Annotated in this window: 47 protein-coding genes and 1 pseudogene (1 of these 48 running past the window's edge); 28 read left to right on the top strand and 20 right to left on the bottom strand. The window is 53.9% G+C overall.

Annotated features, from left to right (window positions below):
• The 11 genes from GSQ86_RS21165 to GSQ86_RS21115 all read left to right on the top strand — a co-directional run.
• Positions 1-2,517, top strand: the 3' portion of a protein-coding gene (locus tag GSQ86_RS21165; protein ID WP_158752145.1) for an ABC transporter substrate binding protein. Its footprint begins 276 nt before the window's first position; the window shows 2,517 of its 2,793 coding nt (coding positions 277-2,793); its start codon lies beyond the left edge, outside the window; it ends in the stop codon at positions 2,515-2,517.
• 44 nt (positions 2,518-2,561) lie between these two features.
• A complete protein-coding gene (locus GSQ86_RS21160; protein ID WP_158752144.1) occupies positions 2,562-3,215 on the top strand; it encodes a response regulator transcription factor in 654 nt (217 codons plus the stop codon).
• Positions 3,216-3,320: 105 nt separating this feature from the next.
• Positions 3,321-3,758 carry a response regulator transcription factor gene (locus GSQ86_RS21155; protein ID WP_158752143.1) on the top strand — a complete coding sequence of 146 codons (438 nt, stop codon included), beginning with the start codon at positions 3,321-3,323 and terminating at the stop codon, positions 3,756-3,758.
• 136 nt (positions 3,759-3,894) lie between these two features.
• A complete protein-coding gene (locus GSQ86_RS21150; protein WP_254062533.1) occupies positions 3,895-4,536 on the top strand; it encodes a response regulator transcription factor in 642 nt (213 codons plus the stop codon).
• 316 nt (positions 4,537-4,852) lie between these two features.
• Positions 4,853-7,288, top strand: a complete 2,436-nt coding sequence (locus tag GSQ86_RS21145) for a phosphoketolase (protein ID WP_158752141.1) — start codon at positions 4,853-4,855, stop codon at positions 7,286-7,288.
• A 132-nt stretch (positions 7,289-7,420) separates the two neighbouring features.
• Positions 7,421-9,943 carry a glycogen/starch/alpha-glucan phosphorylase gene (locus GSQ86_RS21140; RefSeq protein ID WP_158752140.1) on the top strand — a complete coding sequence of 841 codons (2,523 nt, stop codon included), beginning with the start codon at positions 7,421-7,423 and terminating at the stop codon, positions 9,941-9,943.
• Positions 9,913-12,135, top strand: a complete 2,223-nt coding sequence (gene glgX, locus GSQ86_RS21135) for a glycogen debranching protein GlgX (RefSeq protein WP_254062532.1) — start codon at positions 9,913-9,915, stop codon at positions 12,133-12,135. The genes GSQ86_RS21140 and glgX overlap by 31 nt, the downstream gene beginning before the upstream one ends.
• A 296-nt stretch (positions 12,136-12,431) precedes the next feature.
• A complete protein-coding gene (locus tag GSQ86_RS21130; RefSeq protein ID WP_216841238.1) occupies positions 12,432-14,015 on the top strand; it encodes a mechanosensitive ion channel family protein in 1,584 nt (527 codons plus the stop codon).
• 157 nt (positions 14,016-14,172) lie between these two features.
• Positions 14,173-14,982, top strand: a complete 810-nt coding sequence (ppk2, locus tag GSQ86_RS21125; RefSeq protein WP_158752138.1) for a polyphosphate kinase 2 — start codon at positions 14,173-14,175, stop codon at positions 14,980-14,982.
• A 432-nt stretch (positions 14,983-15,414) separates the two neighbouring features.
• Positions 15,415-15,972 carry a DUF4136 domain-containing protein gene (locus GSQ86_RS21120; RefSeq protein ID WP_158752137.1) on the top strand — a complete coding sequence of 186 codons (558 nt, stop codon included), beginning with the start codon at positions 15,415-15,417 and terminating at the stop codon, positions 15,970-15,972.
• 172 nt (positions 15,973-16,144) lie between these two features.
• Positions 16,145-16,654, top strand: a complete 510-nt coding sequence (locus tag GSQ86_RS21115) for a hypothetical protein (protein WP_158752136.1) — start codon at positions 16,145-16,147, stop codon at positions 16,652-16,654.
• Positions 16,655-16,804: 150 nt separating this feature from the next.
• Here GSQ86_RS21115 and GSQ86_RS21110 read toward each other — a convergent pair whose 3' ends face one another.
• The 4 genes from GSQ86_RS21110 to GSQ86_RS24025 all read right to left on the bottom strand — a co-directional run bounded on the left by GSQ86_RS21110 (position 16,805) and on the right by GSQ86_RS24025 (position 20,061).
• On the bottom strand, positions 16,805-17,197 hold the full coding sequence (locus GSQ86_RS21110) for a potassium channel family protein (protein WP_216841237.1): 393 nt from the start codon (positions 17,195-17,197) through the stop codon (positions 16,805-16,807).
• 580 nt (positions 17,198-17,777) lie between these two features.
• Positions 17,778-18,863 carry an AI-2E family transporter gene (locus GSQ86_RS21105; protein WP_158752134.1) on the bottom strand — a complete coding sequence of 362 codons (1,086 nt, stop codon included), beginning with the start codon at positions 18,861-18,863 and terminating at the stop codon, positions 17,778-17,780.
• Between the two features lie 167 nt (positions 18,864-19,030).
• Positions 19,031-19,516, bottom strand: coding sequence for a hypothetical protein (locus tag GSQ86_RS21100; RefSeq protein WP_158752133.1), 486 nt, complete (start codon positions 19,514-19,516; stop codon positions 19,031-19,033).
• A gap of 359 nt (positions 19,517-19,875) precedes the next feature.
• On the bottom strand, positions 19,876-20,061 hold the full coding sequence (locus GSQ86_RS24025; protein ID WP_371720726.1) for a hypothetical protein: 186 nt from the start codon (positions 20,059-20,061) through the stop codon (positions 19,876-19,878).
• A 328-nt stretch (positions 20,062-20,389) separates the two neighbouring features.
• On the opposite strand from GSQ86_RS24025, the gene GSQ86_RS21090 reads away from it, so the two are divergent.
• The 7 genes from GSQ86_RS21090 (at position 20,390) to GSQ86_RS21060 (ending at position 28,849) form a co-directional block, all read left to right on the top strand.
• Positions 20,390-21,073: a class D sortase gene (locus GSQ86_RS21090; protein WP_158752131.1), complete on the top strand. Its 684-nt coding sequence runs from the start codon at positions 20,390-20,392 to the stop codon at positions 21,071-21,073.
• Positions 21,074-21,173: 100 nt separating this feature from the next.
• Positions 21,174-21,953 carry an LPXTG cell wall anchor domain-containing protein gene (locus GSQ86_RS21085; RefSeq protein ID WP_158752130.1) on the top strand — a complete coding sequence of 260 codons (780 nt, stop codon included), beginning with the start codon at positions 21,174-21,176 and terminating at the stop codon, positions 21,951-21,953.
• A 456-nt stretch (positions 21,954-22,409) separates the two neighbouring features.
• Positions 22,410-23,306: an OmpA family protein gene (locus GSQ86_RS21080; RefSeq protein WP_158752129.1), complete on the top strand. Its 897-nt coding sequence runs from the start codon at positions 22,410-22,412 to the stop codon at positions 23,304-23,306.
• Between the two features lie 236 nt (positions 23,307-23,542).
• Positions 23,543-23,794, top strand: a complete 252-nt coding sequence (locus tag GSQ86_RS21075) for a hypothetical protein (protein ID WP_216841236.1) — start codon at positions 23,543-23,545, stop codon at positions 23,792-23,794.
• Positions 23,795-23,965: 171 nt separating this feature from the next.
• Positions 23,966-24,112 (top strand): hypothetical protein, encoded by a 147-nt coding sequence (locus GSQ86_RS24020; protein WP_158752128.1) that lies wholly within the window; start codon positions 23,966-23,968, stop codon positions 24,110-24,112.
• Positions 24,113-24,258: 146 nt separating this feature from the next.
• Positions 24,259-27,012 carry a glucosidase gene (locus GSQ86_RS21065; protein ID WP_158752127.1) on the top strand — a complete coding sequence of 918 codons (2,754 nt, stop codon included), beginning with the start codon at positions 24,259-24,261 and terminating at the stop codon, positions 27,010-27,012.
• A 229-nt stretch (positions 27,013-27,241) separates the two neighbouring features.
• Positions 27,242-28,849, top strand: coding sequence for a hypothetical protein (locus tag GSQ86_RS21060; RefSeq protein WP_158752126.1), 1,608 nt, complete (start codon positions 27,242-27,244; stop codon positions 28,847-28,849).
• 183 nt (positions 28,850-29,032) lie between these two features.
• Here the strand turns inward: GSQ86_RS21060 and GSQ86_RS21055 are convergent, their stop codons facing one another.
• Positions 29,033-30,028 carry a DUF2950 domain-containing protein gene (locus tag GSQ86_RS21055; protein WP_158752125.1) on the bottom strand — a complete coding sequence of 332 codons (996 nt, stop codon included), beginning with the start codon at positions 30,026-30,028 and terminating at the stop codon, positions 29,033-29,035.
• Positions 30,029-30,058: 30 nt separating this feature from the next.
• The gene (locus tag GSQ86_RS23710; protein WP_174239999.1) at positions 30,059-31,432 is read right to left on the bottom strand and encodes a DUF3300 domain-containing protein; all 1,374 of its coding nucleotides are present in this window, start codon (positions 31,430-31,432) and stop codon (positions 30,059-30,061) included.
• Between the two features lie 615 nt (positions 31,433-32,047).
• Between GSQ86_RS23710 and GSQ86_RS21045 the strand changes: the two genes are divergently transcribed.
• Positions 32,048-32,434, top strand: a complete 387-nt coding sequence (locus GSQ86_RS21045; protein WP_158752123.1) for a SemiSWEET family sugar transporter — start codon at positions 32,048-32,050, stop codon at positions 32,432-32,434.
• An 18-nt stretch (positions 32,435-32,452) separates the two neighbouring features.
• Here GSQ86_RS21045 and GSQ86_RS21040 read toward each other — a convergent pair whose 3' ends face one another.
• The 7 genes from GSQ86_RS21040 to GSQ86_RS21015 form a co-directional block, all read right to left on the bottom strand.
• Entirely contained in the window at positions 32,453-33,406 is a 954-nt protein-coding gene (locus GSQ86_RS21040) for a DUF481 domain-containing protein (RefSeq protein WP_254062531.1), read from the bottom strand.
• Positions 33,407-33,635: 229 nt separating this feature from the next.
• Positions 33,636-33,872 carry a hypothetical protein gene (locus GSQ86_RS23620; RefSeq protein ID WP_254062530.1) on the bottom strand — a complete coding sequence of 79 codons (237 nt, stop codon included), beginning with the start codon at positions 33,870-33,872 and terminating at the stop codon, positions 33,636-33,638.
• Entirely contained in the window at positions 33,869-34,693 is an 825-nt protein-coding gene (locus GSQ86_RS21035; protein ID WP_254062529.1) for a type II asparaginase, read from the bottom strand. Before GSQ86_RS21035 ends, GSQ86_RS23620 begins: the two co-directional genes overlap by 4 nt.
• Positions 34,694-34,904: 211 nt before the next feature.
• Complete coding sequence (locus GSQ86_RS21030) at positions 34,905-35,495, bottom strand: DUF6515 family protein (protein WP_158752121.1); 591 nt, start codon at positions 35,493-35,495, stop codon at positions 34,905-34,907.
• A 9-nt stretch (positions 35,496-35,504) separates the two neighbouring features.
• A complete protein-coding gene (locus tag GSQ86_RS21025) occupies positions 35,505-36,284 on the bottom strand; it encodes a DUF2092 domain-containing protein (protein ID WP_158752120.1) in 780 nt (259 codons plus the stop codon).
• Between the two features lie 266 nt (positions 36,285-36,550).
• Entirely contained in the window at positions 36,551-37,432 is an 882-nt protein-coding gene (locus GSQ86_RS21020) for a DcaP family trimeric outer membrane transporter (protein ID WP_158752119.1), read from the bottom strand.
• Positions 37,433-37,817: 385 nt separating this feature from the next.
• Positions 37,818-38,165, bottom strand: coding sequence for a hypothetical protein (locus tag GSQ86_RS21015; RefSeq protein ID WP_158752118.1), 348 nt, complete (start codon positions 38,163-38,165; stop codon positions 37,818-37,820).
• Between the two features lie 365 nt (positions 38,166-38,530).
• On the opposite strand from GSQ86_RS21015, the gene GSQ86_RS21010 reads away from it, so the two are divergent.
• The 8 genes from GSQ86_RS21010 to GSQ86_RS20975 all read left to right on the top strand — a co-directional run bounded on the left by GSQ86_RS21010 (position 38,531) and on the right by GSQ86_RS20975 (position 47,434).
• Positions 38,531-39,337, top strand: coding sequence for an MFS transporter (locus tag GSQ86_RS21010; RefSeq protein ID WP_216841234.1), 807 nt, complete (start codon positions 38,531-38,533; stop codon positions 39,335-39,337).
• A 115-nt stretch (positions 39,338-39,452) separates the two neighbouring features.
• The gene (locus GSQ86_RS21005) at positions 39,453-39,749 is read left to right on the top strand and encodes a hypothetical protein (RefSeq protein WP_158752116.1); all 297 of its coding nucleotides are present in this window, start codon (positions 39,453-39,455) and stop codon (positions 39,747-39,749) included.
• Positions 39,746-40,684, top strand: a complete 939-nt coding sequence (locus GSQ86_RS21000; protein WP_158752115.1) for a bifunctional enoyl-CoA hydratase/phosphate acetyltransferase — start codon at positions 39,746-39,748, stop codon at positions 40,682-40,684. The genes GSQ86_RS21005 and GSQ86_RS21000 overlap by 4 nt, the downstream gene beginning before the upstream one ends.
• 9 nt (positions 40,685-40,693) lie before the next feature.
• A complete protein-coding gene (locus tag GSQ86_RS20995) occupies positions 40,694-41,890 on the top strand; it encodes an acetate/propionate family kinase (protein WP_158752114.1) in 1,197 nt (398 codons plus the stop codon).
• 427 nt (positions 41,891-42,317) lie between these two features.
• Complete coding sequence (locus tag GSQ86_RS20990; protein ID WP_158752113.1) at positions 42,318-43,259, top strand: DmsE family decaheme c-type cytochrome; 942 nt, start codon at positions 42,318-42,320, stop codon at positions 43,257-43,259.
• A gap of 16 nt (positions 43,260-43,275) precedes the next feature.
• Positions 43,276-45,606 carry a hypothetical protein gene (locus GSQ86_RS20985; protein ID WP_158752112.1) on the top strand — a complete coding sequence of 777 codons (2,331 nt, stop codon included), beginning with the start codon at positions 43,276-43,278 and terminating at the stop codon, positions 45,604-45,606.
• Between the two features lie 53 nt (positions 45,607-45,659).
• Positions 45,660-45,980 (top strand): cytochrome c, encoded by a 321-nt coding sequence (locus tag GSQ86_RS20980; RefSeq protein WP_158752111.1) that lies wholly within the window; start codon positions 45,660-45,662, stop codon positions 45,978-45,980.
• A gap of 23 nt (positions 45,981-46,003) precedes the next feature.
• Positions 46,004-47,434, top strand: coding sequence for a NapC/NirT family cytochrome c (locus GSQ86_RS20975; RefSeq protein ID WP_158752110.1), 1,431 nt, complete (start codon positions 46,004-46,006; stop codon positions 47,432-47,434).
• Between the two features lie 102 nt (positions 47,435-47,536).
• On the opposite strand, the gene GSQ86_RS20970 is transcribed toward GSQ86_RS20975, so the two are convergent.
• The 4 genes from GSQ86_RS20970 to GSQ86_RS20955 all read right to left on the bottom strand — a co-directional run bounded on the left by GSQ86_RS20970 (position 47,537) and on the right by GSQ86_RS20955 (position 53,612).
• A complete protein-coding gene (locus GSQ86_RS20970; protein WP_158752109.1) occupies positions 47,537-48,709 on the bottom strand; it encodes a SpoIIE family protein phosphatase in 1,173 nt (390 codons plus the stop codon).
• Positions 48,706-53,040 (bottom strand): response regulator, encoded by a 4,335-nt coding sequence (locus GSQ86_RS20965; RefSeq protein WP_158752108.1) that lies wholly within the window; start codon positions 53,038-53,040, stop codon positions 48,706-48,708. The genes GSQ86_RS20970 and GSQ86_RS20965 overlap by 4 nt, the downstream gene beginning before the upstream one ends.
• The gene (locus tag GSQ86_RS20960; protein WP_158752107.1) at positions 53,012-53,200 is read right to left on the bottom strand and encodes a hypothetical protein; all 189 of its coding nucleotides are present in this window, start codon (positions 53,198-53,200) and stop codon (positions 53,012-53,014) included. The genes GSQ86_RS20965 and GSQ86_RS20960 overlap by 29 nt, the downstream gene beginning before the upstream one ends.
• A gap of 268 nt (positions 53,201-53,468) precedes the next feature.
• Complete coding sequence (locus tag GSQ86_RS20955) at positions 53,469-53,612, bottom strand: hypothetical protein (protein WP_158752106.1); 144 nt, start codon at positions 53,610-53,612, stop codon at positions 53,469-53,471.
• 482 nt (positions 53,613-54,094) lie between these two features.
• Here GSQ86_RS20955 and GSQ86_RS20950 point away from each other — a divergent pair, with 482 nt between their 5' ends.
• Positions 54,095-54,781 carry an MFS transporter gene (locus GSQ86_RS20950; protein ID WP_158752105.1) on the top strand — a complete coding sequence of 229 codons (687 nt, stop codon included), beginning with the start codon at positions 54,095-54,097 and terminating at the stop codon, positions 54,779-54,781.
• Positions 54,782-54,985: 204 nt separating this feature from the next.
• Here GSQ86_RS20950 and GSQ86_RS20945 read toward each other — a convergent pair whose 3' ends face one another.
• The 3 genes and pseudogenes from GSQ86_RS20945 to GSQ86_RS23195 form a co-directional block, all read right to left on the bottom strand.
• Positions 54,986-56,515: an aldehyde dehydrogenase (NADP(+)) gene (locus GSQ86_RS20945; RefSeq protein ID WP_158752104.1), complete on the bottom strand. Its 1,530-nt coding sequence runs from the start codon at positions 56,513-56,515 to the stop codon at positions 54,986-54,988.
• A gap of 51 nt (positions 56,516-56,566) precedes the next feature.
• Positions 56,567-57,184: a fumarylacetoacetate hydrolase family protein gene (locus GSQ86_RS20940; protein ID WP_254062528.1), complete on the bottom strand. Its 618-nt coding sequence runs from the start codon at positions 57,182-57,184 to the stop codon at positions 56,567-56,569.
• A gap of 268 nt (positions 57,185-57,452) precedes the next feature.
• Positions 57,453-57,671 (bottom strand): annotated as a pseudogene (locus tag GSQ86_RS23195) (hypothetical protein); the annotation flags it as partial.

The raw sequence follows: 57,671 nt of genomic DNA, 5'->3' as shown, positions 1-57,671 counted from the left end.
GACTCTCACTTTACCGGAGTGTGGGGAGAAGCTACGCCTGACAAGACTCTGGAATCGGCGCTCCGCCTGCAGCCATCTACCAGGCATGTAGTTGTGGTCGGTGGTGTTGCGGCCTATGACCGGAAGCTAGAATCGATCACCAGGACAAGCCTGCAGAAGTACGAATCAAAACTTGATTTTACCTATCTTACTGACCTGGATATGCCCACGCTGCTCGACCGACTGCGTCACCTTCCGAGCGACACCATCATCTATCACACGTCAATTATGCAGGATGCAGCCGGTGCCCGCTTCATTGACGCAAGGCAGTCAGTCCCGTTAATTGTCAGTGCGGCGAACGCACCTGTTTTTGTCGGGGACGATGTCGATATCGGCAGCGGAACAGTGGGCGGCAATGTGTTGAGCTTTGCCGCCCAGGGCCAGGTTGCCTCATCGATGGCCGTGAGGGTTCTTAATGGGGAGAAGACCCGGGACATCCCTGTTGCGAAAAGCCCTAACCTCTACGTGTTCGATTGGCGCGCTTTGCGGCACTGGGGACTGAAAGAAAGCAATCTACCGCCCGGCAGTGTCATCCTTTACCGGACACCAACGATCTGGGAAGCCTACCGGAGGTACGTCGCCGGCGGCATTTCGCTCGTCGTGGTGGAGACTCTGCTGATTGCGGGTCTGCTGTGGCAGCGTGCGCGGCGGAGAAGGGTAGAGGAGGAGTTAGCGATCAGCACCGACCGCCTTCGCCTGGCTATTGAAGTCGGAGGGTCTGTAGCCTGGGATTGGGACCTAAAGGGCGGCCGAGGCTGGCGGTACGGTGACCTGAAAAACATATTCGGAATACCAGCCGACGCTTATGCCGGAGAGATTGAAGACTTCAGGCGCAATATACACCCGGCGGATCGAGCGATGGTATCGAGCGTGGTTGCGGATGCCAGGCAGAATCGGAAACCATACGCAGCAGAATTCAGGGTCGTGCGATCCGACGGAAGCGTGTGCTGGATAACAGCCAGGGGGAAATTTTATTACGCAGACCACAACGACGCCGTGCGAATGCTTGGCATGGCGGTGGAGATCACCGAGCGCAAACAGATGGAAGAGGCCTTGAAGAAGTCCGAGAAGAAGTTCTCCATGGCCTTTCAGGAAAGCCCTATGGGCCTTACCCTGACCAGCGCGAAGGACAGTCGTTACCTTGATGTGAACGAGACGTTCGAACAGATGACGGGCTGGCCCCGTGACGAAGTAATCGGAAAGACTCCATTTGACATCGGCGTCTGGGAAAATCCCTCCGAAAGAGTGGAACTTGTGAAGCGGCTGCTTGCCGAAGGTTCCGTTCGAAATTATGAGATCCAACTTCTATGCAGGGATGGGACGAAGCGAACGGGCCTGGGCTCAGCAGAACTCATCGAGATCGACAACGAACCGTGCGTACTCTCAGTAGTTGCGGACATTACCGAGCGCAAGCAGATCGAAGAGAAACTTCATGCAAGCGAGGGGAAACTTGCAGGCATTGTCGCTTCGGCAATGGACGCCATCATTGCGGTCGATGAGGAACAAGGGATCGTGCTGTTCAATGCGGCGGCAGAGAAGATGTTCGGCTGTGACGTAGACGAAGCCACCGGAAGCTCAATAAAACGCTTCATTCCCCAACGGTTTCATTCTGAATACGAGAAACACATAGGCCATTTTGGTATTTCTGGTGCTACGAACGGTTCGATGCGTTCCGTGGGTTCGCAGGGCACATTATGGGCAGTTCGGTCAAATGGCCAGGAGTTCCCAATCGAGGCATCGATTTCCCAGGTAGAAGCCTACGGAAGAAAGCTATTCACTGTCATTATTCGAGATATTACTGAACGCAAAATGGCTGAGGAAGCCCTTATTAATCTGGGTGGACGATTGATTGAGGCGCAAGAGGAAGAACGCCGCCGGGTCGCTCGCGAGATCCATGATGACTACAATCAACGGCTGGCTGTGCTCGCCATCGATCTGGAAGAACTTGCCGAGAATATTGGGAATGCCGATGTAGGAGCGGGGCGGCGTTTGCATGACCTTTGGAGTCAAGTCTGTGAACTCGGCGCCGACCTGCATGTTTTGTCCCATCGTTTGCATTCCTCCACGCTCGAAAATCTGGGACTCGTTGCCGGGGCGAGAGCCTTCTGTGAGGAATTCGCGGATCAACAAGAAATAGAAACTGATTTTACATACGACAATGTTCCCTCAGACATTCCAGGCGATGTGGCGCTCTGTCTCTTTCGCATTCTTCAGGAGGGCCTGCGTAACGTTAAGAAGCACAGCGGTGCCAACCGGGCCGAGGTTCGGCTGGAAGCGCCAGGCGAGAAACTCCATCTCTCAATTTCCGATCGCGGGAGAGGGTTTGACGCTACAGTGCATTCAAGCAAAGATGGCATAGGTCTTCGGAGCATGGAAGAACGCTTGCGGCTATTGGGAGGGCAGCTGCAGGTTCACGCGCGACCCATGGAAGGCACTCGAATTGACGCGTGGCTGCCTTACTCTATCGGCAGTTCGTAAACAAGTTAGATCCAAAGCATGCAGGGCTTTCATCAGGAGTTGCCATGCAGGATCCAGAACCTTTTACAAAGCGCCCGCGCGTCCTCATTGCTGATGACCACAGCATTGTGGCCGAAGGGCTTCGTTCGCTGCTTGAGAAAAGCTGCGAAGTTGTTGGACTTGTTCAGGACGGCCGGCAGTTATTGGTTGAAGCACCCAAGCTGAAGCCAGACGTGATTGTTCTGGATATCGGCATGCCGTTGCTGAACGGTCTGGATGCAGCCGCTCGAGTAAAAGAATCTGTTCCCGGCACAAAGTTTGTCTTCCTGACGATGCAGGATGACGCCAACATTGCTGCCGCGGCTCTTGACCTGGGAGCCGTCGGCTACGTTCTCAAGCATGCCGCGACCTCGGAATTGCTGAAGGCCGTTTCCGAAGTACTTCAGGGCAGGTCTTATGTGACGCCGAAACTGCGTTCCGACGACTGGGCTACCCGAAAGGCGCGTGCCCGACAAAGCTCAAAGGAGTTGACTCCCCGCCAACAAGAAGTGCTTCAACTGCTTGCCGAAGGTCGTCCGATGAAGGAAATAGCCGACATTCTTCAAGTCAGCGAAAAGACCGTCATGTTTCACAAGTATCAGATCATGGGGTCGTTCAACTTGAAGAACAACTCGGAGTTGGTTCTATTTGCGCTCAAACGCCACCTCATTTCCTCTTGATCGGGTCTCGAGAAGGTCTGTCAATTCTGCTAGGTGGCGGGAGTCAGCAATCTTGTTAGGATTGCACCTTCAAATCTGATTCGGAACTTCCGCGAAAACATCGGAATGGATCGTTCGGGCCTTGGAGTTCCGGAAGAAGAGAGGCCGAACATGGCGCGGCCACGGATACTTCTTGCTGACGACCATCATCCCGTGCTCGCACGTGTTCTTTCTCTGTTACAGCCTCACTTTGAAGTGATCGGGATGGTCAATGATGGAAAGAGCCTGGTTAGCGAAGCACAACGGCTTCAACCGGACGTGATTGTATTAGACATCGCGATGCCGCTCCTTACTGGAATTGAAGCCGCACGTGAGCTTCACAAAGCTGGATCCCGGGCCAAGCTGGTTTTCCTGACTATTCATCAGGATCCCGCATTTGTGCGTGGATGCTTCGCCGAGGGAGGTCTCGGCTACGTCACGAAATCGCGATTGGTAAGCGATCTTATTCCCGCGATACACGAAGCACTTTCTAACCATACCTTCGTCTCCCCATCTGTTCGCTGATTGGAGGCTAAAGGCGGACTGGCCCATTAACGAATCCGCCATTAAACCTTTGGTATCTGTAGACCGTGACCTAGGAGTTTTCCTAGTTTTCACAGGAGGCGCCGTTGCATAAAAATCAACGTGCAGGAGGATGACCATGCTAAGTAACAGTCCTCGCATTTTAGTCGCTGACGATCACACCCTAGTGGCAGAATTGTGCAGAAAGCTGCTCGAAACAGAATTTGAAGTAGTGGGCGTCGTGAACGACGGGCGTACCATGGTGCGATCGGCATGCGAGTTGAAGCCGGACGTTATTGTGGTCGACATTGGCATGCCGGTTCTGAACGGCCTGGATGCGGCCAAGCAAGTAAAAGCGGCAATGCCCGCAGTCAAGATCCTCTTTCTCACCATGAACAGCCACATTGAAGTCGCAGCAGAGGCATTTCGCCGGGGAGCTTCGGGCTACCTACTGAAAACCTGCGCCGCGACCGAGCTGGTGACTGCTGTTCACGCAGTCTTGTGCGGCAAATCCTATATATCAGAGAGTCTCTGCAAAGATGAGATCAACTATCTTCGTCGGAAGGACAGTAAGCTGGAAGATGAGCGGCTCACTGAGAGACAGCGGGAAGTACTGCAACTGTTGGCCGAAGGCAAGGTGATGAAGGAAATTGGCGACATCCTGAACATGACGACCAGGACGGTGGCTTTTCATAAGTATCGGATCATGGAATCGTTGGGCGCCAGGAGCAACGCTGAACTTGTACGCTACGCAGTAAGGAATCACATGGTTTCGGCATAGGCGGATCGACTTGCGGCCTTGAATTCGAAGCAATCTGCTGATCCAGTGCTTCCAGCGAAGCTGCCTTGATTGCGTCTCGACAGATCACGACCTTGAGCTTTGGGCTGCGACGGCCTTTGAGCCGGCAACGAGTCCCACATTCACCCTCATCCTCTTCTCTCGACAGTGTATTGCGCCTGATCAAGACATAGCCCAAATCACGAACGCGATGAGCATAGTGATTTGACTATTGAACTCTGTCAGTTTTGACAGAAGACAGTCGCGTTGTGTGGCCTTACGCTTTTCGTGTCGCCAGCCCGGCAATGGAAGGTGATGGATGTCAACCGCGGTACCTGTCGAGAAAGCGGACAATATTTTAACCGCGTATGGCGCTGCCAGATCGACAGTATCAGGTGCGCCTCTCGGCACTGAAGATTTGCGCAAGATCCACGCGTACTGGCGCGCCTGCACATACCTGATGCTTGGCATGATTTACCTGCAGGACAATCCTCTATTGAAGAAGCCTCTCAAGCCGGAGCACATCAAGAATCGGCTCTTAGGTCACTGGGGCTCGAGCCCAGGATTGGCTTTTACATACATTCACCTAAACCGGCTCATCAAGAAATATGACCTGGACATGATTTTCCTTGCGGGGCCTGGACATGGAGCGCCGGGCGTGCTCGCGCCAGTTTATCTGGAGGGAACTTATTCCGAAATCTATACCGAAAAATGCGAAGACGAAGAGGGCATGCGCGAATTTTTCAAGCAGTTCTCTTTTCCGGGTGGCATCGGAAGCCACTGCACGCCGGAAACACCGGGATCTATCCATGAAGGGGGCGAGCTTGGCTACGTGCTCTCACATGCGTGCGGAGCAGCGTTTGATAATCCCGACTTGATCGTTGCCGCTGTAGTGGGCGACGGCGAGTCGGAAACCGGACCGCTCGCAACCTCTTGGCACATCAACAAATTCATTAATCCGATTCGCGATGGAGCTGTGCTGCCGATTTTGCATTTGAACGGCTACAAGATTAACAACCCTACACTACTCGCCCGTATCAGTCATGAGGAGTTGGAAGGCCTATTTCGCGGCTACGGCTGGACGCCATACTTCGTTGAGGGTTCTGAACCCGAAAGCATGCACCAGGCAATGGCCGCGACAACCGAGCGCTGTGTCTCCGAAATAAGAAAGCAGCAGAAGGCTGCCCGTGAGACGGGCGTACCTGAGCGTGTTCGCTGGCCAATGATTGTGTTGAGGACGCCGAAGGGCTGGACTGCTCCCAAGGAAATAGATGGTCACAGGCTGGAAGGATTCTGGCGGGCGCACCAGGTGCCGATGGCCGATGTGAAAAAGAATCCGGAACGACTTCAGGAACTCGAGAACTGGATGCGTTCCTATAAGCCGGAAGAACTCTTCGATTCCAAAGGAACGCTGATTGCTGAACTAAAAGAACTTGCACCCAACGGTACGCGTCGCATGGGGGCCAACCCGCACGCCAATGGCGGTGGCCTGAAGCGGGCTCTGCGTCTCCCGGACTTCAGGGAATATGCATTCACCTTTGAAAAGCCAGGGACAGTTGAAGCAGAGAACGCGCGGCCACTGGGAGCGCTGCTTCGCGATGTGATGAAGCTGAATATGAAAAATTTTCGCGTCTTTGGACCTGACGAAAATACGTCGAATAAGTTGAACGACATTTATGAAGTCAGTAAAAAATTCTGGATCGCTGAGTATTTTCCGGAAGACGCAGATGGCGGAGAACTGGCACCCGACGGGCGCGTCATTGAGATGCTCAGTGAGCACACGGTTGAGGGCATGCTTGAAGGGTACTTGCTCACGGGGCGCCACGGTTTTATCTCATCCTATGAAGCTTTTATCCATGTCATCGACTCCATGTTTAACCAACACGCTAAGTGGCTGTCTATCTGTAATCATCTTTCGTGGCGTAAGAGCATCGCCTCTCTAAACATCTTTGTTACGTCTACCGTATGGCGACAGGATCACAATGGTTTTACGCACCAGGATCCTGGCTTCCTGGACGTGGTAGTCAACAAGAGTTCTGCTGTCACGCGCATTTATATGCCGCCGGACGTCAATTCGCTTTTGTCGGTTGCTAACCACTGCCTGCGGAGCGAGAACTATGTCAACGTCATAGTCTGCGATAAGCAACTGCACATGCAATACATGGACATGGATGCAGCCATCACACATTGCACCAAAGGTATCGGAATGTGGGACTGGGCATGCAACGATCAGGGGAGCGAACCGGATGTCGTAATGGCGTCAGCCGGTGACATACCAACCCAGGAAACATTGGCCGCGATTACGCTGTTGCGGCAGGAATTTCCTGATCTCAAGATTCGCTACATCAACGTAGTGGACCTATTTAAGTTGCAGCCGAGCAGGGATCATCCGCATGGTTTGACTGATGAAGATTTTGATTCGTTATTCACCGTCGACAAGCCAATCATATTTAACTTTCACGGATATCCATGGCTCATCCATCGTCTGGCGTACAGCCGAACGAATCATCGCAACATGCACGTCCGCGGATATAAGGAACAGGGCAACATCAATACACCGCTGGAACTTGCGATCGAAAACGAGATCGATCGCTTCAGCCTGGCGATGGATGCCATCAAGCGCGTACCGAGGCTGCAGCAAATAGGCGCCCACGCCAAGGAAAAATTTCAGAACGAGCAGATTGCATGCCGCAACTATGCGTTCAAGCACGGAACTGATAACCCAGATGTTGCTGGCTGGAAGTGGCCTTACTAAACTGCCCCTCTCCCAGTTGCGGGATGCCGCAGAAACGGTCAGCAGCGATGAACTTCACGTTGTACTCATTTGTCATTCCGACAGACGAAGCAACCCGAACAACTGCGCATATGAAGCGGAAAGGTTAAGGCAATGAGTGCAAAGGCTGCGATGGAATCAAGGGCAACGACGGCGCATCCGGATGTGGCACAACTCATGAGGCAATATGGATGCGGCCCGATTCAGTTCACCGGCAATGATGGGTTGTATGAGCGGCATCTCCTTTTTGACAACGTCCAGGACGAAGAGAGGATGGGCGCGAGAGAGCGTTTCGAGGCGGCAGCGCGGTCTATCCGCGATGTGCTTTCGCAGCGGTGGGTTCTTACTGAAAAAACCTACGAACACGAGAATGCCAAACGCGTTTACTACTTATCGATGGAGTTTCTTCTGGGCCGCTCGCTGTCCAACAATATCACTAATCTATTGTTCAGCCGGATTGCGGAGCAGATAGAGAAAGAGAAGAAAATCGACTTCTTCCCCATACAAGAGGAGGAGCCCGATGCTGGTCTAGGGAATGGAGGGCTCGGGCGACTGGCGGCATGCTTCCTTGATTCCATGGCTACCCTCCAGTTGCCAGCAACTGGTTACGGTCTGCGTTACGAGTACGGCATCTTCAGACAGGTGATTGAGGACGGCTGGCAAAAGGAACAGCCGGACAACTGGCTGCGTATACCGGACCCGTGGGAAGTGATCCGTCCACATGAGAGGGTCGAAATCAAACTGAACTGCTCTTTCGAATTACACGACGGAATGTTGCGGGCTGTGACGGGTCGCCCGTCATTCTTGTACGGCATACCCTTCGATCGACCGATCGTGGGTTATGGCGGAAAAACGATTAACACCCTACGGCTGTGGGCAGCGGCCACAGCAGACTACTTCGATTTTCAGAAGTTCAGCAGCGGTGATTTTGTCGGCGCGCTTACCGAGACTCTTGCTGCCGAATCCCTGACGCGAGTGCTGTATCCCGACGATAGCACCAGCATGGGTAAGGCTTTGCGCCTGGTGCAGGAGTATTTTCTTGTGGCCTGTTCACTTGCCGATCTTGTGAGGCGTTTCCGAAGAAACAACTCCGACTGGAGTACTCTGCCTGACAAAGCAGCCATCCAGTTGAATGATACGCATCCGACGCTTGCCGTACCGGAATTGATGCGCATCCTGTTGGATGACGAGCACCTCGAATGGGAGCAGGCATGGGATATCACGCAGCGGACACTGGCTTACACGAACCATACGCTGCTGCCTGAAGCGTTAGAGAAGTGGCCCGTTGAATGGTTTGAGGCAATCATGCCCCGCCATCTGGAGATCATCTATGAGATCAACCGCCGCTTCCTCGGCTCGGTCAGGGAGCGTTTCCCCGGAGATGAAGGGCGTGTTGGCCGCGTGAGTTTGATCGAAGAGGGGCTGAAGCGCAACGTTCGCATGGCCAACCTGGCAATCGTTGGATCGCACAGTACGAATGGGGTCGCGGCGATCCACTCGGAATTGCTTCGTACCGTGACGGTTAAAGACCTGGCTGAGATGTATCCTGATCGCTTCAATAACAAGACAAACGGCGTGACACCACGGCGCTGGCTACTGCTTGCCAATCCCGCACTTTCCGGCGCTATCACTGAAGCCATCGGCGATGCCTGGATCACTGATCTAAGCCAATTGAAGAAGCTTTCATCGCTTGCGGACGACAAAGGTTTTCATAAGGCCTTCCTTAAGGCCAAACGCGATGCCAAGGTTCAATTTGCCACCTGGCTCAAAACAACGACGGGCCAAATTGTGGACTGCGACACAATCATCGATTGCCAGGTGAAGCGGATCCACGAATACAAGCGGCAACTATTGAATGCACTGAGAATCGTGGTGCTGTACAACCGGTTGCGGGAAAACCCGAATCTTGAGATGGCGCACCGTACGTTCATTTTTGCGGGTAAAGCTGCACCTGCCTATAGACTGGCGAAGCTCATCATCAAGTTCATTAACAACCTCGCAGGGACCATAGATGGTGATCCCACAGTTCGAGAACGAATCAAGGTATTATTCCTGCCCGAGTATTGCGTTTCAATGGCGGAGCACCTGATTCCGGCAACCGATATATCGAACCAGATTTCGACGGCTGGATACGAGGCGAGTGGCACCAGCAATATGAAATTCATGATGAACGGAGCACTCACAATTGGGACTAGAGATGGCGCTACGATTGAGATGGCGGAGGAGGCAGGGGAGGAGAACTTCTTTCTGTTTGGCCTGACAGCTGAGCAAGTGGCCGACAGCCGCGGCTGGTATAACCCCTGGTGGCACTATCAGAACGATCCGGAAACGCGCGCGGCCCTGAACATGATCTTCTCCGATTACTTCAGCCGCAATGAACCCGGCGTCTTTGAACCATTACGCGAAACACTGCTGACTGGTGGAGATCACTACATGCATCTCGCGGATCTCAATTCTTATCTCGACGCCGATCAACAGTTGTGCACTCTATACTCCAATCCGGATGCTTGGGCGAGGAAAGCAATCCTGAACATTGCGGGTTCGGGAAAGTTTTCGAGCGATCGTACGATTACTGACTACGCGACAGAAATCTGGAAGGTGGGATCATGTCCGATTCCAGAGTGCGGAGTGAAATGAAGCACGGACTTGGGGGAACAACGCAATTGATCGCTGCCCAACCAGTAATCGATAAGACTCAGAGCGTTCCCAGCGAAGCGCTTCGTGGTCAAAGCTGCCCATTGGGCGCGACGCCGGGAGCAAACGGCGCGAACTTCAGCGTGTACTCACGCGATGCCTCCGGCGTGGACTTGCTGCTTTTCGACAGGGACGATGCCCGACCGGCGCGAGTAATTCCTCTCGACCCATTCATCAACCACACCTACCATTACTGGCACCTCTTTGTGCCGGGAGTGAAAGTGGGACAGATCTACGGATATCGAGTGCGGGGACCCTTCGATCCATCGGCGGGAATGCGCTTTGATGACTCCAAAGTTCTGCTCGATCCGTATGGTCGTGGGATTGTTGTTCCGAAGAATTACTCTCGCGACGAAGCACAGAGACCGGGCGATAACGCCGCAACTGCGATGAAGAGCGTCGTAGTTGATTCAAGGGCGTATGACTGGGAGGGCGATACACCGCTCGCTGGTCCGCCTTCGCGCACGATCATCTACGAAATGCACGTCAAGGGCTTTACACAGCATCCGAGTTCGGGCATCAGTGAAGAGACGCGAGGCACCTATCGCGGACTCATCGAGAAGATCCCGTATCTGCAGGACCTCGGTATTTCGGCTGTTGAACTGCTTCCGGTATTTCAGTTCGATGCACAGGATTGTCCTCCGGGACGCGTCAATTACTGGGGTTATGCTCCCGTCTCTTTCTTCGCGCCACACCAGGGATACAGCTCGGGTCGCGACTCGTTGGCCCCTGTCACTGAGTTTCGCGACATGGTTAAAGCCCTGCACCGGGCGGGCATTGAGGTCATCCTTGATGTTGTCTTCAATCACACGGCGGAAGGCGATCACTGTGGACCAACGTTCTGTTTTCGCGGGTTTGACAACAACGCTTACTACGTCCTGGAGCAGGACCGTTCACGTTACGCAAACTTCAGTGGCACGGGAAATACGCTCAATGCCAATCATCCTATTGTTCGACGTATGATCGTCGACAGCATCCGCTACTGGGTGCAAGAGATGCATGTGGACGGGTTCCGCTTCGACCTTGCGTCCATTCTCGCGCGCGATTCAAGCGGCCATGTCATGGCTAACCCTCCGGTTCTTTGGGATATTGAATCCGACCCGACACTCGCTGGGACAAAGATGATTGCCGAAGCCTGGGACGCGGCTGGACTCTATCAGGTTGGCAGTTTCGTTGGAGATAGCTGGCGGGAGTGGAATGGACGCTTTCGGGACGACGTGCGCAGTTTCTTCCGCGGCGATGAAGGCGCCGTGCGGCATTTCGCCGATCGCTTGCTCGGCAGCCACGAGATGTACTGGCACAAGGAGCGCGAAGCGGAACAAAGTGTGAACTTCGTAACTTGCCATGATGGATTCACACTCAATGACGTGGTCTCTTACAACCAGAAGCACAACGAGGCAAATGGCGAGAACAATAGAGACGGTGGTGACGATAATCGAAGCTGGAATTGCGGAGCCGAGGGGTCAACGAATGATCCTACAATCGAGGAACTCCGAAATCGTCAGGTGAAAAATTTTATGACTGTGACGCTGCTTTCGCTCGGCATCCCAATGTTTGTCATGGGCGATGAGGTCCGGCGAACGCAGCTTGGTAACAACAATGCTTACTGCCGGGACGCAGATATTAACTGGTTCGATTGGTCTCTGCTCAACCAACACGCGGATGTACATCGCTTCGTGAAGTTGCTCATCAATAGAAGGCTGTTGCGAGATGCCAGCGATCAACGACAGCGAATAACCCTGACCGAACTGATCGCCAAAGGCTCCAAAGGCTGGCATGGAGTGAAGCTTGACCAACCCGACTGGAGCACCTGTTCGCACAGTATCGCGTTCAGCGCTGAGTTGGCGAGGGAAAATGTTCTTATCCATTTCATCTTCAACGCATATTGGGAAGCTCTCGATTTCGAATTACCGCGCGTGGGGAATGGGAGTGAGAGCTTATGGCAACGATGGATTGACACTTCTCTGCCTGCACCGCAGGACATTGTACCGTGGCAAGAATCGCCCTTCATTGTTGAACAGACATATAAGGCAGGGCCTCGATCATTGGTCATCCTTTGGGCACGCATCGGCGACGGCCTGCTTGCGTCTATAGCTCTAGCTGAGTCCAGCGGTGGTTCCAGGGCTATGCTGTGAATTGGTTGATCTTGCTGTTGTGAAAATCTTGCCATTTTTGTGAGTGCCTCCCTCTGAGATAACTTGCAGCTCTCAGCATTCCAAGCGTTGGGCGAGATCGAAAGTGTTACCGATAGAGTCGCGCGATGAAGAGACCGATTCTCCGTGTTTATCATGTGGCCATAATTTGCCTGCTTCAGGCGAGCAATGCTTGGCCCGCAATGGCCCAACAGCAGTCGACTGCTCCGACGAACAACCAATCTGTCAGTGAACAGGAAATTCCGGAGGAAGAAGCCACCCCAGCCGGCCAGGTACTGGTGGATGGCCGTCCGGTGTTGACGGTTTATGAGCAGGTTGCCAATCTTACTCCTGAGGCTCGTGCACAAGGAATTGAAAGGCGCATCGTCGCGCTCGCCAAAGAAACAAGCATTCCAGCAGAATCGGTGCGGATTCGACCACGTGATTCCTGGACCGAAATTTTAACCGACAGCACCGTGATTATGGCCGTCACCGACGCCGATGCCAAGGCGACTGGCAAGAGTCGTCAACTACTTGCCTTGGAGGATGCGGAGAGTATCCGTCGGACCATCCAGACTTACCGACAGGAACATAGCTGGAGGATGATACTGCGTGCAATCTTCAAGACCGCTCTGGTCGTTCTTGTTTTGCTCGTAATCCTCTGGCTTGTCCGGCGGTGTCGGTTGTTCTTTCGGGTTCGAATTTTGGAACGGATTCAGAAAAGTACAATACTCAAAGAGGAGTCGGCTTGGCATCTCTCTATCGCCTACGTTGGCCCGATGATTCTGGCTATAGGAACTCTCCTGCGATGGTTACTTATCCTGGCTCTATTAGAAGCCGCTTTGACGATTACCCTGGGCTTCTACTCCTCAACTCGTGAAATATCACTTACGGTAACCCGGTGGTTATTTACGCAGTTGGAGATGCTGGGCGCGTCTGCAGTGAACTATCTCCCGAACCTGTTAGTCGTCGCTGTGATTGCGATAATTACTAATCATGCTATTCGGCTGGTAAAGCTGATTTTTGGCCAGATTCGTAAGGGCGATGTGAAGATTCCCGGCTTCTATCCGGATTGGGCCGACCCGACGGCAAAGCTGATACGGATGCTACTTCTCGTTCTCGCGTTGATCGTGGCATTTCCGTATCTCCCCGGCGCCGCAAGTCCTGCATTTCGAGGCATCTCCATCTTTCTAGGCGTGCTGTTGTCATTGGGTTCTTCTTCGGCTGTAGCCAGCGCCATCGCGGGCGTGATCCTTACCTATATGCGGTCGTTCCTGGTTGGGGATTGGGTTCAGATTGCCGACACCATGGGAGAAGTGGTCGAAAGGACTCTGCTGGTGACGCGTCTACTCACGCCGAAGGCCGAGGTCATTACAATCCCCAACTCTACTGTTATGAGCGGACCCGTTAAGAACTATAGTACCGAGGCGAAGAAAGCGGGCGTCATCTTTTATACGGCGGTAACTATTGGCTTTGACGCGCCTTGGCGGACCGTTCATGAATTGCTTATTGACGCGGCACTGAACACCGACCATGTATTACAGCAACCGGCTCCATTCGTGCTGCAGAGGTCACTTGACGATTTTTATGTGACTTACGAACTAAATGCTTATACCGATACTCCCCGCGAAGTGCTGAACATATATTCGGCTCTCCATCGAAACATTCAGGACAAGTTCAATGATGCCGGGGTTGAGATTTGTTCTCCGCACTTTTCTTCGTTGCGGGATGGAAACACGATTGCGATTCCCGGGCAATATATCAAACCAGATTACAAGGCACCTGCTTTCAGGATGAATCTGGCTGGCGCCGAAAACAACGGTGCTAACCGAGCGACCTCGATTTCCGGCTTATCCCCGACGAACGAGTCCCCAACCCAATGAGAATCAGTCCTCTATGTAATCGTCACTGTTGTTTTTGACAGTATCCAGATTTCCATTCGCCCACTAGCCTTAAGTCTTTGGTGAAAATCTGCCCTCGCCATTTCGCGATTTTGCGAAACCTCAAACGGCGCGGCCTTCCTAAAGAGGCGATCAATCCATGGCGGAAACAGTAAACGGCAAGAACGACGACAGCCTGAATAATAAACAGTACATGAAAGAACTTCGACGCCTCCAGGCAGAGTTGTGCAAGCTTCAAGACTGGGTCAAATACAAGGGAGTTCGAGCGATTGTCGTATTTGAGGGACGAGATGCCGCAGGCAAAGGAGGAACGATCCGCGCGATGACCGAACGGGTGAGCCCTCGTGTGTTCCGGGTCGTAGCCTTGCCTGCTCCATCTGACCGCGAAAAGACCCAGATGTTCATGCAGCGTTATATCGATCGTTTTCCTGCCGGGGGCGAGATCGTGATCTTCGATCGCAGTTGGTACAACCGAGCCGGCGTGGAGCACGTAATGGGCTTCTGCACCAAGGATCAACATCGCACTTTCCTTGAGCAATGCCCCCAGCTAGAAAAGTACATCGTGGATGCTGGGATCATTCTCATCAAATACTGGCTGGAAGTGGGCCCTGATGAGCAGGAAAGGCGATTCAAGGCACGGATTGCTGACCCACTACGGCAATGGAAGCTGAGCCCGATGGATGTCGAGTCGTTCGGCCGCTGGTATGACTATTCAATGGCGCGTGACGCCATGCTGAAGGCAACCGACAGCAGGCATGCTCCCTGGTTCGTCGTTCGTTCCGATAACAAGAAGAAGGCACGGCTCAACTGTATCTCGCATTTCCTGAGCACGATTCCCTATGGAAAAGTTCCGCGGGAAAAGGTGAAACTGCCACCGCGAGACAACCGCAAACGATATGACGATCAAGCCCCACTGAAGAAGGCGCATTTCATTCCCGAGATTTATTGACACTGCTCGTGCAGGAATGTTCATATCTCGGCTGAATCTTCGGAATCAGCAGGGTGCTTTTGAGTAAAAAATGAATGTCTAGGCACGTCATATCCCGGTTTCTTCTATCACAGACAGGCTGCCCGCCTGCACACCAAAAACCATACGTGCGGACGTGATCGTAGGCATTGCGCTTGCAGGCTTGTCGGTCCCGGAGGGAGTGGCCTATGCGGGCATTGCCGAAGTCCCGCCGCAGAGATCTCCGAAGGTGGATTGCGGGAATCTGTTTAGACTTACAAGTTCTGATCTGCCAGCCTTTGCACATCTGTCAAGACTGACAGTTCACATCGCCGTTTCAGGCTCTTAGCATTAGCATGAATTCGCGAAGACGGACAAGCTAAGAGGGTGGAACGTCGACGTGGCGCAACAAACTCGATGGATCGGAGATTAGATATGAAGAGGATTTCGTTTATTTGGCTAGCCCTATTGTTCACCATTGCGAGCAGCGCCCTCGGCCAGGATGTTCGCTACAACTTCGACAAGAACGCCGATTTTTCGACCTTCAAAACATACAAATGGGTAACCCTCAAGGGCGCAACTCCGATGGATGATCTCACGGACAAACAGATCAAGGAAGCAATCGATGCTCAGTTGGCAACGAAAGGTCTGACCAAGGTAGAGGGGGATGACGCCAATCTTCTTATCGGCTATCAGGCCGCGGTGGGCACGGAAAAGCAATTCACATCTTACGATTCCGGCTGGGGATATGGGCCGGGATGGTACGGACGCGGATGGTATGGTGGCGGAGGGGGGATGACAACTGGCCAAACCTCGACCATTTATACCGGGCAACTCGCTGTGGATATGTATAGCCCGGCGGGTCATGACCTTGTCTGGAGAGGAGTGGTGAGCAAGACCCTCGATCCGAAAGCGAAGCCGGACAAGCGCCAGAAGAACCTCACAAAGGCACTTACAAAGCTCTTTAAGAACTACCCACCAAAGGCGCAGTAGCTTTACTCGATCCGGTCGATTGCGGACCAGATCATCGTTGCATTGCGTTTAGCCGCAATGAGTCGCGGAACGTGTCGCGGATTTTGGTGAGCAATCTATGGCGGGAAAATTCGTGCAGAGTTTACTGAGCCAGGGAACCTCGAGTGCCGTAAGTAAATTCAGGATCGTGTCAATGCGCTCTCCGCTTCGTGGCTGGATATTGCCAATAATCGTTCTTGCAATCCTCCTTGCAACACTGCCTGGCGCAATCCACCGGCTGATTCAAACTGGCAATCCCTACTTGTTTTCGCAAGAGTTCTTCGAGGATATGGTGGCGCGCCTCTCAGGACCGGGCCGGTTCCGATTTATCCTGCAGCCCGTCGTGGCTATTTTTCTTGGCTCGCGCGACGGTGTGAAAGATGCGCGGAAACATGCGCATCCATTTCTTTGGGGACTGATCTTCCATCGAGAGCATCGGCCACAGCTGTTGCGGAGCGCCCTTGAATCTGTTCGCAATCTGGTTGCCATCGCAATCCTGCTGGATATCATTTCTCAATATCTTATCTTTCGCCAGATTCATCCAGGCGCTGCTTTAATCCTTGGCCCAGTGCTAATTTCCGTGCCTTACACGACGGCCCGCGCACTGGCAAACCGTATTGCGCGTCGCGGCGGACAGGGACCCGCGGCGAGTCCTGCAAGCTGATTCGTCAAGTGACGGGAGCGGCACCACATAATTAGACCTCATTGATGTCGGTCAAGCATTTGCGCTTTTGGCTATTCATAGATACGCAAGATTACGACTGACGAAACCCATCGCCTGCACCGAAGTTTGCAGGACTATATTCCGCGTGATTTATTCCTGGGCTCGCTCCTTATATGCACTCACCAATAACGCGACCGTAATTGCAACGTAGAGAACTCCGGTGACCCCTTCCAACGCCGCGAGCATGCGGACTTCACCGTCAAGCGGGACAATATCTCCGTAACCAATCGTAGAGAGAGTTACCAGGCTGAAGTACAACAGTTCGCTTTGACGGTCGGCGATCGTGGCATTGTTGAAGAGAAACGATCTCGGACTGAAGACGTCGATCGCGCTGTAAACGGCAAACCATTGCATCCCGAGCAACAAGTAAATACTGATCGCGGTATAGAGGTGCGCAGTCAGGATAGTACGTGAATTTCTTAGATACGAGAAGAGTCCGACAACCGCGAGCGTGAAGAACGCGGCCAGTACCACCCATTTCATTCCTATCAATATTCGATTGGGAAAGAAGGTGCTCGCAAAGCTCAAGAGCGATGCGCCCGACATTAGCAGTATCGAGGGCAATACCCAGCCCTTTGTCTGTGACAATCTGAATGTCGCCAGGATGATCGGCACAAACATCAACCATCCTAGAATTAATCTTCGCAAACCATCGTGATCCAGCACCGGATAGATCAAGATGACCGACAACAGTGATAGCGGGAGAAATAAATCTGGCCGTGATTGAAGTTTTATATGCATCCGAAGTCAATATGCCGGCCCCTTTGTTTTATGCCAAAGGCTCGCGTTCGCGACTGCTCCTTTGGATGGTTAGTGACATCCTCTGATAGTTCGAATTCTGATTACGTGCAGGAAGTAAATGAATTGGGCGATTTGAGGACCACATGGGAGAACGCTCTCGCCCCTTCGTCGCTTTTCCGGACAAGTGACCTTCTCGTTCAACTGTTGAGAACAGGCGTCGGTGTTGAAAAACTCAGTACAAATCAGTCCGAGTATGCCCGATAAGCCGCACATCCCAAATCTTGTCGTGTCCTTCGTAGGTGTTGTCAGCTGGATTGGACGGTCAAATCCCTTGCTTCGCCTGTACTGGGCCTTCGAGCCATGCGAGGAAGAGCTTATAGCCCACCGACAGAACGATGGCACCCAGGAAAAGGCCGATGATGCCCACCGCAATGAATCCCCCAATCGCGCCCAGGAAAACCACCGCGATAGGAACTGCCACTCCGCGCCCTAGCAGCATGGGCTTCAACACGTTATCCATGAGCGCGACAAACAGACACCAGATCATAAATACGATCGCCTTTGTCGTACTGGCTATCGCAAACATATAAATGACTGGGAGAATAAGCACCGGGCCTCCAAGTTGAAGGACGGCAGAGAAGAGGAAGACCAACGTCCACAATCCAGCGCCGGGCAGTCCGGCCACCAGAAACCCAAGGCCGGCACATATTGTTTGGATGACGGCAACACCGAGGATTCCGTTCGTAACGCTTCGGATGGTGGATCCTGCAAGTTCCTCAAACTCAGGACCCTGGTCACCAAAAAGGCGGCCGGCTAAGGAACGGCTGACTGTCGCGCAACCTGAAGCATTCGCAAGTAGAACTGCCGCTACCACAATGGCGAGGACAAATTGCAGTACGGTGAGGCCGATTCCTGCCGAAGCAGAGAGCAGCACTGGGACAAGCGCTCGAATCTGAGGGGACAGACTTTTCAGCAAGCCGGTCAGGTTCGTAGAAGCCATACCCCACGACTTTGCCAAAGACGGCCCGATAAGAGGCCAGTTTTCGACGCTGGCAGGAGGCGGGGGAATGCTAAGGGTTCCATCCTTGATGTGAGCGCTGAGCGTTCCGATACTCTCGATCATTGTTTCGGTCAGCAACGCGACCGGAACGATCAATACCGCCAGAAAAACCAAGGCAAATAGAACCGCAGCCAGCGTCCCGCGCCCACCAAGAAGGCTCCGCAACTTTCGGTATGCTGGATATATGGCGATTGCTATGACAATGCCCCAGGCTACCAGAGGTAGAAATGGGCGCAGGATCAACAGGCAAGCTGCGGTGAGGAGAAGGGCCAGGCCGACGTGGATTGTAACTTCGAGGGCGCGACGTACCCGAATCCTGTTGTCGTTGAGAGATTCTTCGATGGCCATGGTTAACTCCTCCGGGATACGGATGAGGCTACGGTCCGATGCTGCTTCGTCGTCATACGGTATTCGGCGGGAACAGCGATCAGGGCAAAGCCTCTGATCATAGCTCCTTGGATCTCAATTCAACCCTGTTCCGAAGGAGCCCGACCACCCCCTTCTACAACCTGCCACTACCTTAAGAGCGGAATCTCGGACGACAACTCCAGGTTGATAATCAGGCTGAGCCTGGCGTCCACTTGATAGAACTTCGCTGCTCGCTTTCCACCCAAGGCCTTTTGGAATTTCGGCCAATAGTCTTCCCGTAACTTAGTGGTTTTGGAATCGATGCTGAACATTTGCTTGGCCAGGTCATCTGCTTTGGCATCGTCTAGAGCGTCGTAATTGGCCGCATAGTCCTTGATTAGCTTCCAGCGATCGTCACCGATGACCTGCTGGTCGCGCGCGTAGTCCCGATAGATGGGCCAGAACGCCGCCGACTCCTGATCGTTAAACGCCATGGTGTGTGTAATGATGTCGTTTTTCTCCGCCTGCACATCGGAGCGAAGTAGTTGGATGTCAGAATCGCTGAGCGGCTTGGCAGTAACATCAGCGGTTTGTGCCAGTGCCGATGGCATGAATAGAACACACATGGCACAAATGACAATTACTGTTTTCATAAAATTTTCTCCTCGTTGAATCTGCACTTAAGGGGTTGGCTTCTAGCCCTTTGTCCCGCAACTATCGGCTGCCAGCGTGGCGGGGATCGGATCGCTGCGAGACGTCTATCCCTTGGGAAGTCTTATTGTCCGTTCGCTGAGAGAAATGGGATACTGGCAAATCTGCCAGTCAGGTGACATATCGCGCTCAAGTGCCGCCACACTGATTTCTTGTGAGCGACAACGAACTCCCGATCACACCGCCCAAAATGTCGGCTTGACTCGGGGGCTCGAATAGGAGCAGCCATTCACGCTCTGTTTGCTCGGGCAGTCCCTCACCGGAGCCTCCGATTCTTGGTGAGAATCGAGCTAGGTCTGCTTCAGCGTGCGCGTGCAAGGGCACTTCGACGCGCGGACCGGGCGCACTGGAGAACTCCCCCAAGGCCCAGGATGCGTTCGTTGAGCAGATGCAGCACCCAGGTACGAATATGTTCCGGGTCGAGTTGAGCGGGTGACTTGTCAAAGTAGCTCGCAAACTCAGCCACTAGCCTGGTGTAGAAATGAATCGTACGGGAAGCTGGTTGCAGAGCCGGAAATCTTCACTTTAATGTCAGCCGTCAAGGCTGTATTGACTAACAAGTCCTTTGTTTCTTTCACCTTGCCAGATGAGCAATATTGGTGTGGTTTCTGTTTCTCTGGATAGTGGGACATTAGCTGCAAGGGATGGCGGCGGAGAGAGAACGTGGTTGACGAGATATGCGGGGCCGTGCTGCGAATTACCATTCCAGACTGTTAGTAGTGACAGTTACGCGATTGATTAGTTAACTGTACTGTCTTGACAGGAGGAGTGCCGTACGCCTAAGTTCCTCTCTTGGTTGGCGAGGGTAAGCCACGATGCAATGGATGAGGAAGGTCGAGCGCCTGCTGCTCATTGTTGGGGTGTTGATGCTCTGCGTCTATGTGGGAGCTCGCATCCATGGTTTCATTCTGTCACGTGCGGAAGTCAAGAGATTCAAGAGCCAGCAATTGCTGGCCCAGGAGCTTCACAACGGAACTGAAGCAACTGGCAAGGCGCCCGATTTCAGTCTTTGGTCGCCGAAACGCATTCAGGGCTACCAGGAAAGTCTGGCTTCTCATTTCACTCCCGCGATGGCCCTGCTCCGCATTCCGAAGATTCATCTGGAAGTTCCGGTTCTCGAGGGCACTGATGATCTTAGTTTGAATCGGGCCGTTGGACACATTGCAGGTACGGCCAGACCGGGAGAAACCAGCGACGGCAATATCGGAATCGCCGGCCATAGGGACGGGTTTTTTCGAGGACTGAAGGATGTTGCCACGGGAGACACGATCGAGATCATGACGCAAAAGGAAACTACTACGTATGTAATTGACCAGATCACCATAGTCGATCCAAGTGATGTCTCGGTTCTTGCTTCACGGTTGCGTCCTTCCGTAACGCTGGTGACTTGCTACCCGTTCTACTTCGTGGGCAGCGCTCCTCAGCGATACATCGTTCAGGCTTCCCTGGCGAGTTCAGTCGGGACGAGCGTGAGCGCTGATAAGAATGCGAAATTGTGAAGAATCAACGAATGTGAAACGCAAATGTAAGCAGCTGTTTTAGTAACCGGCACTACGGGCTCCGGCTCCTAGTTCCGAAAGCCAACAAGGAGAGGACACAATGAACCGAAGCAACAGATACATACGATCGTGGTTTGTGCTCGCGGTGGGGGCCGTCTGCCTGACCTTTGCCCTGAGCGGAAGCTCACAGGTACAAACACAGACCTCTACTACAACTGGACAGTCGAGCAAGGAGCTGAAGGTAGATCATGCACAAGTTGTAGATGTCATCGGGAATGACCTGATAGTCAAGATGGAAGACGGCACGATCCGGCATATAGCAAACGTGCCTGAAAGCGCCCGCGTTACCGTGGATGGTAAGCAACTGGGGATTCATGATCTGAAAGCAGGTATGACTCTCCAGAGAACGATAGTCACAACCACAACTCCTAAAGTGATTACCACTACACAGACAGTTACGGGCAAGGTGTGGCACGTGCAGCCGCCTTCGTCAGTTATTCTGACGCTGGAGGACGGAACGAATCAACAATTCAAGATTCCCAAGGGCCAGAAGTTTAACGTTGACGGACAAATGGTGGATGCATGGGGCTTGAAGAAGGGCATGAAGGTCTCCGCAACGAAGGTGGTGGAAGAACCGATCACGCAGGTGGAGCATGCAAGACACCTGACCGGCCAGATGCCGCCTGCACCGACGCCACCGACAGCGGACGCTCCCATCCTGGTCGCTGTAGAAGCTTCACCGGCGGCTGCACCTACAGCTACGGAAGGCGCTCCTGCAGCCTTGCCGAAGACGGGAAGCGAGTTGCCGCTATATGGACTGCTGGGAATTTTGAGCCTGGCGTCAGCATTTGGTCTAAGACTGATTCGCAAAGCCGCATAATCTTTGGCGCGATTTTCGGCAGCTGGGCCTGTTTCATGCTCTATGCAGTGAGCAGAAGCAGGCCCGGTCTTTTTGGTAGGCTGATACCGTCAGATGTTACGCAGAATTGAATAGCTTTATTCGGTAATAGTAACGTGCCTACTATACGACTCTGACGAATAAAATCGGTTAGTTACTAATCTGGCTTGACGGGGCAGAGTTGATTCCAGGTACTCTCCCAATTACCGCATCGAAAAATATCACACTGAGAAAGTGTGACACTGGCAGAACTAACAGTTTGCAGAACCTGGTAAGTCTGAGACATTTCTCCGTAGCCTTGACGATCTCGTTACAGAGGCAGTATGAAGTTAGCCTCAAGCGCAAGTATCGGTAATGTTCGGTGCTCACGTGAATTGCGAGTTGGCGCACTCCTGATTGCTTTGAACCCGGATTGTCACGTTGAGAACGGAGAATGCCATGACCAAGTACAAATTGTCACGCCTCGCGTATGTTGCTGCTCTATCCATCATCGGCCTCACATTATTCAGTACGGCGGTCACGGCGCAATCCGTAAAGGTCGAGGGTCTGATCCAGGCAAGGAGCGGCGACACAATTATCCTGAAAACCTCCGATTCCCCAAACCTTGTAGTCTTACTGACCGATAGCACAGACGTAGCCCAGGTGCAGGGAATGCTCAAGGCGCGCAAGAAGGAAATGTCAATGGCTGCTCTCATTCCCGGACTGCCCGTTAAGGTAGAAGGTACATACAACGATCAAAGACAACTAGTAGCCAACTCGGTGAGGTTCAAGGGCAATGATTTGGAGCAGGCCCAAGCCATTTCAGCCGGCATGCACGAAACCAAGGCACAAACTCAACAGAACAAGGAAGAGCTGGAGAGACAACAAGCGCAGTTAACTGACCAGCAGACCAAGGTTGCGGCGAATAAGGCGGCCATCGACGCCGCCGTCGCGCGCTTTGGTCAACTGGACGATTACTACATTAGGGACGAGGTAACAGTTTACTTCGACAACGGCAAGGTCAACGTTGATCCGAAATACAATTCGCAGTTGCTGGCGCTGACTGAAAAAGCGAAGGCAATCGAGGGCTACATGATCGAAGTGAAGGGCTACGCCTCTGTGACTGGTAGCACAGCTTTGAACCAGAAACTTAGCGAAGACCGCGCCAACAATGTGACGACCATCCTGCTTCAGCAGGGGCGCGTCTCGCTCACCAGAATGCTGGCACCGGGTGCGATGGGAGAAAGTGAGCAAGTCGGCAATGAAAAGACGGTGGAAGGGCAGGCGGAAAATCGTCGTGTAGTAGTGCGCGTTCTGCAAAATAAAGCCATTGCCGGAAATATAGAGGGCAACTAGTTGCCTTCCGCTCATTTGCCTTCCACTCATCAAAGCGCTCTATTCAGAGAGGGGCTAAGTTGCTGTAACCTCTTAAACGCGTTCATTAGAGACTGTTAGCCTTGGCAGCTTGTCGACGGATATCTTACCTGCCAGGTTTTGCATGTGGACAGGAAGATCAGGGCCTTTGCATCCTAGAGTATCGATGAATCCACTGAGACAAATCCGCTCCTGTATTTCGATCATCGTTCTCAGCAGTGGATCCTCTGGTTTCGACTTTGTGCGCCCTGGCTCCTGAAAATGTGGGACAGGACCACTACGACATAACGCGAGAAGTGCAGCGTGTGCTTCAGCGGTTCAAGGATCTGCAGGAAATCATCGCCACTCTCGGCATGGATGAACTGTCCCCGCAAAACAGGCTCACCGTCCTTCGCGCTCGCAAGATTCAACGTTTTCTCAGCCAGCCATTCAGCGTGGCACAGGTGTTCACGGGCCGTGAAGGGAAATAGGTTCCCGTGGCTGAGACCGTTCGGGCCTTTAAGGCAATCTCCGAAGGCAAACACGACGACGTGCCGGAAAGCAATTTCTACATGAAGGGCAATATTGAGGAAATCAGACAGGACTAAGAGTTGAAGTGTTGATTGCTGGAATAACGTCCGGCGGGTGGATATGTTGAAAGCATGGGCAGCACAACAAAACTCGAGATTGTGACGCCGGAAGCCGTAGTCTACTCAGAGGATGTGAACATGGTCACGCTGCCTTGTGTCGAGGGAATCCGTGGACTTTTTTCGAACTGTCATTTCTGGCAGTATGAAGCTCGACCATAAAGCTCTACTATCTTGTCGATTCAGGTGGGATGAGCCGTGCCGGCCCGACGCCCCTCGTTACACACACCGCGACTTTGACCACTGATCCCGCGGCAAGCGTCCGACGCAGCCTCCCGACAGCCCCGGCTGGAGTGAAGGAGAGAGCAATGGCAGCTGAAAAAAAGAAGCCCACCCCATTTTCATATGCCGAGGTGACTGAACAGAAACGATTGAACGACGCCCGCGAACAACATATTCCGTGGAAGAAGTGGGGTCCCTATCTCAGCGAACGGCAGTGGGGCACGGTGCGCGAGGACTACAGCAAAGACGGCAATGCCTGGGACTATTTCACCCACGACCAAGCTCGTTCACGCGCCTACCGCTGGGGTGAAGATGGATTGGCAGGGTACTCCGACGATGAGCAACAGCTTTGTTTTGCGCTGGCTCTGTGGAACGGACGCGACCCGATTCTAAAGGAGCGCCTCTTTGGCCTGACAAACAGCGAATCCAACCATGGCGAAGACGTCAAGGAGTATTACTTCTATCTCGACAGCACACCTACGCATTCCTACATGAAATATCTCTACAAGTACCCGCAGACGGAGTTCCCTTATCGCGATCTGGTGGAAACCAGCGGCCGGCGCTCGCGGGAAGAGCTTGAGTACGAACTTCTCGACACGGGCATTTTTGACGACGACCGATATTTCGACGTCTTTGTAGAGTATGCGAAGGCTGATCCGGAAGACACGCTGATCCGAATATCAGTCCACAATCGGGGTCCTGAAGCAGCCCAGATCCATGTACTGCCGACGCTGTGGTATCGAAACACCTGGACTTGGGAGGAAGGCGAGCAGAAGCCTACGCTGCGCCAGATTGATGGAAGTAAGATCCATGCGTCTCATCCCAGGCTTGGTGAGTACACATTGCACTGTGAAGGCGCAGCGGAACTGCTTTTCACCGAGAACGAATCAAACGCCAGCCACCTTTGGGGGCAGCCTAATCCATCACCGTATGTTAAAGACGCCTTTCACCAGTATGTGATCTCCGGCGCGCACGACGTTGTGAATCCAGCGAAGACAGGGACCAAAGCTGCAGCCCAATATGTGCTTGAAGTTCCAGCGAACGGAAGCAAGATTGTGCGTTTGCGTTTGAGTGCCAAGCCGTCGAGTGAGGCATTTGGCCAGTTTGATCAGGTCGTCGACAGCCGTATCACGGATGCCAACGAGTTTTATGAACGGATTACTCCGAAGGAATTGGGCGAGGATGAACGTCGTGTCCACCGACAGGCGCTGGCCGGGATGTTGTGGTCCAAGCAGTATTACCATTTCGATCTCGATCGATGGCTGACCGAGCATGACGCTCATCCCTTGGTTGGATCCGGCAATGGAATCTCGCGAAACGCTGAATGGTTTCACATGCTGAACAGTGACATCATCTCCATGCCTGACAAGTGGGAGTATCCGTGGTACGCGGCGTGGGATCTGGCGTTTCATACGCTGGCACTTTCACTGGTGGACTTCGACTTCGCCAAAGAACAGCTCCTGCTGATGTTGAGGAACCTGTATGCGCATCCGAATGGCCAGATTCCGGCGTATGAGTGGAACTTCGGCGACGTGAATCCTCCGGTCCACGCATGGGCGACCGTCTTTCTTTACAGGATTGAGTCAGAGCTGGGGCGGGCTGATCTACGCTTCCTGGAACGCTCTTTCCAAGGGCTGATGCTGAATTTCAACTGGTGGGTTAACCGCAAGGACCCGCAAGGACGCAATGTGTTCGCAGGCGGATTTCTTGGGCTCGATAACATCGGGGTTTTCGATCGTAGTGCGGAGCTCCCTACGGGTGGCCATCTGGATCAAGCCGACGGCACCGCATGGATGGCGTTTTATTGCCTGTGCATGCTTGAGATTGCGCTCATCCTGACCGAGTACGACCAGATGTACGAAGAGATCGCCTATCGTTTTCTGGAGCATTTCGTCTGGATCAGCTATGCAATGGATCGAATTGGAGTTCATCACGACGAAATGTGGGACACGGAAGACGGCTTCTTCTACGATCTGCTGCATTTCCCGAATGGCGATGCCGTGCGCCTGAAGATCCGCTCGATGGTGGGCCTGTTGCCACTCTGCGCTGCAGCCGTATTCGAGGTGGACACGTTTGGGCACCATCCGCGCATGCGTGAACTGATTGAGTTGTTCCGAAAACGCCATCCCGAGGTCCTGGAAAAGATCGCGATAGCGGACAACAGCTTCCAGGGATACGGGGATCGAAGGATGATCGCAGTCTGCAATAAGGAAAAGCTGCGACGCATCCTCGGTTATATGCTCGACGAAGACGAATTTCTCAGTCCGTATGGAATTCGCTCTCTGTCGAAGTATCATCTCGAGCACCCCTTCGTGCTTCATCTCGACGGACAAGAATACAAAGTTCAGTACCTTCCTGCAGAGTCGAATACCGGCATGTTTGGTGGCAATTCCAACTGGCGTGGGCCGATATGGATGCCGGTAAATGGCTTGTTGATACGCGGCCTGTTGGCGATGTATCCGTTTTATGGCGATGACTTCAAGGTTGAATGTCCGACTGGTTCAGGAAATTACCTGACGCTGTTTGAAGTGGCGAAAGAAATCAGCCGCAGATTGTCGAGCATCTTTCTGCGAGATGCAAATGGTCTACGGCCAGTCTATGGAGGAACGAAAAAAATTCAGGAGGATCCCCACTGGCGGGATTACATCCTGTTCTATGAGTACTTCCATGGCGATAACGGCGCCGGGCTGGGGGCCAGCCACCAGACTGGGTGGACTGGGCTGATCGCTCGCATCATGGACCTGTCCGCGCGCCTAAAGGCCGAAGAAATACTGAAGTTGAACAAAGGCGTGCTGGCTGAGATGACTCGAGAGCAGGTTGCGGGGCAAAGGGCTCGATGATTAAGAAGCGGGATCTGCAGCGACGCCCGAGACCGTCGTCCAAAAGATCTTGCTTCGCCGTTGCTGGCCTTCGAACTAGAAATCCCGGTCACCAGATAAGCGGGTGGCCCAGCGAATGCGTGAACGAAGCGCATTCGCGAGTGAAGCACCAACGCGTCGCCAGCCCCTAAAGGGAGAGTTGCAGTAAAGCAGGATCGTCTCCGCCTGCGCTACTAGGGGGAAACGCCGTATGCGAATGAAAAGTCAGTTCAGTCAGAGGTGGATCATCTTTGCTTCGATCCTGCTGGTCTTTGCTAGCCTTATTCCATCGGCTTCCGCAAAGGGCCAGCCTCTATCAGATGCCGGATCAAACGCGCCGGGGCACGAGCTCTTTCGATTCAACTTCGACAGCAGGTATGGAACACTCGCCTCCGGCTTCGATCCATCGCTTCGTTCCTACCGGTATGCCTATCTCAAGATCGACAAGCTTCCGGATAGCTCCGGCACGGTATCCTCCGGCGTTTTGGATTCAGCCGGCGTGGTTCAGTCTTCACGCCAGCCACTCCCCGACACCAACGTAAAGTGGATAGCTGCCATCCAGGAGTCGCTTCTCTATACGGGCATCATGCATACATTCAACATCTGGACAGAGCCCGGAACCCGCGACACGTTGAATGGACACTGGCTTACGCACTATCTGGATTCTGTGAGCGAACTGCGCGGCTGGAGCGACAGCGACCGATTCATGGCGCCATATGTAGGCCACACGATTGAAGGCTCTATCTTCGGATATATCGAGCGCCAAAATGACCCCAGGTACAGCAAGGTCCAGTGGGGAGATGGCCGCGTCTACTACATGAGTCTTTTGCATTCCTTGGCATATTCGGCCGTCTGGCATACGCAATGGAAGATCGGCCCTGCCAGCGAGGCCTCGATCGGCAACGTGATGCTGCATGCCTCTCCCGGGTTCATTACCCTCGTCGACACGCCCACGCTCGGCACGGTCGAAATGATCGGAGAAGACGCCGCAGACCGATATCTGATCATGGGGCTGGAGAACCGGACGACCAATCGAGCTTTAATCGCGCTCACCCGGAGTTTCCTGAATCCTGGCCGATCGTTCGCAAACGTGATGGCATTCAAGGTGCCGTGGCGTCGCGAAGATCGCATCGGTTTGGGCGGAGAAGAGTATCGCGCTCGCAAAGAACTCGTTGCGGAATACAAGGCGGGCGGCGAGAAGCCCTTCGAATATGTTCGCCTGCCTCAGCCCGACGACGATCGCGAGTATCCAAAGGAAGCGGACATCGAGTTGACGGCCTTCCCGGTTTACGAAACCTTCATTGGACACGGCGGGAGCTGTGTTGGTGGTGGCGGCTCGGGAGCGAGTCGCATTAATCCTAGCTTGCAACTCGTCGCCGAAGTGAGTGGATGCCTGATCATGCACATGCCCGCTGCGAATCAGAGCGCCGACTCCCTGTTTTATGGCGGCGGACTGCGCTGGACTCCGCTGGCGGCACATCGCGTTTCACCCTATGCGCAAGTGATGTTCGGCGGCAAGAAAGTAACTCACGAAACCGACGATCTTGCTCTACGAACTCAGTTGTTAGACGAATGGGACGACGGCAAAGGGACTTTGCCGCATTACCCAAAGCGCAGCGATTGGTCGGTCGAAGTCGCAAACAATGGCCCGGCTCTCGGCTTCGGAGGCGGCTTTGACGTAGTGGTCGCCCGGCCCTTCGCCTGGCGTCTCCTCAATGTCGAGTACACCCATTCCTGGATTGGAGATGTGGGCACGATCCAACCACAAAACACACTGCGGATCACCACCGGCGCAGTATTACGTATCGGCACGTGGTAATGCGTGCCCTATATGTGCGTGAGTACTTCGACGGTGGAGGTATAGCCCGTATCGCTCTGTAGAATCTTCGCATCACGACCTGATCAATATCAGGCCGTTTCTTCATGCCGGGCCATGCAGACGGTCACTCATTGCGACGCCTCTGTTCCCCTTGGGATTGGCGCACCAGTCAACCGGGAACTACTACTGGTCTTCACCGACCGGGCTCCAGGAGCTATCTGGGTTGAAGAGCTCCATCTTCTTGAACTCGTCAAGGGTGGTAGGCCCAAAATTCTTCTCGTACACAACACCGTCATTGCTGACAATGAAGGTCTTCACACCGGTCACGCGGTACTCGGCTGGTGCCGCTACCAACGCAAAGCCCCCGATCATCACGCCTTTCACTACGTAGTCCATCTGTCCCAGCGGCGCGTCGGGTCCCTGCCCCTTCAAGACCTTAAAAAAGTAGCCGTGGTACGGCTCCTCACGGCTCGTGTAACCCTGGGCAATCGCCTTGGCAATTTCTTCGCCAATTGGACCTTCCCAAGTGCCATCGGACTTTTGCCATGCCAGACCGTCCTGTTTCCCAGGAGTGCTGATGATGCGCTGCGCGTACTGGTTCACGTCGTAGCCCTCGCGCGGTTGGAGAGCATATTCTTCCTGTGCTTCCACATAGCCGTGGCAAATTTGAATGGCGTCGAGTTCGTTAGCTCCGATGCGGCGGTACAACAGTTCCTGGCGGCCGGCTTTGCCGTCGAAATACCATTTGCCGCTTCTCTTTACGATCGGCACAGGAAAGGGCCATTCCTCGTTGCCCACCAGAAGGAATGCGCGATTCCCGGTCTTCGGATTTACAGAAACGGTTTCCTTTTCGTGTGCTTTGGCAGCGAAATCAGCGGCACGCTTTCGATCCTGTACGACTTCCCCGCTAAATACAATATCCACGCCGTCGGCTCCAAAAATATGCATCAGAGCTGTTTCATCGAACCGATCGGCCGCGTCGAGCAACGCATCGACAGCCTGCTGCGGGGTGTCAAAGCCTTTGGGACTTCCGGCAGCGTCTGCGGTCGCTGCCGGACTCTCTTTTGCCGTGGATTGCTGGGCAACGAGAAGAACCGGAGCAGACAGACAGCCCACAGCTACTGCGCACGCAATCCAGGCGAGTCTGGAGAGATTTGCTTTCCCAGTTGTTGATTTCATCTCAATGCTCCTGTGATTTTCTTCCATGACTTACCTGCGCCGTGCACCGCCGCCTCGACTTGCACCGCCCCCTCGAGATCCCATGCTGGACGAGCCCCGGCTACTGCTGGCGCGCGCGGTCGATCCGTTATATCCCCTCGACCCTCCGCCGAATGCATCCCGATTGCCGCCACCGCTGCGTGAAAGATCCCGGCTGCCTATGCTGTTCGTTCCACCAGCACCACCGCGGTTACCAACTCCTCCGGCACCACCAGCTCCTCCACGATTACCGACTCCTCCGGCGCCGCCAGCTCCACCAGGGCCTCCAGCACTGCCCCGGTTACCAACACCGCCAGCACCTCCAGCGCCGCCGCGATCGCTGGCCAGATTGCCGCCCTGTCGTCCAACTTGTTGCCGCGCGCCAGCTTGACGGTTGGCTAATGAGTCTCCGCGAGCGGTGCCGCCAAACCGGTCTGCGGTAGCCCGGTCGCGATACGGAGCGCCCCCTCGATGTTGCGGATTATGCTGCCACCTGTTGCCACCGGCACCGCCAGCTCCCCCGACACCGCCAGGGCCACCCACTCCTCCAGCGCCGCCGACACCGCCGACACCGCCAGCACCCCCGGCTCCCCCACGAGCGGGTAGTTGCGACGGTCGATTGCCTCCGTTAACACGATTACCGCCGTTAATATTGGTGTTGCGGTTGAAATTGTTGTTGCGGTTAATGGTGATGTCATTATTGCCGCCCCAACCGCATCCCCAGCCCCAGCCACCGCCGCCCCAGAATGCACCCATGGCAACGCCGATGCCGAAAGAGATCGCCATTCCCGCCGCGTAGTACCCTGGCGGCGGATAGTAGATAGGAGGATAAGGGTATACCGGTGGTCCATACACCACCGTAGGATTGTAGGAAGGCACATACACGACCTGTGGATTCGCCTGTTCTACGACGATCACGCTCTTGCTTTCAATGACCTTGGTTTCTACCTTCTGCTGTTCAGTCGATTTCAGATTGCCGGTATCCTGGGCCTTCTTGCGCATACGCTGTACGGCTTCCATGACATCATTTTGCTGGGCGAGAAACGCGTTGCCGAGATCGGTGGCCCATTGGATGTCGTCTGCCAGACGCTTGACTACGTCGGGCAAGCCGGCCAGAGCCTGAACGCTCGGGTCCCAAGGCTGCTTCGCCACAGCATCGGCGAGCGCTTTGTCCTTCAACCCCGAGTTCTTCGAAAGCCATTGTTGGAGCTGAATGATCTCGAGAGGGTAAGTCGATGCGGCAAGAACCTGGGCCAGCATTGGATCGGGATAGAGCGCAATTGGCGCCACTAGAGAATCGAGTTGGTCGGGAGGGATCTTCGCAGGCTGTTGCTGTGTCGTTGACGCCTGTCCCGTTGACGCCTGCGCCGGCCGAGGCGACGGCATAATTGCCAGGGAGTCTCCTGGTACGAGAGTAATAGTGCATATCACAACCACCAGACGTCGAATTCCTGCACTCAATGTTCTTAGTTCCGGGTTCATGGCCACCTTCCCTCCCCGTTCCGGATGAGGCACGCCTTCATATCGTGCCGGTAATTCACCGCAGAGTCGTTTCGACATACCTATGAGGGGATCGCATACTGCAGTCTGCCCGAAAGGCGTCGTGATTCAGTGACGAATCAGAAAAGATGCGCCAAGGACCATATGAACACGGGGTTTCGCGATATCCCGACAGGTCAACTCGAAGCATCCGCAAGCAGTCACCGCGTATCACCGGCCGCTCCTCAGCCCTCCCTACTCGATCATGTCTCGCGATTCTAGGTCGCACCGTTTCGCGGCGCACCTGTTGAAATTGACAGACTTCAGATTGGACACAGCAGTTTAGCTACGGGCCCGGCGAGTACCGGCTTACAAACAGGAGGGGCCTGTTTCAACTGACAGTTGGCAATTGTACTTAGCTGTTTACGATACGGGATAGAGATAACGATCCTCCTGATGTTACTTGTTAACCCGCCCAACACAAACTTGCGCGCGGAGGCACAAATGTCCCGATTCAATTCAGTGACGCTCATTATTCCTTGTGTGTTTCTCTTCACGCTTTATGGCTGTCAGGGTCCGGTTCCGCACGACGTGCATAGCTTGTTCATTCCAAGATTTCTCCGGTCAGAGCTCTTCGGCTTCCTGGCAGGAATGGGAACAACTTTCGCCGCGTTGCCCGATCTGATCGCGATGCTTAGGCGCCGCTCCAGCGCTGGGATGAACCCCAGGATGGCGGCAATCATAGGTACGTTTCAAATTCTTTGGGTTTACTACGGCTTATTGATTATTTCGCGACCTGTGGTCGTGTGGAACGTGATTGGCGTGTTGATTAATTTTCTCAGCGTCGGCGCCTACGTTTATTTCTCCCGCAAAGAAAAATTGCTCGCAGCGAGTCGTGTCGGGAGTTGACGAGCACCCATGCACACTTCATTTCAGGCCGTAGGTCCAGCTGAGCCCGGAGCTGGTTCCGTAATCACTGCCAGAAAAACCTGGCGGCGGCTGGTTATCCCAGTTTCCATAAAAAGAGATATTCCATTTCAGGTTACTGATGATCTTGATGTAATAGGTCCCATTCGTATCAATACGAATGCGACCTGGCTCAGAGAGCGCAGGTAAAAACGAAGCGGTTGCATCAAAGTTAGTTTTGCTGAACTTGAAGAAGCTGGCATTCAAATAAATCAAGGCTGCCGCAGTGTTCTGGTGATGAATGGGCACGCTGGAGTTTTGATAAGTTGTGGCCTGCCAGGCTCCGCCCCCAAGCAACTGGACACTCGCCCGGTTCGTATTCTTCAAATAGCGTCCCACGCCGCCGCCGAGCAAAGTCTGCAACGAAATGCCTTGTTCCGAACTTTGGAGCAGACCGCCAATGCCCTGATAAAACCAATTTCTCTGGGACATCAAGTGGAGGGCAGAGAAGGTGAGCGAGTTTCGTGTGGAAGCCGTGGTGCCGGTGCTCTTAGAAAGAGTAGAGTCATAGTTGGCAGCAGCATTCCAGCGCTCCCGCACGTACACGGTGTCCGCGCCCAGGTTGTATTGCGTTGATTCGTTGCCCTTGGAATAGATCGTCCCAAAGCTTACCTCGCCGTTAAATCGCTCCCAGACCTTTTCAGACGTAGCCACCATATGAACAACCTGTGATCGCTCCATCGTGTGCACTTGCTCGGGAGCCTCCAGGACTTGGATCTGCTCCGGTCTGCCGCCTCCCGTCTCTGCCGTACGCAGAGCGCCCGTGTACACCGAGCCATCTTCTGTTTTCACAACAAACAACTGGGTACTTTCCAGCCGGGCTACTTTCGTCCAGTCAACAGATGATGTCCCGTCGATGTAATCAAAGCTGACGTATAGCACGCCGGAGTCGAGACCCTTGATTTCACACGTCATAGAGTCGCCATTCTTCATGACCAGGCGGTCTGTTTGGTCATGTGCGAACAGGGCGGTGGGAAGGATAAGATGAAAAGCAAAACAAAGAATTAATCTTTGGCATTTCATGGTGGACCTCTCGAGAGTCGCCTGATGGGCGACGAGGGGAATCCCGCTAGTCCGTTGATCCTTGCTCTTGCCGGGTAGCGCACTTCAAAGTTACAACAAATAACTTGATCGCGCCCGATGCTTAGTAGGTGTAGCAGAGGTTCTGGATTTCCGCAGTAGAGCGAGGTTTGAGGAGCGCCAGCATGAGCAGGATCCTGGCCTTCTGTGGGTTAAGTTCATCAGATGCCACGAAGCTCATGTCATCATCGTTCACTTCAACGTTCCGTCCGACGCTTCCCGTCGGTACGCGGCTGCTTCGGACGACGACGACTCCCTGCTTAGCAGTCCTCCCTGCAGCTTCCAATGTTACTTTGTTCATATTTCCGTTTCCGACTCCGGCGATAACAATGCCCTCGCGCCGTTGGCAACAGAGGCGTCAATCAGATCGGCAGACATGTCTGCATAGGCGTAAAGAATATCAACACGGGGCAACTTGGTAATGTTGGATATGTCAAACTCGCTTTCCGCAGTGTGCTTCCATTGCGGCGTGTTATAGAAGTCATTCTTGCCGTAAGTGGAGACACCTACGATGCCGCGTAGCGGAGACATGAAAGTCTGGACAGCGGTTGTGCTCGTCTTGGTAAGCGAGTGTGCGCCGTGGATCCAGTCATTCATCACTACGAGTACACCGCGTCCTGCAGCGCTTGGATCAGCCGCAACTGCGATCGCATCAAACAAGCTCAGAGGTCCATCCGCGCTGACTGCCGTCGATGGCCGCATCGACCCCACCAGCACTATGGGTTTTTGACTCTTCACTACCAGGTTCAGGAAGAAGGCGGTCTCTTCCATGGTGTCGGTACCATGCGTAACGACCACGCCATCGATATCGTTTTGTGCTAGCAGGACATTGATACGCTTGGCGCGGGTGAGCATGATATCAATCGTCATATCCTGTGATCCGACATTTGAGATCTGCTCGCCCTTGATATTGACGAGATCCCGGATTCCAGGAACCGCCGCAAGCATCGCGTCGATGGTCACCGCACCAGAGGTATAGGCTGCCTGGGTCCCTGTGGCCGCCGCTCCGGCAATGGTCCCGCCGGTGGCTAAGATGACGATATTAGGAAGCTTTTTCGCTTGATCTGCTTCGGCAGAGGGCAGGAAAGAACTTTCAAGGGCGACGAGCAGGAGAAATAACAATATTATTCTGCGGTTATGGATCATTTGATGTTTCCTTCCACTTGGCCCGTGAGGATTCTTCTGTTTCGGCGCCAACACGACTGTCCCTTTGAACCTGATTTATCCGCATAAAGCAAAGACGACCTCCCGCAATTTCTCGCTCACCGCCTGCGGGCCGATTCTCGCAGGCGGCGCGTTGGGGCCCCGCACGTTCGTTGCTATCCGCCACAACCTATGGCTGGTTGACCACTACATAGGTCGTGTTCCCACCGGAAAACTGCGGCTGATAGTAGGTTCCGCCGCATTGCTGGTATGTGACACCGTTGGCGGCGACGGGTTGGCAGTTGGGCGGAAGCGTATTTACCATCGATCCGATCGCAGCGGCAGTGACCGCAACTGCCGCTGTAACCGCAGCCGCAGCCGCAACGGGGTGATAGCAGCAACCGCCACCCCCGTAGTATCCGCCGTTGTACCCACCGTTGACATTAACGTTGCGGTTTACGTTGATGTCCTGGTTGACGTTGACATTGCGGTTTACGTTCGTGTTCTGGTTGACGTTGGCGTTACGGTTTACGTTCGCATTCTGGTTGACGTTGCCATTGCGGTTGGCATTGGCGTTGTTGGTGGTGTTGCGATTCGAGGCAGCATTTCTTGAGGAACTCGGCTGGTTGACGCTGCTGTTGGAAGTCGAACGGACAGCTCCATTGTTTCTGTTGCCACCACCTCTGTTGCCACCACCGCCGCTAGCGCGTTGGGCAACGGATGGAAGTGCCAAAAGGAGCGCGATCGAGAAAGATGGAATAATTCTAATATTGAGTTTCATGTGTAGCTCCTAGTTGTTGCCTGTTGCGGCCGCATTCTGTTCGGCAAAAACAATTTTGTGGGCATCCGCCGGAGGATCGAAGACGAAGGCCGCATCGTTGTAGGACGGCGCGAGATTCCAGGTCAGTATCGAAACGTGCTGCGGACGTGCCTCGTCAGTGGTGGTGGTCAAAACCAGTTTTCTAGGCAGAGGATGATCACCTGCCTGGATCCAGACCTGCCAGTCGAGGCCGGGCTGCCGGAACGCGTAACGCTCGCAGGTGGTTCCTTCAACATCGCCAGGGCCAAAATCAGTAGCTTCGGTGATCTTGTTAGCGGAGGCCTGCGGGCTGCCCCACAGGAAGAGATCCACGAGGGGAAGCTCTATGCCGTACTTTTCGCGCGTAATCTCGATCAGTTCAGCGATGGTTGGGGGTGCGTTCCCAGATGCGTAGTAACCCGCACCACGGGCGAAGAGCGTGAATGTCTTCCCGTCATACAGGAGCAGACCCGACATCTGGTCTCCCTGGATATCGATGCGAAGCTTATTGGGCCGAACGGCAAGCATGTCCGTTGTGCGAGCGAACATTAATTTCTCTCCGTCCTCCAGAACATCCTCCGACGTGGCGTTAGCTTTAACCTGGAAATCCTTGAGAGAGCGAAGATAGGTGCCCATCTGGTTTAAGGCATCCATCGCCGAGGAATCGATCAGGTCTGATGTCTCGGCACTGGGTTGCTGAGCCGGCAACGGGACGGAAAGGCCCGTTGCGAGCGCGAGCAACGCGATTGTGTATCCAATGTTGCGTTTCATGAATTTGTTCTCCTTTTCTGAACGTTCCGCAAGCTAAACTCTGCCCATATGGCCCCTGGTTTCCTGAATTTCGCCAGCGTATTACTTCACATGCTGCGGCTCCCAGACGCGCGCACCTGTTGTCTGGCGCGGTCACAAAACGACGCGACGCATTTCCATATGAGCCCAGCTAATTGTGGTTCGTGGGTGACGCATCAGCAGAGCCTTCACTTGAGAAAGATAAGCTACCATCGCTTGCTTACAACCTCAGAGGAACTCGGGAACGTCTATTTCAATAACTCGATGCGGTCGGCATAAATGCCCTGATCACCGCTGGCACCGGGTCTCTCCAATGCAATTGTGACGCTGCCTTTCTCACTTCGGATCGGCATCCAGCGCACCTGTACATTGCGGAAAGAGACCATCCCGCTAGGTCCCCAGTACTCAATCGTGTTCGGAAAGACGCCAATGTCCATGAACGGGCTCCAGGTTTGCCCGACTCCGAACTGGCCCATCTCGCCATAAGCGTGCCTCGGGTGGAAGGCTGTCTGGCCTGCGTCAACTCCAGTCCCAAATAGTTCGAATTCGAATATTGTGTTCAGGTCGCCGAACCGTGTAGGTGTGGACGTCTTCACCCCGAAACGACTCTGGCGGACGCTAGCGTAGACGTTTCCACTCGGCGCAAATTCGTTGGGGTAGGACGGCAACTGGGTGGGACGGAGTACGTCGTACCAGTTCGGATTCACCTGCCCGAAGTCATATCCGGAGTCGAGCATGGCGAATCCATAGAAATTCACACTGTCCTTCGACTCTGTTATTTCACCTTCCATCGGCACGGCTGAGGCCTGGGGAGCAGCAATGACTGCCTCCGACGGAACGGCGATCCTGGGTGCCGGCTTTGCAGACGTCTCTGCTCCGGCTGGCCCTTGTGCCGCAGCCTGAGCACTCGGTGGGCCGTGTTCCTCTCCTTCCAGGGCGTTGAGCTCTGCCCTGGCCTCCTTCATCATCCTGTCCAGCTGCTCAAGCTTATCTTTCAGTTGCTGTATGTCTTGCTGCCTGCTGTCCTGGGATTGCGCTCTCGCCGGCTGAATCCAGATGGCGGAAACGACGAACAGCGACAGCACGGCAGTGCGGATTCGTCTCAAGGTGATCCGAAGACTCGACCTCATAAAAGCTCCTGCCCCCGGAACTTCACTCCACATCGCTAACCGGACTCACGTCAGCTAGTGGTGCTCTCCCGCAGATGAACGGTGAGCACAGTTGGGAAGTCCTAAGAGCGTGTAGCGACATCACGCACACAAGCGTCACCGCTGCCGCAGTGTAGAAGATGTCTTCAAGCCGAATGCCTGGTTCTGTCTTAAGCGAAGCCCGCCAGCTTCACAGAAAAGGGTGCCAGATTAGAAAAGCTCTCGTAAACTGTCAGTTCTGCCAGACATAAACTCGCCGCACTTCGCTGGCTTCGAGCAAGGACTGATATCTAGCTATGTTACCGACTCGGAGTTAGTCACTTATGCTAAGGAACGGAGCGTGCAATAACTCATGTGAGTGACATGCTCAGCGAGTCTCGCGTTGCTCAGAAGGCTCGAGCTGCGCATCGGTCTCCGGGAGAACGGCATGTTTTACGTGTTCGGGCAGATTGCGGTGTTCTTCTACATCGTCCATCGTCCTGCGTTCGAAGTACGGGCAACATATTTTGGCTTGCGAGGCTTCGACGGCCTGACTGCCACGTACGATATTTCGGTCACGATGCTTGTCATACTTTACCCGGCGTGCCGCTGGTGTCGCGCAGTTAAGCTGCGCATCCGAGCTCGATCCTGAAGTATCTTTAGCTGAATACGGCGGATAATTGGCGATTCCTGGCCGATGCGGGCCAGAAAAAGCTTTCCGACTTGGAGCGTCCATATGCCAAAACACTCTCTTCTGAAAGCACTCTAAGGATCTATGACTGAATAGACCGATGAAGAATGCACATTACCACTTCATGCGTAGTTGCTAGTAGAACTGACAGTTCCCAGGCTATATAGCCGTTTGAGATGTTCTCGGTAGATGGCGCCGAGGCTTGGCTGCGCATGTGTCGCTATAACTCCTCCAATCAGATGGTTCTGGTAAGAGGCCAACTGAGGGGCGCGAAAGGGTGACTCGAGCGGAGCATGCAATGGGAGACCCACTCAACGTAATTAACGCTTCGGGAACCGGGTGCGGGAGCTGCACAATTAGAAAGCAAGCCGCAGATCGGGAAGAGTCTCGGTATAGCTGCCCTTGCCTGAGTGTTGACGGCGGTCTACTACTTTTACCAGTACGCACTCTGCTCGGCTCCCTCTGTCATGATGCCGCAGTTGTCGGAGACCTTCGGGGTGACCGCGCTCGGCGTGGCCTCAATCGTGGGCCTGTTCTATTACGGGTATTCCCCGTTCAATCTGGTCGCTGGCGCTGCGATGGACCAACTTGGACCGTGGAAAGTTCTGCCGATTGCTGCAGCTATGGTGGGCGTAGGGGCATTGTTGTTTGCTACTGGCCGCAGCGATGTCGCGAGCGTGGGCAGGGTTCTTCAGGGAACCGGCAGAGTCTTTGCCTTTATGGGCGAAATTTACATCGCCACTAAGAATTTTCGGACCTCGAAGGCCGCCACTCTGGTCGGCGCAACTCAAATGTTTGGAATGCCCGGTAGATCGGCTGGGCAGTTCGTCGTTGGACCAATGATCGGTGGCGGCGGCCTTGCGTGGAACCGTTTCTGGGTCGGCATGGGAATCGCCGGCCTCGAGACATGCGCTCTCCTTCTCCTGCCGAAGCAGAAACGCGAAGCGCACCCCAACAATTGGTGGGGCAGTACGGTCGGATCATTCCGCATTGGGTTCAGCAATCCGCAGTCGATCTTGTGCGGTTTGATTGCAGGACTGCTTTTTATCCCGACCACGATCTTTGATATGGTCTGGGGAGTGCGTTATCTCCAGGAGGCACACGGATTCGATTATGCGTCAGCAGTCATGCGCTCGTCCGCGGTGCCCTTGGGTGGATCATCGGCTGTCCGCTTCTCGGTTTCATCTCCGACCGCCTCGGGCGACGAAAGCCGGTGATCATGGCAGGCGCGGCCCTGCTTCTGGCCTGCTTGGCATGGATATTGTTCGGCGATACAGGAGTTTTCCCTCTTTATATGATCGGCTCACGGCAGGATTGGCATCGGGCGCAGCTATGCTGCCGTACGCCGTGATTAAGGAAGCTAACCCTCCGCAGTTTGGCGGCACGGCGACCGGTGTGATCAATTTTCTGAATTTTACATTCAGCGCTCTGCTTGATTCGGTCTTTGCATGGATTCTTCAGCACGTGTCTGGCGGTACCGAGCTAATGGAAAAGGGACATTATCAGACAGCGTTTGCACCGCTGCTTCTCGAGGTTGCCGGAGCAATCGTTCTGACGTTTCTTCTGAAGGAAACCGGCCCCGCGACCCGAGGATTGTCCTCAAACGCAGTACAGGAGGTGCAAGGATGATTCACCAAGCCGGAAGCGGAACCGGAAAATATGAACAGATGTTGGTGACGTGCAAGAACATGAAGCCGATTCCAACTGCGGTGGCACATCCGTGCGAGGCGTCGGCGCTGTCTGGCGCAGTCGAGGCAGCGAACCTGGGAATCATTATTCCCATCCTGGTCGGACCTCGGGACAAGATAGAGGCCACCGCCAAATCTGCGGGACTCGACATCAGCAGCTTTGAAATAGTGGACACTTCGCACAGCAATGCATCTGCGGCAAAGGCTGTCGAATTGGTGCGCTTGGCGCAGGCAGAACTTCTGATGAAAGGCAGCCTGCACACGGACGAACTGATGGCGGCGGTCGTTTCTCGCGAAGGAGGATTGCGGACCGGCCGCCGAATTAGTCACGTCTTTGTGATGGATATTCCGACATATCACAAGGTCCTGATCGTCACTGACGGTGCGATCAATATATTTCCCACATTGGAAGACAAAGCAGACATCTGCCAGAACGCTATCGATCTCGCCATCTCGCTCGGCCTTAAGAAACCCAAGGTCGCAATCCTGGCAGCAGTCGAAACGGTGACGTCAAAGATGCCGGCCACGATCGATGCGGCGGCTCTCTGCAAGATGGCCGATCGGAAACAGATTACCGGAGCCATACTCGATGGCCCGCTGGCGTTTGATAACGCGATCAGCAAGGAGGCCGCCCTGACCAAAGGTATTCACTCTGAAGTCGCCGGTGATCCTGACATCGTGCTGGCGCCGGACCTCGAAGCGGGAAACATTCTTGCCAAACAACTCAGCTTCCTGGCGAAAGCTGACAGTGCCGGGTTGGTGCTCGGCGCGAGAGTCCCGATCATCCTGACCAGCCGGGCCGATAGCGTGCGGTCGCGAATTGCAAGTTGTGCCGTCGCGATGCTCGCCGCGCATGCCCGTCGAAACAATCCGTAGGAGTGGTATATGGACGACTATGCACTTGTGCTTAATGCAGGCTCATCAAGCCTGAAGTTCTGTGTTTTCCAGCGACTCAGCGAGAAAGACTGGCAAGTTGCGTCGCGCGGCCAGATCGAGGGCATCGGGACTGCGCCACGACTCTCTGCGAAGGATGCTCGGGGTGTAGTACTTGCAGGCAACAGCCTGGATGCCACTGTTTCCGATGGGCACGCAGCCATCGACGCACTCGCGTCATGGCTCCGGTCAAAGTGGCACGGCGCACACGTGCTGGGCATTGGACACAGAGTTGTTCATGGAGGGATGCGATACGGTCAGCCGGTGCTGGTGACTCGGCAGATACTTTCTCATCTGTACGAAGTCGTCCCACTGGCTCCGTTACATCAGCCGTACAACCTCGCAGCCATCGATGCCGTTTTCGAGCGCATGCCCGACGTACCGCAGATCGCCTGCTTTGATACGGGCTTTCATTCCGGCCATTCGCAGGTAGCAGACCTGATCCCACTGCCAAGAAACATTTGCAAATCGGGCCTGCAGCGATACGGTTTCCACGGCCTGTCCTACGAGTACATTGCTTCTGTATTGCCGGAGGTTGCCCCCGAGATTGCTAAAGGGAGAGTCATCGTGGCGCATCTTGGAAGCGGCGCGAGTCTGTGCGCCTTGAACGACGGAAAAAGCGTTGATAGCACTCTGGGCTTCACGGCGTTGGACGGGCTCTGCATGGGAACGAGGCCGGGGGCGCTCGATCCGGGAGTCGTTTTATATCTCTTCCAAAGCCTAGAGCTCACCGCTAAAGAAGTAGAGACGATGCTATACAAACAATCGGGTTTGTTAGGGATTTCCGGGATCAGCAACGACATGCGTGATCTGCTCGGCAGAAGCGAACCCGAAGCTCAGCTGGCGGTGGATTACTTCGTATATCGTGCAGCGAAGGAAATCGGCGCTTTGACCGCGGTCCTGGGTGGTATCGATGGGCTCGTGTTCACGGCAGGCATCGGAGAAAATTCACCGGAAATCCGCCGTCGCATCTGTGAGGCATCTTCATGGCTGGGCGTGGATCTGGATCCGCAGGCGAACGTTAGCGGCGTGTCGCGCATATCGACTGCGCAAAGCAAGGTTTCGGCATGGGTCGTTCCGACCAATGAGGAACTCATGATCGCGCGCCACACCTGGTCGCTACTTGGCTTAATGCAGCCCGTTTCTTAACCGGCAGAAGTAGGGGAAAGACAAATGACTGCGAGCGTTGAAGCGGTGGAGAGTACCTGTGCGCAATCTCGTTCTGAGGGCCTCAAGGCTTTCTAATCAAATGCGAGGAGATCTAACGGTGGGCAATATGACATCTCGAAGGCTGTCCATACCTGTACGAATTGACAGGTGTTGAATTGCTGCCAATTGTGCTTTTATTGAGGCACCTAATTTCGGCTGCGCAATGGGTCGAAATTATCTAAACGAAGCGCATATGTCAGACTGATTCGTACCGGATTTCCTATCGAAACATGAGGCTGTTGACCCCGTAAAACGACGCAAGAACGACAAAACCGCCCGACCGCCAGATGGACAAGGTCACGTGCAACGAGCAGGAAAGAGTTGCACCAATTGTAAGCTAGTGGTGATGAAAGACGGATAGGTTCGGATGAAGCGTTTGCTATACAGTTCCGTCCTCTTAGTCTTGCTGCCCGCACTGTGGCGGGTGAGCAGCGTAAATGCAGCGCGTAATCAGGACCAGCAACCAGCTCATCAGCAGACGAAAACTGCGGATAAATCCGCTGATTACCTGGGTTCTGAAACCTGCATGGCGTGTCATGAAGATGTGGTGAATAAGTTTGCCAAGAATCCTCATTCACGCCTGGCGCTGATGCATGGAGGCAAAGGGGTCACCTGCGAAAGCTGCCACGGCCCGGGGAAAGAGCACGTCGATGGGGGCGGGGACATCACGAAGATTTTCCGCTTCACTGAAGCCTCAGTAAAGCAGATCGACAAGACATGCCTTGGCTGCCATGCAACCGCACATCCCAACTTTGAACGCTCCGAACATGGCAAGGCAAACCTGAGCTGCACCAGTTGTCACAGTATTCACAAGTTTGAGGATGAGGCGAGTTTGCTGAAAGTATCGCAGCCGAAGCTTTGCTACACCTGCCATACAGACCTGAAAGCGGCATTCGCACAGCCTTTCCATCACAAAGTAGATGAAGGGTTGATGAAGTGCAGCGATTGCCACAATCCGCATGGCACGTTTCAGACCACGCAACTCAAGTCCACAGCCGACCAGAACGCAATTTGCGTGAAATGCCATACAGAAACTGCCGGGCCCTTCGTTTATGAGCACCCCGTAGTGAAGACCGAAGGCTGCACCATTTGCCATTCGCCTCACGGCTCCCCCAATCCACGTCTGTTGAATGTGGCGAACGTGAATACGCTCTGTCTGCAATGTCATTCAGAAACCAACATGGGAGCATTCCCGCACGCCGTTTCCCCTAGTGGGCCGAACCACAACCAGGCTACGCAATATGTAGCTTGCATCAATTGTCATACGCAGATCCACGGCTCGAACTCAGACAGCGTTTTCTTTCACTGAGGAGGCGTAAGGAGCGATGATGGGTCGTCTCTCATCTACGACGTTCGATGTATCCTCACTCCGTGCGTTCGCGGTGCGTATCGCGCTAGGTATTTCCATGTGCGCAGTGCCCCTGCAGGCTAGCTCATTAGCGCAGGAGACAAGTCCACCACAGGAAACGACGGCTCCAGCGCAGGAAACTAAAACCCCGTCAAAGGAGACGACACCTCCGGCACAGGAAACTACAACCCAGCCAAAGGAGACCATCAAGGACGGATACGCGATTCATCAAACGGTCGACCTTGGCGGTCATATCGCCGAACACTCGGGCAGCGATCCGATGTATGCCACGCTGGTCAATCTGCAGAGCGGGCCGCGCATTCTCAGTCAATCGCTGGAAATGCACGCGGTAGGGAAAGTGAAATATCCGTTTTTCGACACTTTGATGACGTCGAGCACCGGCTATGGAGGTGACCCAATCAATGTAACCGTGCTCCGCATGTCCAAAGGAAAACTGTATGACTTTCAAGGGCTATTCCGGCGCAACCGCCAGTATTTTGACTACGACCTATTCGCGAATCCGCTGATCCCGGATGGACTGACTTCGAATGGCTACACATTCCCGCATATAAACAGTTCGCCGCATCTTTTCAATACCGTCCGCCGTATGACGGACGTGAACCTGACACTCCTGCCAATTTCAAAGATCAGCTTTCGCACCGGATATTCGCAGAACATCAACCAGGGGCCGACATATAGTTCGATCCATGAAGGAACGCAGGGCCTGTTACTTCAGAACTGGCGCAACAGCACAGACAACTGGCTGGGCGCGGTCGACTGGAGGGTGTTGCCTAAGACCACCCTCACCTATGAGGAGCACATAACGCACTACAAGGGAGATACCAACTGGCAGCTTAGCGGGCTGAATCTACAGCTCTCGAATGGAGCGCCTGTAAGTCTTGGCTTCGACAATGTCGCCGTGCCCAGCTGCACCGGGCCGGCAATCCTTAACAGTTCGACTACCCCTACTACTGCCAATGACACGTGCAATGGCTTTCTGCAGTACCATCGTTATTCGCCAACGCGGGAGTTGTTCCCCACCGAAGAATTTAAGTTCCAGAGTTCATCGATTAGGAACATTCAAATGAATGGCCGCGTTCGCTACACCGACGCAAATATGGATCTGCCCAACTACAACGAATATTTCAACGGCCTCAGCAGCAGGAGTAAGCTGCGGGCCTCGACGGTGACTGGTTACTCCAGTGCGCAACGGATCAACGTTTCGGCCGATTACGGTGTCGTCTGGCAGGTATCGGAGAAGGTCAGTCTCTCCGACCAGTACGACTTCTGGAACTTCCGCCAGCCTGGAAACAACTATCTCTCAGAAGTCGATCAGTCAGGAACTTCGATGTTAGCCGCGCCTGGGCCTCCCTCAGCACCGACGACCACTGTCGCAGATTCTTTTCTCGGGCAGAAAACACAAACCAACACATTGACCGCAGCGTGGCAGGCTTCTCCGAAAGCAAGCATGTCATTGGCTTATCGCTATCGCTCTCGTGCGCTCAACTATTCCTTGTTGCTGGGTGAAGACGGCGCGCCACCCGAAGGCAATCCGTACACATTAGACATTCACGAGAACGGCGGCATACTGGGTGTTGTTCTTCGCCCCACGCTGCAGTGGCGAATCAATGGGAGTGTCGAAGCATCGTACGCAAATAGGACATATACCCAGATCAATCCGCGAGCGCTGCAGCACTATCAGATCCATACGACCTACAAACCCAGAGACTGGGCCACGATTTCGGGAACCTTCAACGATCTGGAACGGCGGAATAATGTTCTTTATGTAAATCATCTGGATCACAGCCGCAGTGCCACAGTCGGCGCTTCATTCATGCCCAACGAGCACTATGGGCTTGAACTCAGCTACGGCTATATGGACGTCTTCTCGCGAACGTCCTTATGCTATGCCGCGTCGCCAGCACCTGCGGGCGCGGTAGGCGTTCCTGCCGGGACGGGATGCGGCAACAATATCTATCTGGGCACGGGATACTATGACTCTCCGACGCAGTATGGATCGATTGGTATTACACTGGCCCCAGTAAAGCAGTTTCGCTCCGCTCTCGGCTATCGCATGAGTGCCGTGAATGGCACAACAGAGTTTCTTAATCCGCGGCAGGTTCCAGGCTCGCTTCAATCGCAATACCAGACACCATATGCAAATATCGCGTGGAATTTTTCTTCAGCCTGGGCATGGAAAGCCGATTGGAATTATTACGGATATGGCGAAGGCACTCCGATTGGGCCGACGCTGCCGCGTAGTTTCCGCGGGAACGTCTACACGCTTAGTATGCATTATGAGTTCTGACCGGGTCTTGTATGGAAAGTAAATTCAACACACTGGAGCAGGGAGACCGAACAATGAAAAAAGTCACATGGACATGGATCGTCGTGAGCGTCATATCAGCTTTCGGGTCTACAACAGCACTGGCCCAAAGCGGGGCGGATACTTATAAGGCCAAATGCGTGAGTTGTCACGCCGCCGATGGCAGCGGCAGCACCCCTGCAGGGAAATCGATGAAGGCTCTTCCCTTTAACTCGCCTGAACTCGTCAAGGCATCGGACGACGACCTGATCGCCGCAACGAAAAACGGTAAGGGCAAGATGCCTGCCTATAAGGGCAAACTGACAGACGCGCAGATTAAGGACGTCGTCGCCTACATCCGTACATTGCAGAAATAGTCCGCGCTAAAAGCGAGGCTTGCATGGCTCCGTTCGGCAAGTTAAGAGAAAACTGGCTACGGCCCTTTTTCTTCTTCGGAAACAATCTACTGAGCTTGATCGGTGGCGCACTGACCACCGCTTCGGCTGCTACCCTCATCGGCTTCTGGGTTGTCGCTTTCTTCGGTCATGGAGGCTCCGGCAACCCGTATGTCGGGATCATTTTTGATCTCTGCCTGCCCGGGCTTTTCGTTCTGGGACTGATTCTTATCCCGATCGGGATGTGGTTGCGCCGAAGACATCTCAAAGTCACGGGACAACTGCCTACGCAGTATCCGCAGATTGATCTAAGGGATCCACGTTTTCGGCACGGACTTGATATTGTTCTCATCGCTACCGTTATCAACTTCATCATCGTGGGAACCGGAAGCTATCGCGCCGTCGCCCATATGGATACGCCAAACTTTTGTGGCCAGTCATGCCATGTAATGGCTCCTGAATGGGCTGCCTATCATGTTTCTTCTCATCAGGGTGTTGCCTGCACGAGATGTCATATCGCGGAAGGAATAAAGGGCTTCGTACATGCGAAGGTCAATGGAACTAGACAACTCATGCAAGTGGCGTTTCACAGCTACCCCACGCCGATCATGGCAGAAGAAAAACTACCGCCGGCAGAGGTAACCTGCCTCAGCTGCCATAATCCGAATAAATTCATCGGGGACAAGCTCCTCGTAAAAACCTCCTATGCCGATGACGAACAGAACTCGATGACGCGGACGCTGGTTCTGTTGCATATCGGTGGACGCGATCAGTTTGGCAAGCTGAGTGGAATCCATGGAGCGCACCTGGGCCGCATCGAATACATCGCAACCGATACGACGCATCAAACAATTCCCTGGGTCAGCAAGATCAACGCTGATGGCTCAACAACTGAGTTTGTGTCTAGCGATGCTAAAGAGCCGATGGCCGGTCAGAAGCGGGTGATGGATTGCATCGACTGCCACAATCGCGCTGCCCATTCCTTCGACACACCAGAAGCAGCACTGAACAAAGCCATGGCAGCCGGGAGCCCGAATGCTTCTCTTCCCTTTGTGCGCAAGGAGGGACTCGCTTTGATCAAAGCCGACTACAGCTCACAGGAAGACGCGACATCGAAAATCACTGTAGGTCTCGAGAATTTCTACCAGTCGCAATATCCGGCTGTGTGGAGTGGACAACGGGAGCAGATCGACCAGGCAGCCGGAACTCTCGTCAAGCTTTATGGCGAGAATGTCTTTCCTTTTATGAAGGTCACCTGGGGAACACATCCGAACAACATCGGCCACAACGACTATCCGGGATGCTTTCGCTGTCATGACGGGAGCCACACTGCAAAGAATGAAAAGAGCATCAGCAACGACTGCTCGCTCTGTCACAATCTACTGGCTGTTGACGAGGCCAATCCTAAACAGCTAGCCGACCTCGGGATGCAGTAGCCGACCGTTGCAATCGAGACTCCAGTCCGAACTCGGATCAGCAAAGTTCAGAGTTCGCTCAGGTTGAAAGGCCTGCATGGTCGTGATCGTGGAGATCATGTTCTAAATATCTGATACTACTCGCGCACTCGAGCTGCCCTTAAAGTGGATCGCCAACAACGTAAGGTCGTCTTGTGTCTCCTGTCCGGAGGTCCAGCACGACAACCGCTCTAGTAATCCGTCGATGAACATGTCTACAGTGAGGCCGTCATTGTTTTCCAGAAACAGCTTAATGCCGCCTATTCCAAATTCTTCCTCCGACGAATTTGCCGCTTCGAGGATGCCGTCCGTGTAAAGCAAGCTCCAACCATCCTCATGCAAGGGCATCTCCACGGCGGAATAGGTAGCGTCCGGGAAAGCACCCAGCATCAGACCATTCTCCTCAATGTCAATGGTGCTGCCAGCCGCCTGATTTCTCAAAATTAGCGGCGGGTGGCCGGCACCGGCATAGCGGATTTTCCGGTTCCCCGTGTCTATAAAAAGATAAGCCGCTGTGACGAAATGACCTTGAAACTTTCCACACAATGCATCATTCAAACCTGTGAGAACTCGTGCCGGGTCCGTAGCAAACGGAGCTTGTGCCGCAAGCGCGATCTTGAGCATTGAAGAAATGAGTGCGGCAGGCATGCCGTGCCCCGAGACATCCGCAACCAGGACGCCCAGCCGTCTCTCGTCCACGACTATGAAATCATAGAAATCGCCTGCGACTTCGGTCATCGGAATATAGCGGGCGGCGATGTCCAGACCTTCAATTTTCGGCATCTCACGCGGAAGGATCGATAGCTGGATTTGCCGCGCAGTTTCCAGTTCGCTCCTGATCGCCATTAATTGCTGCTTCAACTGCTCGCGCATTCCGCGCAGAACCAGATGAGTATGTACCCTTGCCTTTACAACTGCGGGCGAAAATGGCTTGTGAATGTAATCCACACCTCCAACTTCGAAGCCTCTGGTTTCATCCTCAATTTCGGTCTGGCCTGTAAGAAATATCACTGGGATTTCGCAGGTCTTTGCGTCAGCCTTTAAGCGGATACACACTTCAAAACCATCCATTCCAGGCATCATTACGTCCAGCAGAATCAAATCTGGTGGTGGTTCAGTGTTGGCCAATTCCAGAGCCTTGGTCCCGTTGGTAGCAACTCTGACCTGGTATAAATCCTTGAGAATTGCAAGCGCGATTTGAATGTTGGCCGGAGTATCGTCGACCAACAAAAGAATTTTCTTCGTGTCGGCATTCATCCCGCTACCTTTCCGTCGTTCAAGCTAAGTTCATGAACAATTGCGTCGAGCTTCACGAGCGCGGATTCATATTCAAAATCGCGAATGTCGTCACTGAGAGCATTCAACCGGGCATTCTCGACTCGACCAGCAAATGCGTCCTGGAGTTTGCTAAAAGCCTCTCCCGCATCACCGTCGCTAGCCTCCAGCAGCCTCCTGAGCCGAACGACCTCAGCCGAAACTGCGTTTGCATCGAATGTTGAATTCGCATGGGTATCAGGCGGCTCCGGTTGTGTTTCATTCAAGCCTGTCACAATCAACTGGATTTGCGATTGAAGGAGCTTACTAAATTCCGCCAAGAGGACCGGAATCGCTGGGTCATTCTCGCGGATCGCCTTCTCTACGCGAGCGGAAGCTGACTGTATCTGCGTAATCCCAATATTACCCGCAACACCTTTGACTGTGTGGGCCACTCGTTCGGCCAACTGACGGTCCCCATTTCTCAGCGCCTCCGAAATCTGGGTCTCGGCATCGCCCTGTTTCTGCGCAAACTGCCCCAGAAGATCGCGGTACAGCCTCTTATTACCTGCGACACGCTTGAGGCCTCCGTCCAAATCGATACCCTTTACCTGAGGGACAATTACATCAGTCGGCGGTCCGTCTTGTTTCGCTCGTGTCGCCGAAGCATTCACGTGAAGTGGCTTCACCCAACGCGCCAGAGTCGCAAACAACACGTCGGGATCGATGGGCTTACTAATATGATCGTTCATCCCGGCATCGAGACACCGCTGGCGCTCCTCCACTAACGCATGCGCAGTCATCGCTATGATCGGCAGCGTCTGAAGGTTTGGCTTGGCCCGAAGATGCTTGGTTGCCGTAATACCGTCCATCTCAGGCATCTGTAGATCCATCAACACAACGTCAAAAGGCGGTGGCTCATGACTTTGCGTCAGGATTTTCACTGCTTCAGCGCCATGATTAGCTATGGTCACTATTGCCCCTGCGCTCTCCAACAACTCAGTTGCGACTTGCTGATTCATTTCGTTGTCCTCGACCAGCAGAATCCGAATGCCACTGGCATCCTGAGTGGGTATATTATCTTTTGCCGCACGCCGATCATCGCCTTCTACTACGGCTATGGCAAACATGTCTATCAGGGTGTCGTACAAAAGCGAAGAATTTACCGGCTTCAGCAGATAATTTTCGATCCCGATCTCTTCCGCCTGAGCACGGATATCCTCTCGTCCGAAAGCAGTCACCATGGCGATTTTGGGAACATGTTGCAGACGTCCGCCGCGCTTGATAAGGCTACTTGCCTCCAGACCGTCCATACCGGGCATGTGCCAGTCCATCAATACGAGCTGATAGGGATCGTGTGAGTCAGCCGCAACTAATTCCCGAACTGCATCTTCGCCGGACGAAACTGCTTCTGCTCGAAGCGCGAATACCCGTAGATTCTCTGTGAGAATCTCTCGCGCTTGCGCGTTATCATCCACGACCAGAGCGCGAATACCGGCAAGATCGGGAATAAAGCGCTTGCGATGTTCCACACCCGTTCCGACTCCGAACCATGCGGTGAAACGAAACGTACTCCCCACCCCGTATTCACTTTCAGCCCAGATAGTCCCTTCCATCATCTCCACTAGCCGCTTGGAGATAGAAAGTCCAAGTCCGGTTCCGCCATACTTCCGAGTGGTGGACGTATCCGCCTGTGAAAATGCTTGGAACAAGTGAGCGCTTTGTTCCGGCGTCATGCCGATTCCGCTATCGCGGACGGAGAACTTCAGTTTGACTCGTTCACCAATCTGTTCTTCCAGTCCGACACTTACCACCACCTCACCGCGTTCGGTGAACTTGACGGCATTGTTTACCAGGTTGATCAAAATCTGCCCGAGTCGTAATGGATCTCCGATCAGATTGAGTGGAAGATCGTGCTGCGCGGAAATAAGAAACTCAAGGTTCTTCTCCTGCGCTTTCTGACTGACGATGGATGACAGGTTATCCAACACATCCTCAAGCCGGAAGTCTGTCTTCTCCATATCGAGCTTGCCGGCTTCGATTTTGGAAAAGTCCAGGATGTCATTGATGATGCCGAGCAGGGCCTGGGCGGCGGACTTGATCTTGACCAGGTAATCTTCTTGCTTTCGGGTTAGCTCGGTCTTCAGGGCCAGATAGGTCAGCCCGATGATGGCGTTCATCGGCGTGCGAATCTCGTGGCTCATGTTGGCGAGAAAATCCGATTTGGTTCGCGTCGCAGCTTCGGCTATCTCCTTGGATCGGCGTATTTCCGCCTCAGCCAATTTGCGCTCCGTGATGTCCTTAACATTGGTGACCATCATCTGGCGGTCCAGATAATCAGCGAGAAATATCGTTATTTCGACGTCGAAGCTCCGATCATCCTTGGTGCGATGCTGCCCCTCCCAGCTCAAGACATGTTTCTCTCGCAGCTGAGTCATCATCTCGGCGAGTCTTTCGATGGTAACGGCGGGATTGATATCGGCAATATTCATTCCAAGCAGCTCTTCGCGTCGGAAACCAAGAGTCCGGCAAGCTGCTTCGTTTGCATATTCAATCCCGCCGCCCGAGGGATTGACCCAGAAGACGGCATCCGCAGCATTATCGACAGCGTGTTGCGTGAACTGTAGTCGTTTTTCCGCGGCACGCCGTTGCGTTATGTCGCGAAAGGCAACGACACTCCCCACAACCTGTCCCATCCTGCGGATAGGCGTAACTGTGTACTCGACTGGAAAACTGGAACGGTCCTTGCGCCACAGAACCTCATCGACAACCACTCGAGGCTGGCCATCCCTGGCGGTCTTATTCATAGAACAGAGATCCAAAAGAAATTCTGATCCGTCAGGATTTGCAAAGTGGACTTGCGCATGCAGAGGCTGGCCAACCAGCTCGTCCGGCTCATAGCCGAGCATCTTCGCACCCGCCGGGTTCACAAATGTTGTGAGTCCTTCAGTGTCCAGTCCGCAAATACCTTCGTTGACCGATCCCAAAATCAGACGTGACCGCTCCTCTGCCGCGGCAACAGTAGCTGCTTGAAGACGGGTCTGTTCGAGCAACTTTTTGGTCTCGAGTGTGCCGATCAGAATTTCAGTATTCAGCGCAACTCTCGGCAGAAGCGCTTCGAGCAAGGACTTTTGGGCTCCTGTCAAAGGATGCCCGGGGGCCAGCTCCATTACTGCCACTACGGCATCGTGCGCGACGACTGGCAAAAAATGCAGATACCGTGTCTCCACATTCGCGATGCCTGCTGAAATCTGCAGTTGATTATCATCCGTGGTCGCAGCTTCCAGCGGACGCTTCTCGGCAGCAGTTTGTCCAATCAGTCCTTCTCCAAGTGAGAAGGACTTGGACTCTTCAGATGCGTGGAGGGCAAAACCTCCGACCATCGTAAATCGCGTATGACTTGAATCGGCGAGGTAGAAGGCCCCATACAGCAATTCTATAGATTCCGATATCCGTGAAAACAACGCTTGGGCGAAGCCCTGAAAGTCCTCGGCGGACTGCAGACGCCGCATCGTGGTTGCCACTTCTGCCTTGACCCAAGCTTGGATTTGCCGTTCCCGGGCAGCGCACTGCAGTGTGTGCAGCGCACGGCTCATGTCGCCAATCTCATCTGTGCGTTCAAGATTAGAGATGGGTTGGTCGCATCGCTCTTCCGCCACATCCAAGATACGGCCACGGAACAATTGCAATAGATCAACAACCTCATGCTGGACAATAAACAGGGCGAAGGAGAAAGACGCAACAAGTCCGAGCCCGACTACGATCCAGACGATCAGGATGGTCTTGTGCATTTGGACCGTCAGGTCATCGGACTGCCGAGCGATCGACCTGTCCATCTCGTCAATCAGGTCAGCGATCCGTTGCCTTACTTGCTCCAGGTTTGGATCTACGATTCCGCGCATCAAAGCTAATGCGGTCGAATTGTCATTGTCGAACGTTGCAGCCCGAACCTGACGCGAGCCCGGCACGACTCGATCGAATGCAGCTTCGATTGCTTTGATCGCCGGTGTCCGACTCGGACTCTCTCGTGCCGCCTCGTTGACAGCGGTGTAAAATGCATCCGCAGTCTTGTCAACATCAGCATCGACCCGGTGCTTTCCACCAGCCTCGGACTCGGCTATCTCTTCATAAAGGAGCCGACCGAACTGATTGTTCGTTGCCCGCGCGTCAATCACAGTCCGGAGTGCCTTTACATCCTCATCCAGGATGAGGGAATACCTGGCGTCCGCACGGTACATCTCAATGGATGAATACGCTACCGCCACGAATACCATAGCCACCAGAGGCAGCAAGGCGATCAGCAGTTTACTCCGGATCTTCAAATTTGCTAGCATGCTCGCCTCTCCCCCGTGCCGCTTCCGGCGTCGTCCCTGGCTTGCGCGCGCCGCCGCTTCCAAGGTCACAGTCCTGCTGCAAAATGGGTGTCAACACCCACTCGTCTGGCAGATCTTTGGCTGGTGGCGTATCTGCACCGGAGACGTTGGTCGCAGGCACAGCTGTTTTCCTCGATCTCGCCAAGGTTTCAAGGCTATTCCATTTCGCTGCCCTTGGAAACTAGCAGAATTCGCAGGAGGAGAGTAGATCAATTAATGCATTTTGCATGGAGGCCTTTCCGAAGTGACGCTAGTTCTTCCCAAGAAGACGGGATCCAGATGCCGCTCTTCCTCGGGGGGGGAACAGGTCGAAGAACTCTTCATCGCCCATCACTCGTCGCGTCATCCCATAGAGTGGAACAGGGGATAAAAAATTGCTTTACTTCTGTTCAATCAGCCGGATAGTTCAGGACGGCAGCAATGTAATATCGCCACGCTGCCCTTATCCGAGGAGGCAACTCCGACCACTGAAACAATTCTTCGATGAAAGCATTGACCAATTCGTTGGCGCCGAGATTCCGTTTCTCTTCCATAAATGCAGGAGGGGCTCCATCCCAAGGTCCTCCTTCTTTGGGTCTTGGATTCGGGAGCGCCATCGGCATAAAGAACCATCCGATGCGATTGATACGAAAGACGTTAGAGCGGCGGTGCTTTAGGATTGCTTGAGATCATTCGGGATGGTTTCCTCCCCGGGTGTTCCCATATTGTTTCCCGCCTACCAACTCGACCGATTAGAAAGACTGTGATCATTTCAAAGAGGGTGTACTTGCATTCGGTACAGCCTTCGTATCGACAGAACCCTTCGAGCACGCACTCAAATGACTTTCATGTTGGGTTCCCCAAAGATTTCGAAGAATCTGTTCCGCAGAATGAACGGTCGAGCAAGCGATGACCTCGCAGCTTCTACGCTAACGAAGCAGCGGCAGTAACCATAAGGATATTCTGGTCGGCAGGTTAAGCGCTGCGGCATCTTCAGCTGCTGCGATTCTTTTATCCCATGGACAAGGCGGCGACAGTGTCTGATCAGTACAGCAAATGGGTCGTCGTTGCATTGCTCTGGATGGTAGCGTGTCTGAACTACATGGATCGCATGGTCGTCTTTGCAATCTTCCCCATCCTCCAGCGGGAGATGCGCTTGTCGAATGTAGCGCTGGCGATGCTCGGATCGGTCTTCCTATGGGTATATGGAATCTGTTCGCCTCTCGGCGGATATCTCGGCGATCGCGTTCGCCGCAAGCCCCTGATCCTCTATAGTCTTCTCATTTTTAGCGCCGTAACCCTCGCAAACGGCTCTGCTCAAAGTCAGACACAATTTCTTATGCTGCGGGTTCTGCTTGGCATTTCGGAAGCATTGTTTCTTCCAGCCGCAGTAGCGCATATTGCCACATTTCATTCCGATTCGACACGGTCTCTGGCAAATGCCTTAGTCCTCACAGGACTGCCGGCCGGGGCCGGGCTCGGCGGTTTCTATGGCGGTTTTATGGCCGAACATTTTTCATGGAGGATGGGCTTTTATCTACTGGGAGCTTTCGGCTTTCTGCTCTTCCTCGCGCTATGGGCATTCCTTCCCGCCAGAAGCTCAATCCCTACACGGACTGCGGCGGGTATAGATGCCTCTCGCCCAAGCCCTCTCTCCGAGGCAAAATGCGAAATTCGCTGGGGCTTTCTCAGTATCAATATCGAGAAGCCGCTCGTTAGGTAGCAACGAATCAGCAGGCGGGATATCTTGATCTCGGTGAGATCTGGAAATCGTTCTCCGCAGCAAACCAAAGCGGGATTCTCACATCAGACCGAGTTCATCCTTCAGACGCAGGCGGTCAACAGATTTCCATGCAAATCCAACACGTGATCATCGATCAATTGGGACTAGCCCGTGAGGTCCGCTGAGTAGCGGACTGACCCAGATTCAGAAATTCCTCAACGAAGGTGGCAGATTTGCCTTCGCTACGTTGTCATAGCAATGTAGAGCGGCGAAACGTTGGGCACTGAACGGTAACCCAACAGAGGTAAAACCGGGGTGAGCCGTGGCTGGAAAAGGTCCGCCGTGGTTCATCGCCGGCGAAACCGCAACTCCGGTCGGCATGCGGTTACTAACCAATCGGCCTACTCGGCGTCTCAGCACCGGTTCGATTTGCGTATAGGCTTGTGTGTCGGCTGACGAATCGCCCGAATAGATGGTTCCCGTCAGGCTACCCTCGATACATTGCAAAATAGAGCGGGTTTGGGATGCGTCTGCCGACGTCACGATCAGAGCTACCGGACCGAATACTTCCGTCTGTAACTCCTTCGGATGTTGTAAGAAACGGTCTCCCGTAATTGTAAGTACCGTGTTCTGAAATCGAAACCCGGACCCGGCAACAGGTTCGCCGCCGCAGAGAACCGTTGCGCCATACTTCTGCAGCAACTGCACACCATCCTTGGCGGCGTTAACTCCACTGCGAGTTAGAAGAACACCAGGCGTCGCGCTTGCAAATCGTTGCGCTGCTACTTGAATGAAGGCATCCCCATCCGGAATCGCTGGAACGATAAGAAATCCGGGATTAGTGCAGAACTGGCCGGCTGCCATCGTGCAGGATACGAAGAACTCCTCGGCCAGGGCGGCCCCTCGCTCGCCTAGCACTCCCGGAAGCAGAATAACGGGGTTCACGCTCGACATCTCCAGATAAATAAGTTTGCCGGCGGCATCTGCGGCCGCCTTCAGCTTCATTCCACCCATTCTGCTTCCAGTAAAACCTGTGGCTGCCGTCAGTGGGTGTGAGACGAGTTTCAAGCCATCATCCTTCGACAAGTCATAAATCAACTGAATCGTGGCTGAAGGTAAGCCGGCTTTACGCAGCGCGCGATCTGCCGCTTCTGCAAAGAGCTTGGTTGTCCCGGCATGCGCTGGATTCGCTTTAGCGATAACCGGATTGTGAGCCACAAGTGCGGCAGCAAAGTCCCCACCTGCAATCGAATTAAATGCAAAAGGAAAGTTATTTGGCCCCATCACCACAATCGGGCCACCAAGAGGCGCAAAGATCGAATGAATATTGCGCGCCTCATCATGGACAGGTCGCCGCCAGGTTTCGTCGCGCACCACTTTGGCAGCTTGGCGCAACTGATCCGTCGTGCGCGGCAGTTCCACCTCTCTCAGCCGTGGAGTAATGGGAAGGCCCGTTTCGGCATTTGCACATTGCACCAGCCCATCGCTGCTTGCTTCAATTTCTCTTGCGTAGGCTTCAAAGAATGCGGCAATTTGCTCACCGGGAGTCGTCTCTAATATCTCCGCTGCTGCCGCGCCAGCTTGAATGCATTCATGCACTTCTTCCCAATCGGAAATGGGATAGCTTTCAGGCAACGGTTCGCCGAGTGCTGGGTTTTCCGAGTGAAAATACTCTGTGGATGTGCTTTGCCGCCATTTTCCAGCGATCCATACGAGTGCTGATTCTCGATTCATGAGCGCATTCCCCTTGAATAGATAAGCGCAGGCGCGGTGAACAAGTTTACATCAGGCAACGTGATTCACAAGCGTGCCGATGGGCTCGATGGTGATGCGAACTTCATCCTTCGACTGCAGCGTGAACGAGTCTGGGGGCACAATGCCTGTGCCCGTCATAAGAAAACAGCCATCAGGAAAAGTCATTTCTCGATAGAGATACTCAACCAAAGTCTTAAAATCGCGCTTGATCTCAGACAACGTTGTTGAACCCGAAAATGTCACCATGCCGGAACGGCGAATTTGCATTTCAATTTTCGTATTTGGATGCGGCGGTCGATCTGTCATCAGGATTGAAGGACCCAAAGCACAGCTGCCGTCATAAACCTTCGCCTGCGGCAGATAAAGCGGATTTTCTCCTTCAATATCGCGCGAACTCATGTCATTTCCAATCGTGTATCCGACAATTTGTCCATGAGCGTTGATAACCAACGTGAGCTCAGGCTCTGGTACTGTCCAGGCTGCATCGCGGCGAATCCTCACTGGCTTTTGGGGTCCCACAACACGATGGGCCGTCGCCTTAAAAAATAGCTCTGGGCGTTCCGCCGTGTATACACGATCGTAAAAATTTCCCCCGCCGGCATCTTTCGACTCTTCCATACGCGCGTTGCGGCTGCGGTAATAGGTCACGCCAGAGGCCCATACTTCCTGGTTCTCGATGGGCGCCATAATTTCTTCTGCCGTCGGCAACGGAGAAGAACGCGCTGAAACAAGTGAGGTCTTCAGAAATTCTTCGGGGTCTGGTTGTCTCAGAATCGAATCCAGAGAGACCGCCTCAATGAGGCCGCCTTTCTGATCGCTCTCCACGAAAAGGCCTTTTGATGTTCGATAAACGGTCAGAGGCATAATTGACCTGGCTCAATAAACGAATCACTGAACAAAGTCATAGTAGTACAAATCAGCGTTGCTTATACAAAGCTTCGGCCGGATTCGGTTCATTAGCTGGATTTAGGCTTAAGCAAAATCTTTTGTAAATTGGTTGAGGATGCCAACGAACTGGGCGCTTCATATCGTAGCCCTGCTCGATATAGATAGTTGCGCCATCTTCGACCACGCCGTGCCTTACCAGCTGGAAAGCCAGCAGACCCGCTGCCGTTCCGGTTGCTGTTCGCGTAAG

This window comes from Acidobacterium sp. S8, from assembly GCF_009765985.1.
Classification (GTDB): Bacteria; Acidobacteriota; Terriglobia; order Terriglobales; family Acidobacteriaceae; genus Alloacidobacterium.
The sequence above is the reverse complement of the archived record's forward strand: the minus strand, read 5'-3'. Positions and strand labels throughout refer to the sequence as shown.

What these genes read in the sequence shown, in the direction of transcription:
- GSQ86_RS21160 (WP_158752144.1), top strand. Translation starts at nt 2,562, where the DNA reads ATGCAGGATCCAGAACCTTTTACAAAGCGCCCGCGCGTCCTCATTGCT.
- GSQ86_RS21155 (WP_158752143.1), top strand. Translation starts at nt 3,321, where the DNA reads ATGGATCGTTCGGGCCTTGGAGTTCCGGAAGAAGAGAGGCCGAACATG.
- GSQ86_RS21150 (WP_254062533.1), top strand. Translation starts at nt 3,895, where the DNA reads ATGCTAAGTAACAGTCCTCGCATTTTAGTCGCTGACGATCACACCCTA.
- GSQ86_RS21145 (WP_158752141.1), top strand. Translation starts at nt 4,853, where the DNA reads ATGTCAACCGCGGTACCTGTCGAGAAAGCGGACAATATTTTAACCGCG.
- GSQ86_RS21140 (WP_158752140.1), top strand. Translation starts at nt 7,421, where the DNA reads ATGAGTGCAAAGGCTGCGATGGAATCAAGGGCAACGACGGCGCATCCG.
- glgX (WP_254062532.1), top strand. Translation starts at nt 9,913, where the DNA reads ATGTCCGATTCCAGAGTGCGGAGTGAAATGAAGCACGGACTTGGGGGA.
- ppk2 (WP_158752138.1), top strand. Translation starts at nt 14,173, where the DNA reads ATGGCGGAAACAGTAAACGGCAAGAACGACGACAGCCTGAATAATAAA.
- GSQ86_RS21120 (WP_158752137.1), top strand. Translation starts at nt 15,415, where the DNA reads ATGAAGAGGATTTCGTTTATTTGGCTAGCCCTATTGTTCACCATTGCG.
- GSQ86_RS21115 (WP_158752136.1), top strand. Translation starts at nt 16,145, where the DNA reads ATGCGCTCTCCGCTTCGTGGCTGGATATTGCCAATAATCGTTCTTGCA.
- GSQ86_RS21110 (WP_216841237.1), bottom strand. Translation starts at nt 17,197, where the DNA reads ATGAAATGGGTGGTACTGGCCGCGTTCTTCACGCTCGCGGTTGTCGGA.
- GSQ86_RS21105 (WP_158752134.1), bottom strand. Translation starts at nt 18,863, where the DNA reads ATGGCCATCGAAGAATCTCTCAACGACAACAGGATTCGGGTACGTCGC.
- GSQ86_RS21100 (WP_158752133.1), bottom strand. Translation starts at nt 19,516, where the DNA reads ATGAAAACAGTAATTGTCATTTGTGCCATGTGTGTTCTATTCATGCCA.
- GSQ86_RS21090 (WP_158752131.1), top strand. Translation starts at nt 20,390, where the DNA reads ATGCAATGGATGAGGAAGGTCGAGCGCCTGCTGCTCATTGTTGGGGTG.
- GSQ86_RS21085 (WP_158752130.1), top strand. Translation starts at nt 21,174, where the DNA reads ATGAACCGAAGCAACAGATACATACGATCGTGGTTTGTGCTCGCGGTG.
- GSQ86_RS21080 (WP_158752129.1), top strand. Translation starts at nt 22,410, where the DNA reads ATGACCAAGTACAAATTGTCACGCCTCGCGTATGTTGCTGCTCTATCC.
- GSQ86_RS24020 (WP_158752128.1), top strand. Translation starts at nt 23,966, where the DNA reads ATGGGCAGCACAACAAAACTCGAGATTGTGACGCCGGAAGCCGTAGTC.
- GSQ86_RS21065 (WP_158752127.1), top strand. Translation starts at nt 24,259, where the DNA reads ATGGCAGCTGAAAAAAAGAAGCCCACCCCATTTTCATATGCCGAGGTG.
- GSQ86_RS21060 (WP_158752126.1), top strand. Translation starts at nt 27,242, where the DNA reads ATGCGAATGAAAAGTCAGTTCAGTCAGAGGTGGATCATCTTTGCTTCG.
- GSQ86_RS21055 (WP_158752125.1), bottom strand. Translation starts at nt 30,028, where the DNA reads ATGAAATCAACAACTGGGAAAGCAAATCTCTCCAGACTCGCCTGGATT.
- GSQ86_RS23710 (WP_174239999.1), bottom strand. Translation starts at nt 31,432, where the DNA reads ATGCCGTCGCCTCGGCCGGCGCAGGCGTCAACGGGACAGGCGTCAACG.
- GSQ86_RS21040 (WP_254062531.1), bottom strand. Translation starts at nt 33,406, where the DNA reads ATGACGTGTGAAATCAAGGGTCTCGACTCCGGCGTGCTATACGTCAGC.
- GSQ86_RS23620 (WP_254062530.1), bottom strand. Translation starts at nt 33,872, where the DNA reads ATGAACAAAGTAACATTGGAAGCTGCAGGGAGGACTGCTAAGCAGGGA.
- GSQ86_RS21030 (WP_158752121.1), bottom strand. Translation starts at nt 35,495, where the DNA reads ATGAAACTCAATATTAGAATTATTCCATCTTTCTCGATCGCGCTCCTT.
- GSQ86_RS21025 (WP_158752120.1), bottom strand. Translation starts at nt 36,284, where the DNA reads ATGAAACGCAACATTGGATACACAATCGCGTTGCTCGCGCTCGCAACG.
- GSQ86_RS21020 (WP_158752119.1), bottom strand. Translation starts at nt 37,432, where the DNA reads ATGAGGTCGAGTCTTCGGATCACCTTGAGACGAATCCGCACTGCCGTG.
- GSQ86_RS21015 (WP_158752118.1), bottom strand. Translation starts at nt 38,165, where the DNA reads ATGGACGCTCCAAGTCGGAAAGCTTTTTCTGGCCCGCATCGGCCAGGA.
- GSQ86_RS21005 (WP_158752116.1), top strand. Translation starts at nt 39,453, where the DNA reads ATGCTGCCGTACGCCGTGATTAAGGAAGCTAACCCTCCGCAGTTTGGC.
- GSQ86_RS21000 (WP_158752115.1), top strand. Translation starts at nt 39,746, where the DNA reads ATGATTCACCAAGCCGGAAGCGGAACCGGAAAATATGAACAGATGTTG.
- GSQ86_RS20995 (WP_158752114.1), top strand. Translation starts at nt 40,694, where the DNA reads ATGGACGACTATGCACTTGTGCTTAATGCAGGCTCATCAAGCCTGAAG.
- GSQ86_RS20990 (WP_158752113.1), top strand. Translation starts at nt 42,318, where the DNA reads ATGAAGCGTTTGCTATACAGTTCCGTCCTCTTAGTCTTGCTGCCCGCA.
- GSQ86_RS20985 (WP_158752112.1), top strand. Translation starts at nt 43,276, where the DNA reads ATGATGGGTCGTCTCTCATCTACGACGTTCGATGTATCCTCACTCCGT.
- GSQ86_RS20980 (WP_158752111.1), top strand. Translation starts at nt 45,660, where the DNA reads ATGAAAAAAGTCACATGGACATGGATCGTCGTGAGCGTCATATCAGCT.
- GSQ86_RS20975 (WP_158752110.1), top strand. Translation starts at nt 46,004, where the DNA reads ATGGCTCCGTTCGGCAAGTTAAGAGAAAACTGGCTACGGCCCTTTTTC.
- GSQ86_RS20970 (WP_158752109.1), bottom strand. Translation starts at nt 48,709, where the DNA reads ATGAATGCCGACACGAAGAAAATTCTTTTGTTGGTCGACGATACTCCG.
- GSQ86_RS20965 (WP_158752108.1), bottom strand. Translation starts at nt 53,040, where the DNA reads ATGCTAGCAAATTTGAAGATCCGGAGTAAACTGCTGATCGCCTTGCTG.
- GSQ86_RS20955 (WP_158752106.1), bottom strand. Translation starts at nt 53,612, where the DNA reads ATGGAAGAGAAACGGAATCTCGGCGCCAACGAATTGGTCAATGCTTTC.
- GSQ86_RS20945 (WP_158752104.1), bottom strand. Translation starts at nt 56,515, where the DNA reads ATGAATCGAGAATCAGCACTCGTATGGATCGCTGGAAAATGGCGGCAA.